This is a genomic window from Alkalinema pantanalense CENA528 (genome assembly GCF_050753345.1).
Taxonomy (GTDB): domain Bacteria; phylum Cyanobacteriota; class Cyanobacteriia; order Leptolyngbyales; family Leptolyngbyaceae; genus Alkalinema; species Alkalinema pantanalense.
Genome location: NZ_JBLZFX010000040.1, coordinates 1 through 51210, shown reverse-complemented (window position 1 = coordinate 51210; position 51210 = coordinate 1). Strand labels below are relative to the sequence as shown.

The window sequence follows — 51210 nt, the reverse complement described above, 5'->3', positions numbered from 1 at the left end:
AACGCAGCAGGCTTGTGGAACTTCTACTTAGATGCAGCATAAGTTAGATAACAGTCAGGGCAAACCCTGTCCCAGAGCTGGTTTTATTTCCCAACAACTCTAATATCCACATCTCTAGCGGTAACCGTGAGTGCGCCAAGCCCAACAGTCGGTTTATCGCAGGGAGTAACACGACCAACAATGACCCAGAGATCGGCTTTGCGTCGGATGCGGCACCAGATCCCCGCTGGAATCACGGCGATTAAATACCAACGATCGCCGAATTTGAAAGGTTTATACGTTCCTAGGAATAAACATAGGGGACGTTCAAGTTCAACACTGCCCTGTTCCAAGCTGGGAGCCGGAATCTGACGAATACAGGCAAAGAGGTCGATTAATTGCCCTTGATAGTTTGGATCGAAAAGGCAAAACGCCCCCCGATCGTCGGTGGTTGCCCGCAGGATATGGCTGGGGGCTGTTAGCTGTTGCAAGCTTGCTGTTTCGACCTCTTCCACTACTGATTTGAGGCTGCCTTGATTGGGTCGGGCAAAACTGTCAGTCGTGGCCTCTTGGCGCTCTGAGGTACGGGCATAAATTTCAGCCCCACCAATGGCATCCCAAACTAGAAAATTGGGACAAATTGCGCCGTAGAGATATCCGTAAATGCTACAGCGTTCGTTAATAATTTCACTCATTGTGTAAACCTTAGATTACAACTTGAATCATTCAGTCAATGCTGCCCCAACCTATTTCTGTAAAATGGATTGATTTGCTAGAACCGACGATTTTATGGATCACGGGTATTTCATTTGCTAAAGGATGTCCGCGATCGCTAGAATCCCTAGCGATCGCACTACGGATCTCTCAGTCATTCCTGTGCTGCTGTTTTCTCGGTCTGTGCGACAGTCTGACGATTGGTGACAAAAGCAGCAACTGAAAGTGCTACCAGTAAGATGCCAAATAACGGATTAAACCATCTGCCACACTGGGGACAGATCACGATCGGGATCCCATCAATGTCAACGATCGAAATTAAACCAATTAACCCTAAAGCGACCCATGCCAATTGTCCGATTCGATTACTGCCCATATTGCCTCCTATTTCAATGTATTTTGTAAAGAGGGTTTGGAAAGAACTAGCGTAAAGTGACTGAATTAGAACGGTAAGATGTGCTTGTTTTGCGATCGGTCAACACCACATAAACCTGCTGGGGTGGAGCTGTGCCGCGTTCTACGGCAAACCACAGGGAGTCTAGATCTTGGGGTGAAGAGAGGGCACAGAACCCGTAGATTCGTTGATTCGTTGCAGTGTTGAAGATATCAACCCAAGTTCTGGAGGCGTTGGTGTTGGAGCCACAAGGGGGTAAATCAGGAGCAGATGCGAAGAGTTCCGCTGGAAAGATTTCTTTGTTGGCGATCGCGAGCTTATATCTAATCCACTGCTTTCCATTGGCGGTATAGGCTTCTGTCCCCTTAAAAACTAGTCGGGGAGTGAGGGCAACTTGTCGGAAGCTTTCCTGGGTGAAGTAGTTTTGGCGATTGCTGTTATCAACGAATTGAGTAAAGTTTTGCAAGACAATTTGATTGTTTCCGGCTCCCCGCAAGTTGAGTGTTAGGATGTTTCTGGCAAAGGAAGGTGCATAGGTGGTAGTTGCCGCAGTGTGGTTAGGATCTTGGACGTTTCTACCATAGGTCACTAGCGGGGCTAAACCCCAGTCGCAGTCAGTTGGATGACACTTGCCAAACACTTGAATACGCAGGTCTTGACCTTGTTTTGTGATGACAAATCGTGTGATGCCGCTGGTGTTGGAGTTAACGTTGACCCAATTACCGACAAAGTCTTGAGGTGCAGCCTTTGCTGAACTAACTAGACTACCTGCTAGGGCAATACTTAAAGCTGCGATCGTGAATGTCTGTTTGAGCATAGTGTCCTCTCTTTAAAATCTGATTCAGGAATAGCATCTGAGAGAAGATTAGGGTTTCACTGAAGATGCTCCTTATGGTTAGCCCCTAGTTTGAGCGATCGCGCTTGCCTTTGTATCAAAAGAACAGCGATCGTAGTCCTGTTAAATTGATCGGTTCAATGGAAGTTCACCTCCTGTTTGATTTGGACGATCGCCTGCTTACCAGATCATCGATTACTGTGTAGGCGGGGTGATTGCTGATGTGTCTCCAAGACCTGTTCTTGGGAAGTTGTAAAAGGTGGCCTTCTGATCATCCCAAACGTTATCATGACTGCAATCACGTCAATTGCCAGCATGACAATTTCTAACCCTGAAAATTTGAGTCTGGGTAAGGCAATGATAATTGCAACCACTTGTGTGCCGATGAAGGTTCCGCGTGTAAACAACGTCGCTAAATTTCTCTGGAAAATGGGAGACATGCTTTTTCTGTAATTTTCCCAGCCGCCACCTGCCACTCGGCTCTCAATTCGATCGCGGATATACAAACCCAGTTGGCGGATGACGATCGCGTTTTGCTGCCAGCCGACCGCTAGAAACAGGGTAATGATCGGGTAGACCAGCAAAACCACGGGGGTGGTGTTGGTTTGTGAGCCTAACGATAGAAATGTCCCAGCAACAATCAGGGCAAGGGCAATAAATTGATACTGGATTTCCAGACGCTTTACAATTTCGTTATTGAGGGCGTTAAATTCGTTGAGCGCAAACGTGGCGCTGTCGATGTCATTGGAGGGTGAGTTGGTGTTGAGGTCAGACATGATTCCTCCCTTGAGCTTTGGAAAAACTGGATGGATGAGAGGGCGATCGCTGGATTCAATGCTTTTGACATACCCTTTTGTTTCCCTTGATTTATCCACAACAAGTAAATTTTTGATGTTACCGATCGCGCCCCGCCCTGTAGCACGGTCATGTTCCTTAACGCCATCAAGACCTCTTTTCTGCTGGCGGGGTACGAGATAATCTCACGTTTCTACCATACAAAACCTCCTACCATCTTTGAATTCAGTTACAGTATTCCTCCCCAATAATTTTTTTACTTTGCATGTCAAGTTGATCTCTCATTTCTCATTGCTTACCCCATTTTTTGGGGAAGTGGCTGATCATGAGGTATATTCTCCCAAGGTTCAGTTTCCTCAAAATAGTCAAGGTTCAATGCTCTTGCTTCTGCTTGACGAGAAAACATTACCTGCGAAAGTGTATTTAAGAGAGAATCAAGGTCTGTTTTCTGAGGTAAATCTTCTGCAATGCGATGTCCGAGTATTCCCATAATCCTAATCGTCACCGGAAGAACATGCTCTTTAGAGTTTTTCCAGCCTGTCATCAACGATGCGCCGTGTCTGTCTTCGTCCCAATGTGAGAGCCTTGTTCCCGATCCCCCATGGGTTTCAACACGCATATCACTTAAGTCAGGAAGCATATTGATTGCAGCATCAGTAAATACGCCAGTGGTTGAATTAAACAGTCCCATCCAGTCACTCCATCCCATCCCTAGAGTATGTCCAATCTCATGAGCAATCGTTCCCGAAATTTCGTTACGGGTGTAAGAAGAAAGGTATTTGGTATTGAATTCTACAACACCATAGAAAACACCGTCTTTCTCATATGGCGCATATGCTCTAGCAATCGTATCGCTATCTTCTGTAAAGATACCTAATCGCACCACAATGGAGTATTTTGGACTGATAAACTTGTTCCAGAAGTTACATGCGACCTTCGCAGATTTCTCGAGCTTACCATCGACATCCTTGACAATGTAGTAAGTGATTAAAGTAGGAGTGATGTTAGATTCAAGTATTTTCCTAAGTGAAATTGGAGGATTAAGTGCTAATGCTTTAGCAATCGATCTTACACTTGATTTGCCCAACATCCGAGCTACTTCTCGTAGAGTCTTCATAAAATCAATCTCCATTCGCACGAATATGCTTTCTAGTGAAAGCTTTGACTAAGGGTCGTTAGCTAGCTTCAGATGCCTACAACTAGGGGTGCCTGAGGCTATACCCTATCCCAAGGATTAATTGCTTGAAATTCAGGATATATAGTTTGGTCATCTGTGAAGTAACCTATCCGAGTTCAATGCATTTTTCACGAAAATGCATTGATAGAATTGCCTGACGCAAACTTTGATTGTAGGAAATAGGTGTATTTTGGGAAATCCCTATCTTGGCCAATCCTTCTCGGTAACTCAACATCGTTATCCCTCCTGTTACCAGGCTTTAATCACTGCTTAATGGTTTACTGCAACCCTTGATTAAGGCAGATTATCAAGGGTTGCCCACAGAATGCGTTACTGAAGAGCAATCAAAATTAGGATTAACCCCATGTGTACTTGTAGAGGACGCAGATTTTTGTCCCATTATTGTGGGTGCTCTAGCTTATCGATCCGGGTTGTCAAATGAGCCACCTCATCTAGGAGTCGCTTAATCGCTGCTACTAACTTCAGCTCGTCGTCTCCAGATTTTGCGTAGGTAATCTCGTCAGAGCTAATCGAAAGCGTCGATCTGAAAATACCAGATGAAATACTGACCTCCATCAAATCAGGTTGAATTTTCACGCTATTAAACTGTGTCAGATGAATTGGCCCTCCGCCTATCTGCGATGTGCCTTGAAGCTCAATTTTGTCCGTCTTTAAGTCCGAGATTAAAGCCTCATTTGTCTTCAAGTTGCCCGAAATCGCAGCATTACCTTTCAAATTCAGATTGCCGTCATCAATATAGACTTCTCCGCAGATTTTTACACCACCTGGATAATCCTTTCCCCAATTGAGTGTTAGTCCATCATTGAAGTCATGAACAAGAGCACGACGAAGAGGAGTTTGATTTTTACGTCGATCAGGGGCATCTAATTTGAGATCTGCGCCTTTCAAAGTCAGATTACCGCCATCAATATAGACTTCTCCGCAGATTTTTACACCACCTGGATAATCCTTTCCCCAATTGAGTGTTAGTCCATCATTGAAGTCATGAACAAGAGCACGACGAAAAGGAGTTTGATTCTTACGCCGATCGGGGGCATCTAATTTGAGATCCCAGGCTTGTACGGTTACAGTATTGTCATCGAGCATGATATCGCTGGACATATTCAAGCCTCCTTGCTAATAAGTAGTTTTGTTTCAGTAAATTTTCTCGTTCAGGACAGGTAGGTTATGGCAACCGTTCAGGGGGTCACGAGAGAATGAGGGTTCCAGCTCTTGAAATAGCCTGCTTGGACCTAGTTGAGCCTGATTTTTGCCGATCCGGATTCTCAGCAATGGCTGAAAGCCACTAAATCCGTACCCCCCCTGAACGGTTACAGGTTATGGGACGCTGATCGCATACCTCAACCCACCTACTTCATGTTGTACAGAATCACCCCATCCATGCTGTAAACCTCTACCGCCTAGGTACCACCCCTCGGCGTTGGCGGATGCGAGAGCTTCTGTCCCAGAAAAGCGATCAGATTGCCCGTTGCTAAGGCCGTCTCTAACAAGCTCTGCAACCTCGGCTCAGCAGTCAGCACCGCCACCGTCTTACCCGGTGTATCCCGCAGGGCTACCAAAGCATGACACCCGTTATAGGTGGGTAACGCATAACCCTCAACCAACACGACATGCCCAAACAGTTCAACGGTTTGAGCAACCGCCAATGCCGCAGCATCAATTTTTATGCCTCGTTCCAAAGGCTTTTCTATAGACGTTTTCATACTGTACTCTCCTTAAATTACTCAAACATTACAAACCCTGCGGCAGGAACGGTAATCAACACCGCTTTCCCATTCCGCGCTTCCACCGTTACTGATCGACCGATCTGCGCTACATCCGTTGAGTAAAGGCACTTCAACCCATCCCCTGTTTGATGCAGTTCATTGTCGATCGTCACCCAGGCAGTTTTAGGCTGGTCATAATCTGTGTTAATCGCCAACACCATCTCCTTACCGTTGAAAAGCCGTGACCAAGGCACGATCGAACGAATTTGATTACCGACCATTTGCGGAAAGCTAAAGCGCACCCCATCATTGGCATCCGAAATGGGTCGTAGGTATTGCCGACCGCGCCGCAGAACAATATTTTTCCGACGAATGTTGAGTACCTTAGCCAGTTCCTGGTAAACCGGTTTTTCTTCGTTAAAGAAATGGACTCCCCGGCTTCTAAATGCACCAAATTCACCGCCGAACATCGATTCCCGAATGTAGCGATCGCTGCCACCTTCCCCATCAAAGCACTGCTCGCTGCCGTAGTAGATGCAGGGAATCCCTAAGGTCATGGCATTTAAAGCCAGCACATTCAGCATGACTTTTTCCGCATTAGCATCAGCACAGAACCGCGCTTTATGACTGCCCTTGCGGACTTGATCGTGATCATCAAAGGAGGTCACAACTTTATTGCGGAACCAAATGTGGGAGCCTTTGTTAACCAGTTCTGAATTGCGGAACAGGTCAAAATACTCGCTGGGATTGCGATATCCTTTGACCAAGTATTCCAACTTATCGGGAATATCATCAATGCCAAGAGCCGCACTCAATCCCGTTAACTCCAAGGTTTCATAGGCTCGTTGCCGTCCACCGGTAATTTCGCCCAGTAAGAAGAAGTTTTCCTTGCCGATACTTTGGGCAAACTCGCGAATCACCGAGACAAAGTAACGGGTTGCGCCAATGTCCATATGCTTGACGGTATCGATGCGAAAGCCATCAATATCTGCATCTGCAATCCAATACTGATAAGCCTTACAGAGATTCTGCAATGCGTTGGAGACTTGGTAATCATCCGCAGAACCGTAGCCGTGGTGAACATCCTTCAGGTCACCAAAATCACCCTCGCGGAATTCGGGATCATAATCCCAATTTTTGATGTATCCCTTGCGGGTAAAGGCATCGGGATCTTGGAATTCGGCAGGCCATACGGCTCCATCAATGTCTGGTAGATGTTGGGGATCGGTCTTGGCAAAGGGCATCGTGGGATGGCCCTGTTTGTCGTTAAAGCCTTCAACTGGATAAGTGTTGCCTGTCCAGGGGCGATCGCGATCGCCTACGTAGGAAAACACATTGCCTGAGTGATTCAAAATAATATCTAAAATCACATAAATGCCGTGGGCATGGGCCAGTTGTACCACTTCTTGCAGATCTTCGCGACGGCCAAAGCGAGGTTCAATGGCTAAAAAGTTCTGAATTCCGTAGCCATGGTAGGTGTCTTGGAATCGGACTTGTTTGAAGATTGGACTAATCCACAGGGCTGTTACCCCTAACCGCTTGAGATAGCCAATTTTGCTAGCGAGTCCCTTGAGGGTGCCCCCAACATAGTGAGTTCCAGCTTCGCGCCATTGGCTAGCCTCTGCTTCTGTTTGAATGGCATGGTTGCGATCGGCAACTGTTCCTAAGGGAGTTGTGCCACTCTGTACGAGATTGCCAGCATTGTTTTTATATCCGTTTTCGTTGCCATCGGAGAAGCGATCGAGCATGAGAAAGTAGAAGACTTGATCTTCCCAAGCAATGGGTGACTGGAAGTATTGCTTGTCCGAAGTCATTAAATTTAATTTTATATTTGCTAATCTTTGTTCAGTCATTATTCTTCCTCTAGAAATGATTAATGGAGAACTTTAAATAGGTTGGTTCGATCGAACAGTGAGATGTTGATATATTCATAGTGGATATATCAAATGCAATCTTGAATTAAGATTGTTTACGGCGGAATGTTTTAGAATGTTTTTCTAGGCACTACTAAATACCTCCTCCGTTGGGAGTAGTTAAAAATTGAACGCTGAAATTCCTAGAGACTAAACTTAAAATCGCTCCAGTGTTATCGTATTTCTCTGTTAAGATTCAACAGTTAAGATTTAACCTTGTAATTCACCTCTGTGCGCTAATTAGCTTCTCCTAAATTTCTAAGCTTTTATCGTCAAAAGCCGATATGTAATCAATAATGCTTACCCTAACAAATCTTCTATGAAAGTTAATCAATCTTTCTAAAAAGGGTAGCTATTTTATCCCTTCCTTCTTACACCATAAATCCTATTTCTGTAATTCTGTCTCTTTTGTCAGATCTTTCTAAATAAAAAATATTTTTGCTTAGGATTGCGTGTGGAATTTGGGAGAAGTTTATGATACTTGCCCTGTGACTAGTCGATTAATCGGGAACTCTAATAAACTTCTTATTGGCTGGCAAGGTTAAAGAATTATTTCATGCTTTTAGAGAATGATTATTTCTTTTGGTTAGTGTCTAGCTTGGAATCGTCATTCTTCAAGTTTTGTCCTAGGCAGCGCTGACTTCACAAGTTTCTCAACTTTATGGTTTAGGGTGAAACCATAGAATTCGATCGCGCCGCAAGGAGTGTCCCGATGCCTGTCAATACTCAAGGCGATCGCCCGTCTAACCTGCCTAAGCCCAAACAAATTGGGGGAAGCCTTTTGTTGTGGCTGAGTTTACTGCTATTGATTAATTCGTTGCTATTTCGTCAGCCGCCCTATATCCGCAAGCCCTATAGTGAGTTTATTCAACAAGTGCAAGCAGGGCAAGTGAAAACGGCAGAGGTGGGTAGCGATCGCATCCTCTACACCCTGAAAGATGCTCAGGAGAATGCGCCTAAATGGATCACCACGCCAGTGGCGAATGATCTTGAGTTGCCTAAAATTCTGCGGGACAATAAAGTCGAGTTTTCTGCGCTATCTACCAGTGACATTAATTGGATTTTTACCTTGCTAGGCTGGATTTTGCCGCCTCTGCTATTCTTCAGTCTCTGGGGTTGGTTCATGGGTCGGGGAGAGCTGGGAGGAGGTGCGTTAACCGTAGGTAAAAGCAATGCTCGAATCTATGCTGAGGGTAATACAGGGGTGACCTTTGATGATGTCGCTGGCGTGGATGAAGCGAAGGTTGAATTACAAGAGATTGTCGATTTTTTGAAACATGCTGAAAAGTACGCTCGGTTGGGGGCTAAGATTCCTAAAGGTGTCCTATTAATTGGCCCACCGGGAACGGGAAAAACCTTGCTAGCCAAAGCGATCGCGGGTGAGGCAGGGGTTCCATTTTTCAGTATTTCGGGTTCCGAATTTATTGAACTGTTTGTGGGCGTGGGGGCTGCGCGGGTTCGTGATCTGTTTGACCAAGCGAAGAATCAAGCGCCCTGTATTGTGTTTATTGATGAATTGGATGCTTTGGGCAAATCTCGCGCCACCGGAGGCCCGATGCTAGGGGGGAATGATGAGCGGGAACAAACCCTTAACCAGTTGCTGTCGGAAATGGATGGGTTTGATCCAAATACGGGTGTGATTTTGCTGGCGGCGACAAATCGGCCCGAGGTGCTTGATCCGGCGCTGCGGCGTCCGGGTCGTTTCGATCGGCAAATTCTGGTCGATCGACCGGATAAATTGGGTCGGGAAGCGATTTTGTGTCTCCATGCCAAGAGTGTGAAGCTGTCGGAAGATGTGAATTTAAGCGTGATTGCAGCTCGGACTTCTGGCTTTGCAGGGGCAGATTTGGCGAATCTGGTCAATGAGGCAGCACTGTTGGCGGCACGGGTGGAGCGATCGGCGGTGACGATGGCGGATTTTAATGAGGCGATCGAACGGGTGGTGGCGGGTTTGCAGAAGCGATCGCGGGTATTGAATGAGATGGAAAAACGAACGGTGGCCTACCATGAGGTGGGGCATGCGTTGATGGGGGCAATCATTCCAGGCACGGGGAAGGTTGAGAAGATTTCTATCATTCCACGGGGGCTGGGAGCCTTAGGGTATACACTACAGATGCCGGAGGAAGATCGGTTTTTGATGACCGAGTCGGAAATTCGGGGTCAGTTAGCAATGCTATTGGCTGGACGAACGGCTGAGGAGTTGATTTTTGGAACGGTGTCCACGGGGGCCAGTGACGATATCCAAAAAGCCACAGATTTGGCGGAACGCTTTGTGACGCTGTATGGCATGAGTGCTAGTCTTGGGCCGATCGCCTTTGACCGGAGTCAACAGAGCTTTCTAGAGGGGTATTCTTCCCCGCGTCGGACGATTAGCGATCGGGTAGCCGAAGCGATCGATACGGAGGTGAAACAACTGATTGAAGGTGCCCATGGCGTGGCTAAAACGGTGTTGGCAACGAACCGAGGATTACTAGAGATGATGGCGGAGGATCTACTCAAGTCGGAGGTTCTGGAGGGAGAAGATCTGCAAGCTCGGCTAGAACAAGTGCAAATTTCGCCTCAAATGAAAACTTGGTTGGCAAATGGTACGGTGCCTAAGAGTCTGCCGGATTTAGTCAATATTGAGCAGCTTGGCTGCCAAGTCTAGGGGGCTAGTGGCGGGAAACGCATTAGGAGTTAGGGAAGGAGGTCTGTCAATATGCCGTTCTATCCCATCAGTGGTGTTCTCTATATCATTGTTCAAGTTTTACTCTTGACTGTTGTTGCTCTCGTTTGGTATTTCAATGGAGGTGGCGTGTAATGCAAAACCTATGGAAATCAGATAATCTCATCACCTATGTTCTGATTAAGCTGTTTGTGATTTTGCTACTGCTCTCGATTTTGTATCTTGTGAGTTCCGATGGTTCGTTTTTCCACCCTTTCTACTTTTCCCCGTTTTTTGCATATTAGTATATTATTCTTGTATTGGAAACGGTGAACTAGGCGTTGCTAAATCTGACTATGCAACAGTCTATCAAAAATGGTACTGACATAAGGTCATAATTGGCATAACCGACCACAAGTTTTTAATGGTTTCAGTTGCTGATTTATGTTTCCGTCAGTACCGTTCGTCTATAAAAGCCTTTTGGCTTCGTTTGTGCTAACAAAATTCAGTAATGCTCAGATGACTCTAAACTCTCAGAAGCACTGTTCCTAGCTGTGTTCTATATTAGATGAAATTAGCGGAACCATTCAGGGGTAAGAATGCTTGTTTGAGTTCTGTAATTTGTCCCCCACTGGAAACTACTACATCTAGAAATTTTCCACTGGTAGGTAAGCTTGGTAGAATTCCTATAATTTGCTTGTCTGTTACCTGTGTGATTTGAACAGACTGTCCACCTATTGTGACAGTTGTATTTTCTAGGTTCCCAAAATTTTGTCCCCCAATTACAAAGCGATTGCCACCGATAGAGGGTGCACGCCAAGGAAAGATATCGTAAGCTGTGACTGCTGTGCCGACTACATCATCTGGGGTTGCTACAGTCACTCGACTGTCTGTAAAGTCGATCCCTATTAGAGATCCTCCAGGCGCAGTTAAAATATCAAGCCCATCAGCAATACCTGTTAAGCTCTCATTCTTAATCACGTCTGTCCCATTAGCAGCTAGATTTATACTGAAAACAGAACCATCGTACTGCTGGGTAATCAAGTTTCCTTTGAGTTGACCGTCAAAAGTAGTAGCTCGGTACTCGTCGATACCATTAGTTGACGAAGGAAAAAGAGTTAATGGTGCAGTGTATTCATCTGAAGAGATGCCTTCCTCTCCGTGCCGATAACTATTTTGTCTCGGGTCCCTAAAGCCACGATTTCGATTTGCATGTCCATAATAGTGACCCTCTATCAAAAGATTGAGTTCATCTAATGCACCTACTGCAGGTTGTTGGGTTGTTGATCCAGTTGATTCATCTCCAAATCCGGGATTAGAGCCATTATCAGTAGCATATAACTTGCCTGTAGTAGTCCATACAAGATCGTAGGGATTCCGCAGCCCTGCAGCAAAAACTGATACATCGACTCCATCTTTTACCTTGGCAAGATCACCAAATACCTGACTTAATGCAGGATCAAAAGTAAGCCCATCTGGAGCTAAAAAGTCATCAGGAAGCTTATACTCAATCTTCCCATTAAAATCAGGTTTGCTAATTGTTGCTTTGAGTACAGATGCTGAGAGTGGTGATTCGGGTAAGCCTCCAATTGCATTATTTGTTATACCTGCATTGGTATTTCCGCCTACAGCAATGTATAAGTCCCCATTGTTATCAAACGTCATGCCATTAATGCCATGATCATGGTTAGAAACGGGTAACCCAGTTATTAAGGGCTTAAGAATAGAGAAATCGGCTCCCTCTAATAAGGATATCTGTCCACTGTAGGGGGATAAATCTGTGTTAGGAAATCCTTTGCCTCCATTTGCAAATAACTTGCTGTGGGCAATGTAGATAGTAGGTGAATCAGAAGTGTCGAAAGGATTAAAAGCAATTCCTAGAATATTGTTATTTGAAAGCTTAGTGAGAGTAGTAATGCTCTGAGTTTCAATAATGTTGTACTGAGTGTCAAACGTATAAACGATGATTTCGCCATCATAGGTACCTATATAGAGTTTTCCATCAGGCCCCCAAGCTGCTGTGGTTGGTTTGTCAATTGTTGTCATGGTTTTCTGAGTAAATTTAATAGGAGGAAGATCATTATCAATTACTTTGACTTTGAGAGGCTCAATAATTAAATTGTTATAGTTAAGATCATTACTGATGGTTGTGTGTGAGATAGTGAGATTTTGTGTACCTTCTTTGGTACTATCGTTAATAGCACCAATAGTAATCTTTTGAGGTAAATACCAATTATTAGGTGAGAAAGTTAAAGTGGATTGACTAAAAGTTAGTTGGTTATTAGTCTGTAAATTAATTGTGACATTATCGGTGGGCTTTGAATTCAAGACCACTTGATAGGTATCTTCTGTTCCGTCTTCGGTGACAATAGTTTGTCCATCCTTATCTTCTACAATTACCATCGGATTAAAAGTTGGGATGATTTCGATTGCTGAAATCTTGGCATTATTTAAACTAGCTGTCATATCTAGATTCAATACCCCATCGGTGATTCGCAGATATGGTGTCGAGATGATAAGGGCAGAGTTTTCGCCAGGGAAGAAGGCATTTTTTGATTTAGAAAAGATATCTAAGTCCTGTATAACTGATTGTCCTTCCAATGATATATCGAACTTGCGTTGATTGAAGTTTTTGAAGAAAATCTCAGCAAAGTGTAATTTAACCTGATAAGTTCCATATGCGACAGGAACCATATATTTTAACTGATTGGCCCAACGCTCAGTTTGATAAAGCTGATCATCTTCAGTTTTGAAAATTTCTACAGGTGAAAAGTATATATTACCTCCATCAAAAAATTGGTCAGCTTGCCAGAATTGTCCTAGTTCATCAATGTAGCTGTTACCACCTGCGTTAATTCGGATGGGTATGGGATGATCCGAGATTTCAATAATGCCACGATAGATTCCAAAGTAATTGTTGGGCAAGTCATTCCACTGTCCTTGCCAATTCATGACTGCAAAATCTTCTCCTTCAGTAAAGGAGCCTCCAAACTTATAGTCGTTTGGTTCTCCGGGAGCCCAGTTGCGATAGGTGGAAACCTCTCCGTTGATCCACTGAAAATTGTTTTCTTGTTTTTTATCGGTTAGTCCAATCCAGAATAGTTCATTGGCTCCAAAGGTTTGTTTAAGCCATGCTTCTTCTGTTGCATTATTGATAGTGACCAAATTGCCGCCAAAGTTTTGAGCTTCTGCTTGAGCTTCTTCCCAGCTTTTAGCACTGGATGTTAATCGATAGGTTTTACCTTGATACTTAAAAGCTGGGATTTCAATAATGCCACGATAGATTCCAAAGTAATTGTTGGGCAAGTCATTCCACTGTCCTTGCCAATTCATGACTGCAAAGTCTTCTCCTTCAGTAAAGGAGCCTCCAAACTTATAGTCGTTTGGTTCTCCGGGAGCCCAGTTGCGATAGGTGGAAACCTCTCCGTTGATCCACTGAAAATTGTTTTCTTGTTTTTTATCGGTTAGTCCAATCCAGAATAGTTCATTGGCTCCAAAGGTTTGTTTAAGCCATGCTTCTTCTGTTGCATCATTGATAGTGACCAAATTGCCGCCAAAGTTTTGAGCTTCTGCTTGAGCTTCTTCCCAGCTTTTAGCACTGGATGTTAGTCGGTATATTGTGCCATTATCAGCTTGATGAGAAGTGAAAGGGCTAGGAGGTACTACTGCTTGATTTGGAGAAAAGGTATTCATGATGTTTACCTGATGCAGAATTGGGTTTGAAGGTCTAAATCGATATACTTGTTAAGCAATGTTGGCTACTGGCAGTATCTTGATTGGTAACTACTCAGCCTACTATCAAAACTCCTCAAAAGCTTTTATGACAAGCTTTTGAGCCAATTTTCTCGAAAATCAGATTCTCATTAAGCCTCTGAAAAAATGATCTCATTGAAAATTAACTGATTTTTCAGTGATTGAAAGAATGTTGAGAACGCTATCCATAGTTGCTCAGGAATTTTAAATTCTAAATTTAGAGCCTGAGTAGTTAAGTTGCCTTGATTGTTCTGTAATTTTCTAATTGATTAGTTGGATAGATATAATTATTTAGTAAAAAATGTTTGGTGTCAATAGTTGGTAAATTTAATTTTATTGCAGACTTTTACCTTTTCTTAATGTGTTGATTTTGGCTAAGAGTTACGGTAATGTACTTGAGTTAAGTACAGTTACCTTATAATAGTGTCTTCAAAAACTAGACAGACTAGTTCAAAAAATAAGGCTACTGACGCCTCAGATACAACTGCTCAGGATAAGAAGCCTGTGTATGCTTCTGCGCTGGCAAAGCTCCGCAGTAAGCTAGACCAGCAGGGTATTGTTGTCACTCAGCGAGAATTGGCGGTTCAGCTAGGGGTTACGGAGACAACTATTCAGAACTGGGAGTATGGCAAAGTGGGCGCAATCCAGTTCCAACGGGTGATCCGCTTGTGTGAACTTTTGGAATGTGAGATTGAAGATTTGATTACTCCTCTACCGGGTGATGAGCCTCTCGACTATTTTGATATTTCCGATAAGCCCGACTGGAAAACGAATATCAAAGAATTGAGAGAACGTAAACGATTAACTCAGAGAGTATTGGCTTATAGGCTAGGAATTACAGATATGACCTTAAAATCGTGGGAAAATCATCATAAGTGTGCTGAGTTAATTGCAAGAATTATCAAACTTTGTAGAATTCTGAGGTGTCATGTGCAGGATTTAGTTGAGGTTAACCCCACTATGACTATAAAAAAATAGCGTTATTTCATAGAATACGGTTGAATTTTCTTGGAGGTGGTGATAGATTTCTTCAAACCGTAAGTCAGGGTCACGGTAAAGGAGCGTCTCGGGGAAATGGCACAGCAGAACTTATGCCTTGAGATGGTTTTATTAAGTATTCCAATTGTCTTAGCTAGCGAGCAAATTAGCGAAGAGTCTTTGAGCCACTTTTTTGAAACTATTAATCAATTATTGGAAGCTGGAACGAATATTTTTATTGGTGCTCACTGGATTGCTAAGCTGCAAGCATATGAGGGGTCTCAATATGACTTGATTAGGCAATTGCTAGATGTCTTGAAAGAACGAGTAGAAATCTTGCAAATCCCAGAAGAAGTTTCAAAGATTTTTGATTTCCTTCCTTCTGCTCCAGGGATAGATCTACGAATTGCCTCTGAAAATGGAATTGACTGGCATATCTCGTGGAATAACTCTGATCCTCAAGATCCCAATGCAATTACTTTATCTAATCGCTTAGAGTATGGAGATGAAGAGCTAGTTGTTTTACCTGCTAGCCAGTTTGTTCAGCAACACCTCAATTTTGATTATAGTCTGCTTTATACTAATCTTATTGATGAAATACAAGGAAACAAAAAACTAGAAACAGTATCTTCATCTTCTTGGTTAGTATTTAGTGGAACCGTGCTTGCTCAAAAAATATTTCCATCCGAACAAGATGATAGATCTAGCTCAGAATTTCAGACACAAAATCAAACACGTAATTTAGCTAAAATGTCCTCTTTTTCTAAGTTATTTGGAGGAAAACAGCTACTTTATACTCTAGCGATCGGTCGATTACCAATTCTAATTTTTGGTTTGCATTGGCTTGAGTCTGTAGCATCAGATCATTTGCCATTGTCGTCACATCTTCACGGTCAACCAGCTTCTATTCGCACAAAGAGTCAGCATTTATTACAAACAGTCCGTTCACTTGATGCTCAATCTCCAGTTTCTATCGAATTTCCCCCTCTTTTTTCTACTAATCTAGAAGTTAGTGAAGTGAATAATGAGTTAAGTCAATCTTCTATATCAAAAATCAATAGTTATCTGAAGTTTGTACAAAGTTCAGGGGGTTCTGTGTTGAAAAAAATAGTATCATCTGCTTTATCTAATTTAGTAAGTGAAGAGCTAGATTTATCTACTAGAAGTAGCATAGGGAAGCAAAGATATTGGGATGAATTTTCTCTTGATGGTATTTCTTGGAAAGCTAGAAATCCAACTGTAGCTGTACCACAAGCATCTCCTGGATTAGCTTATCCTGTCGCTCCACCTAGTCTCCCAATGCTATTCACTTATCAGAGTTACATTGAGTATCTTCGCAGATCTTATAAAGAGGAAATCAGAGGAAAATCTGGACTGCTTGACAAATATCGTGTAGATAAATATTTCAGCATGTATTTTTATAGTACAAAAATACTTTTTGATGGGTATATAGCTAGTTTATTACCTCAAAAATATGATTTACGATCAATAGTTGATTTTTTTCATAAGAATCAGTCATTTATTCAATTTTATGGTGAAACGCTAGATAATTTTGTTTTGGTCTATCGAGGTGAAAACTTAATTCAAACAAATGACCAAGATAGTTTAATTATTACTAGTGAAAGTAATAGTGTAATTATGCTTGGTCGAGGAGAGGATATTATTGCAGTAGATCATGGGGTAAATCTAATTTTTTCAGGTGCTGGAGAAGATTGGATTATGATCCGGGATGGAACCAGTTTGATTTATGGTGGGCTGGGAAATGATACTATTGTGATCGAAAATGGTCAAAACTGGATTCAATCAGATTCTGGTAATGATTTAATTGCTCTGCGGTCTGGATATAACTTTGTGAATGCAGGTGATGGATACAATCACATTACTCTATGGGATGGGTTCAACTTAGTTGATACTACAGTAGGTAGTAATGTTATTTGGAATGAAGGTGGAGAAAATATTTTCTTTCTGGGCCTTGGTACTGGGAAGAACAAAATTTATGGTTTCCAATCTAACTCTCGCTTTGGTCTCATAGGTGGCATTAGCTATGAGGATTTAGTCTTTAAACCGTCTGTTGATAGGAAATATATCGAAATTAGCATCAAGTCAAGTAACAAGGTACTGGCTACAGTTTTTACTTGGGATAGTTCCCTAGATTTAACGCAGCGTCAATTCTTCGAATCTGCTGAAGTAATTGCTTCTAATTTCGTGCAACCGTTAAATGTGGCGTTTTCAGATCTAGATCAACAATTGGATAGCTATGGTTATACTCAATTGGCTCAAACATTGTTCAGTAATCCGTTCTCAACATCAGTGAACGATACAAAATTGAGTCTATTGAGCATCGCTAAACCACCGTTTTCTACCTAAACGCATCTTCCTAGTAAAAAAATATCCTCTACAAGCTTGTTAAATTCTCAAACTAGCTGCATTGCCCACAGAATTTATTCTTTGTATGCTGTATGCAGTGTAGAGAATGATTCCCTAAAACCACTGTGACTCAACTCCCCTCTTTATCGATCGATTCCCTGACCATCAATGCCGATCGCTTAATACAGCGCTTAAATGAACTAGCGACGATCGGTCAATTGGATACGGGCGGTGTTTGCCGTCTTGCCTTTAGTGAAGCAGATATTCAAGCACGGCTATGGATTCAGCAGCGCATGGTGGATGGTGGGATGACTGTGCGGGTGGATGCGGCGGGTAACCTCATTGGTCGCTATGCAGGAACCCAGGATGATTTACCAGCCCTCGCAACGGGTTCCCACATTGATACGGTACCTGTGGCGGGCAAGTTTGATGGCTGTCTGGGGGTGCTGGCGGGCATTGAAGGGGTGCAAACGTTATCGGAAAACCACCTGCGGCTGCGCCACCCGATCGAGGTAATTGTCTTTACCGATGAAGAGCGATCGGTGATTGGCTCGAAGGCGATGGCTGGGGAATTGTTGGATGATCCAGCGCTCTATGCGAGGTTGGATGGAACGTCGATCGAAACCTGTCTAAAAAACGTGGGGGGGAACTGGACGGAAATCTCGACGGCCAAGCGGTTTCAACTGACGGAGACTGGGGAAAAATGCTCTGACTTGGCGGCCTTTGTGGAATTGCATGTGGAACAAGGTGGTGTTCTAGAAGCGGCTGGGGCAGAAATTGGTGTCGTCACGGGTGTGGTGGGGCAGTATCGCTTTGCGGTCACGATCGTGGGGCAGGCCAACCATGCAGGAACGACGTCGATGAATGCCCGCCAAGATGCGCTGCTGGCGGCGGCCCAGTTGGTGGTGGCTGTGAATCAGATTGCGACGGCCAGCCCAGGAGATCAGGTGGCGACGGTGGGGTATCTCATGGTTTCGCCCAATGCGACGAATACGATCGCAGGGCAAGTGGATCTGCGCATTGATCTACGGGATTTGTTCCAGGCTCATTTAGAAGGATTGGTCGCGCAAATTCGATCGGCTTGTGAGAAAATCGCCCAGTCTACGGGAACGGAAATTACGCTCCAACCAACGCTCCATATTCAGCCCACATTAGCGGCACCGCAAATTATGGCGGTGATTGAAAACGTGGCTAATCAATTACAACTCCCAACGCTTGAGTTGCCGAGTCGTGCTGGACATGATGCGCAGGAAATTGGTCGAATAACAGATATGGGAATGATTTTTGTGCCTAGTCGATCGGGGATTAGTCACTCGGTGGATGAATACACTTCCAACCAGCAATGTGTACAAGGTGCAATGGTACTGCTTAAGACGCTGATTCAGTTAGATAATTGCTATGATTAAATTTCTAGCAATACTGCTAAGGGATTTGCAAAGAAATAATATCCCCTCTTCATTCCCTTACCCTCCTGCCCTTTTACTCTCCTACCCCTACCCAATTGGGATTTTATTTATGCGCTGTTCCCTAATCTAGGGTTGTTAATCTTGCCCGAAATGGGAGAGATAGTTAGAGAGATGCTGAAAAAAGGGTTTGATCTTGTTGTAATCGTTGGGATCTAAGTAGGGTTGGGACGCTTCTGCGAGGGCATCAATCCCAGCCGTCATTGCATCTAAAGGAACGGCTAGTTCCAAATACAACGCTTCCATAAAATGCAGTCCCTGCTGACTGAGATAGTCGGGAATGTTGCCAGCGATCGCGTAGGAAATGGAGCGCAGAAAATGCTGAAAGTCTCGCCAGCAAGCTTCTGCCCGCATTTCTGGGTATAACCCTCCCCCGGGTTCCGTAATCCCTGGAAACTTTTGCAGAATAGAGGCTCTCGCTTGGTCAACAATGTCTGCTGCGTTGTCTCGTAACTGTTTGGCTGCGGGAATGTATTGTGCTTTCTTCGGAGCGGCGGTAGCAATGGCCTCAAGTTCTTCGTCTGAGAGCCAGTGATGGTTGTCATCCGCTGCCTGGAACAAAGCAATGGAATCTGCTGGATGGGCTGGGAACCAAGCCTGAAAGTTCATAATTTTGGCTTTCAGGATCAGTTCTTGGACGATCGGGCTTAGGGGTTCAGCCATATTCACCATTCCCATTAATCTCAAAGTTTAGGTCGGTTGCTAAAACGAAAATCGATCGAAGTCTTCTACGGTGGTGGAGCTGAGAGCGATTGAATGGCCCACTGTGCTCTCGCTCTGACGGCCAAGGTGGGGTCGTTGTGGGTGAGGCTGTGGAGATGCTCGAAAATCTGAGATGTGGGTTGCAGCGTGGCAAGGTGGTGGAGGGCTGTGGTGGCTGCGAAACGGACGACCCATTCTGGATCTTGGGTAACTTGTAAAAGGACGTCGATCGTTTTCTGAATCTCATCCTGTGCAGAGGCCAGACTGGGCCAATGGATAAACCCCAGGCCCCGAGCCGCCGCCCGACGAACACTCAGCGCAAAATCAGTTAGGGCAGCTTCCTGCAAGACAGTCAGTGCACGCGGATCACCGATCAGAGAAAGGGTTCGAATCGCCCAAGCCCGCGCACCGTAATTGTAATCATCCAACAAATTCAACAAGGGCTCCACGGCAGGTGAGCCAATTTTGACCAGACCCTCAATGGCGGCAAGGGCTGCTCCCGGATTATTGTAACCAAGGGCTTTAATCAAGTGGGGTACTGTTTCTGGGATGGCAGCATCCGCCAACTGTTGAACCGCATCCGCTAACTTGGATGCAGAATCGGCCTGTTCAATGTTGTGGAGTAACGTTAAAGCAAATGCAGAAGACATGCTACCCAATTCCAACTACAGCAAAGAATCCATCAACTCCAACACTTCTCCTACCTGGGGAGAAAGATCACCCAGATGCCCAGGGACAATCTGAGCTTCCAGGATGCCCTTGAGTGCAACTAACTTGAGACTATTTTCCGCTAAAGTTTGAGCAATGGGTTGGGCGGCTGGAAGAAATCCGATCGCACCAAGGTCAGACAGGACAGTCCGTCGGAGTTGCAAGTTATCACCCTTGAGGGCCTCAACTAAGAGAAAACCAAACCTCTCTTCCCCTGTCAACAGATAGAGTGCACGGGCTGCCGCATACTGTACTCGTTCCAGTGGATGGTCTAAAAACGGCAGAATATACGGTACTGTCTGGGTTTCCTGGAGTGCACCAAGGGCTTCAATTAACGCATCAAAGGGTTGTGAATTGGCCGTGGATGGATTCACTTGTCCATCTGCAAGCCCAGACTGTACTAATTTCAGCAGGGGGGGAATGGCCGTCTGATCTCGTAATAACTCTAACGAATTGGCCGCTGCCTCTCGGACATAAAAATCAGAACAATCTAACGCCTGAATCAAAGGTGCAACTGCCCGCTGATCTCCGAGTTTACCTAGGGCGCGTGCTGCATTGCGTCGCAGGGGAAACCCGCCTTCCGGTGTCTGGTCGTCCATATCTTCCAAGGCGAGAATGAGGAGGTCGATCGCCTCAGGATGGTTAACCTGAAACTTGCCAAACCACCAAGCGGCATAGAATCGGAGGCCCAAGTCATCGCCTTTGAGATTGGCCAACGCCTGTTCTAGTGTGAGGGGTTCAGCAAATTGGAAGTTGGAATCATGGAGCATAGGTATTTTAACGAGTACAGCAAAAACCCGAAGGCGTTGCCTCCGGGTAAGATGAATCAAGGGTTCAGGGTAAATTAGCTGAGAGCATTGATGGCGTAATCGATGTAGGAATTCGCTTCAACAGCGGCATCGCCAGAGAGACCATGGTTAGCCTTGATGTACTTGAGAGCTTCGACATACCAGCTAGGAGCGAGGTCAAAGGTCTTGTTAATTTCAGCGATACCCGCGACGAGGTAATCATCCATAGGACCTGTACCACCGACGACCAAGCAATAGGTGACCATACGGAGGTAGTAACCGATATCCCGGACACACTTCGCTTTACCAGTAGCGGTAGAAGCGAAATTATTACCAGACATGGTAGTGGTGTAAGGGAACTTCTGGTAGACAGCATTCGCAGCGCCTTCAGCGAGGGAGGCAGCCTTTTCGCTCAGCGCCTTAGCAGCAGCGAGACCAGAAGCCGCTTGGCGGTAGCGACCGAAAGCAACTTGCAGTTCAGTACTGCTGAGGAAACGACCTTGAGAATCAGCAGCTGCAACTGCTTCAGTGATAGGGGTCTTCATTAGTATCTCCCAGTGTTTACAAAAAGCCTTGAGTTGAAATTTTTTAGCGACAATCGAGGGTGAGATCAAGAGAACAGAAGCGCGTTCCCAAGGAAACCCTAGATGGTCAAGAACTAAGCAACAGCAGCAGCAGCCTTATCGAAGTAAGCAGCAACTTCAGCCATCAAAGCAGAGCAATCGCCTTGGGTAATACCATTGCGGTCGCCAGCGATCGCCAGAGCCGCATCCTTCATTTTACCGATACCGACAGCAACGGAAGCACCGGGAGTTCCGAGAGCGAGGTAAGTTTCGCGCAGACCATTGAGGCAACGGTCATCGAGAACAGAAGCATCACCCGCGAAGATCGCGTAGGTGACATAGCGCAGAACGATTTCCATATCGCGCAAGCAAGCAGCCATGCGACGGCTGGTGTAAGCATTCCCCCCCGGTGCGATTAATTGAGGCTGTTCAGCGAACAAAGAGCGAGCAGCATCCGCAACGATCGTCGAAGCATTACCCGTGATGCGGTTTACAACATCCATCCGCTTGCTGCCATCAGCAACCATAGCGCTCAGAGCATCCAGCTGAGCAGCGCTCAGGTACTCGCCCCGCGCATCGGCTTGGGAAACAACCTTTGCAAATGCGTCTAGCATTTTTGAAATCTCCTAAATTTACTTGGATGAGTAAATGTTTATTTTGCTTCAGAATGAGCTTTCGCTCAGTAAATGTCAGCCTGCTCGAGCAGCCTGGAAGGAATCAAGCCTGCGCGAATGAGTACACCATTTGGTCTCAACCCAGCGCCATCAGCGATATTGAAAGGAGCGATTTTCTCAGGGTCTCCGCAAACTCGGACAATTCTCAATCATGAGAAAGCCTTTGCCTTGGATGAGAACGTTCCGTTCAAGGTCAGAGCTTGAATCAGCTAGTCAACAATTGCTTGTTTCTGACCCCCTTCAGGATCTCTTTATACAACGCCATTGGAGCCACATTTGTTACAAGTTCTCAGAACTTGGCATTTCTTAACAGAAGTTCATTTTAGAGCATTAAAAAAACGGTGTCTTGAGCGACTAACGCCAGCGTGATTGTAGAACTTGTAGAGCCAACCAGTCAGTTCAAAGCATTAAATTCTCTTCAGTTCAAAGCATTAAATTCTCTGAAGGATAAAGTAAGAGCTGGATAAACGCCGCAGCGATCGCCCCAAAGCTAATCAATCGTCCCAAAACGAATTGTCTCAAAACTCATCGGCCTAATAGCCCCAATCCTACATTATTTCGCTTCCCCCTCCCCCCGGATCGAGATTGCCCTCCGCGCGATCGACCTTGGCGTGATCGCCCCCATAGAGGTTATCGGAGCGCTAAAAAGCGCCCTTCCCCCCAAGAGCGCAAGGAAGTGTTGTTAAGAAGCTCAGATTAGCAAAAAGACTCCGTAGAAGTTCTAGCGGAGTCTCAAAGCGCTTTCCAATTTTTTTTCAATAACGCCACAAAGGTGGGATAGCCCTCAGAGAAATTGGGAGAATCGGGCTGAGCGAATTCCGGACAATCTTTGTAATGTCGCCAAGGTTCAGAGGGATGGGTTCGCAGATGGAGTGCAATTTCGTCAGACCCCGGCAATCTCCAAATCATTTCCCCTGGTGGGTGTTGGTTTTCCATAGATGACCTTCAAGAAAGAATCAAACAGTGGCCTTAGCAGAGATCTAACTCCCTAGACCGCCAAGCAACGATTTCCATCTCCTAAGCATCCTCTAGCCAAGTGGTGGATGAAATTGTGTCCTATAGTAACCAATTTTTGTTAAAAACGACATTTGGTCACCCATTTATGGTAGAGCGAATTCAAAATAATCTAATTTCTAGACAAAAAACTTGAGGTCAAAAAAACGGCTGGCCATGGATAGCCAACCGTTTTCTCAAAACTATTGATGTCAGAGAGATATCAGATCATCTCAGAAAGACTAACCACCCCCATGCAGGGGTAGAGGATCTGAAGATCGAAATGAGTGCTTAGCTTATCGCCGAGGCACCCCATTAATAAAATCAACATTCAACGCTGAAACCACAGGTTGCCCAACAGGAGGCATCGAGAGGCTACGAGCCATATCCAAGAAGCCAGCAGGGTTTCCAGACTGGGACTTTTGGTCTTGGGGCGTAAAGCGCTTGACAGTAGACTGCCAAATAATTTGAGGGAAGCCGAGTTTCGCGCGATAGTACTCGTTGTAGCGAGGATTTTGAATATTGAAAGGCACCTCCGTCGCGCCAGAGGGCAAGGTACGCCGCCGCTGATAGGGGACGGTATTGTCACCAAAACTGGTCAGGTATTCTTCACTATCGAGTAACTCATTAATGAAGCCCGCCCGTCCTTTGGTAGCGACCACGATCGACCAGGCAATCTTTTCCTGTTCGTTGTAGGGAGCACGACCCAGGACTCGGTTGATGCAATGTTCAACGAAGCGATAATTGCTGTTGAGGTTGTAGAAGCTTTTCGTGAACGTATTCGACAAACACAGACCGCGAACGAACTCCCGGACAGTGATTTGGCCATTGCGCAGTTGGGACTCTAGGAAACGCTCCCGATCGACGGCAAAGGCGTGGAAGAAAATTTGACGGTAAGCTGCTTCAATGAGCGTATCCATATCGCTCGAAGACAGCAAATTATCGGTAGAAAACAGTCTGGGTTGGTCACTACTCCCAACCTCATAGCCAGCAACCCGCTGGTTTTGAGTCGTAGGAGCGTAGGACAGCAGGGGAAGAGCCACGCTAGAGCCTCCGTGATCTTAATCAAAGTTCATCAAGCTTTAAGGTACATCTTACGGGAACAGGGAAACGGAAATCTCAGATTCCTTGAGACAATTCATGAAACTTAACGACTTAACTCATCTGAGGATAGGATCTTTCTGTCACCGACCAGAACTGCACTTTCGGGTTTCTTGTGAAATCAGTGTGTTTTGATCAACGTCTTGATTTAGTCAACAATCGATAGTTGACCGTCTCGATCTCGTCTTCCTTTTGCAATCGCTTAAAAATCCAGCTAATCTAGCTAATCCAGTTAATCCAGCTAATCCAGTTAATTGCTGATGGCCAAGGTGGATTGGGAATAGCCCGGAGAGCCTCTCCAAAAGGCGATCGCATCGATCACTGCAGCCCCGCCGGGATAGTGCTTGAGTTGTGCTTCTGTTGTGCCAGGACAGGGCAATCCTAAGCCGAGGCACAGGTGATTTAAGACTTCAGCGAAGGCGCGATCGTGCCCAGGTAGACCGACTTTAGCATGGGCATATTCATGGGCCACCAATCCTAGCCAAAGGTGTGGCTCCACCCGTCCGACATCGATCAAAATCGTCATGGGTTGAGAGGAGAAATTGCAAAACGCATCCACGCCAAAGTAGGGACTGAGGGGAACCCCAAAAATTTGTAAGGCAGGCTGTTCATCTGGATTAAAGCAAGCGTGGCAGGCATAGAGATACTGTTGCAACTGGTGATTAACTTGTTGGATGTTAGCCTGGATCCAATCAAAAATGATTAATCGGTCAGGGTTTAATTCAAAGAAATTAACCATGCCGGGTACCAAAGCATACCCCTGCATTTCTTGAAGGTAGGGAAGCGTCAGCATGCGCTCAGACATCGATCGTAGGTCACCAAAGGACTGCTTGTAGGGATGCTAATTGTTGGAGTATGCATCCCTCAGGGATAGGGTTTTCTGTGGGATTGAGCGCCCTGTTCCTCCAGGATTTACCAGCCAAAGCAGGAGGGAATTACTTCTGGCTTCACTGCATCAGGGTTTGGATCAGGATCCCCCTCATTGATGCGAGTTTCAGTGCAAAACGTCGCCGTACTAAAGCCCCCAAAGCGCTTAACCGTGCTAGTGCGGACGCGGGTATTGTCATCTGCGAACCAGAACCGCTCGGAGGAACTCATCGTTTCATACTCAGTTAAAAGGGTCAACCCATTTTCCGCATCCATTTCATAATGTCCAACCACCGGCACAATTTCAGCATAGCCGCGTTCCCGGAGGAGTCGGCCTTGGCGTCCTGTGTCATCGTCTGGCACGAGTGCAAACACCGTTTCCCCTTCGTGTTGTTCGCCATCTTCGCGGTCCCATTGCATAGTGCCCTGCCAATTGACATAGGCTCCCCCGATCGCCAAATCAGGGTCAATGTCATGCATTTTACAAACATCAATAATACGGGGATGGTTGTGATCTAAGGCTTCCACCCGGATTTGGGAGCCTCCCCGCTCCGCGCGTTTAAAGGCAAGATGATGTGTTGTGCGCTGTGATCGCCATAGCCCAGCACTTTTCTGAAAAAACTCTAGTGCGTTCATCGCAGCCCTCAAAAAAATCTAAAAAAAATCAGCAGCTCAAAATACAGCTCAAACAGGATTGACCCCTGCGTCCATCATAGGATGAATTGCTTCTTAATAAATTACTGGATCCAAAGAACAGTAAGAATGGAGCATCAACTTTGTACAAATTTCAACAGATGTTGCAGTGACTATGTTGCAGCGACCATGTTGCAGTGACTATGTTGCAGTGACTATTCAAATTGGGTTTTCTGGTGTATAGGCCAGTGCCCTTCAAAGAAGCCGAGACAATCAGCAGTCATCACGGTTTGTCCAACACAAGCGGCTCAGTTCTGAGGTTGACAAGGCTTGCCCTGGGATTTGGTAACCAATGCTACGGAAGTGGATATAGTGGACATTTTGTCAATCACGTGTTACCATAATTTACAAATCACCAATTCATCGATTAAAACTGAATTAATGCAGTTCATTAGACCGACTAGTCAGTGCACCTGATTAAATTCTTCGGATTTCAACAGTGTTCTTGTCTAGGGTCTTCCCGGTCTCCAAACGGTTTGGTTTCTAGATATCAAAGTCTGTATTAGCCCAGCCAACCTTTGTGTGTGAGGAGTAAAGCTATGGATCTCCCTCTCGATCTCAGTCTCGAACAACAATTCAACCTGACGGTGTATCAAGATCAGGTAAAAGCACTTTCCCAAGAGCAAGCCCAGGAAGTGTTGTTAGAAGTGATGCGTCAACTGATGATTAAGGACAATGTCATCCGTCACTTGATCAAGCAAACAATCTAAGTTTCTGGTTCGCGCTCTATCTTTTTCTTCATAGACATTTTGATCGCTGTCCCAGGGCATGCCACAAAAGGCTCCCCTGCGACAGCGATTGTTATTTGAATCCAAACGGCACATCTCAAGACTGCTCAAATTGCGGTCACAAAATCAATAAGCAACTTTTCGACCGTTGGCACGCATGCCCGAATGGCGGCTGCTCTCTAGACCATGGCCAGAATGCAGCAATTAACATCACACACAGAGCGGTAGGTCATTCCGTTCTTAACGCTCAGGGAACATCCGAAGCAATAGCTGGAGTTATTGAGAAGCCCGCGCTCTATGCGTCAGCATGAGTGTCGGGAGTAGGTCACTGGAGTTTCATAGCGATATGTTTCTTTCTGTATTGGTTGTAACGGTTTGTTACTTTGTCTCTCATCCTGGGGACTAGCCTCGACCTTGCCGTCTATGGTTTTAATGGCTCCTCAAGGCTTGGGGAATCCATCCAAAAAGTGATGTTCTAGGAACGATTAGCAGATCAGCGTGTAACATCCTCTGCTGCAGGTCTTGTCATTGATATGGCCATACCTAGAACATTCCTAAAAACAATGATCTGAACGTCTCTATAAAAATCTAAGGAGAGCTCAATGCTTGACGCATTTTCCAGAGCCGTTATTACGGCTGATGCCAGCACTTCTTGTGTTTCTGACCTGTCTAGCCTGAAGTCTTATATTGCTTCTGGTAACCGTCGGTTGGATGCAGTGAATGCGATCGCATCGAATGCAAGCTGCATGGTGTCTGATGCGGTTGCTGGGATGATCTGCGAAAACCAAGGTCTGATCCAAGCTGGTGGAAACTGCTACCCTAACCGTCGCATGGCTGCTTGCTTGCGTGATGCTGAAATCATTCTGCGCTACGTCACCTATGCATTACTGGCTGGAGATGCCTCTGTATTGGATGATCGTTGCTTGAATGGTTTGAAGGAAACCTACGCTGCGTTGGGTGTCCCTACGACTTCGACGGTGCGTGCTGTGCAAATCATGAAGGCTCAAGCGGCTGCTCACATTGCTGATAACCCCAGCGAAGCTCGTGCTGGTGCTAGGTTGCGTAAGATGGGAACTCCCGTGGTTGAAGATCGTTGCGCTAGCTTGGTGGCTGAAGCCAGCAGCTACTTTGATCGCGTGATGGCTGCTCTCAGCTAGTTCCTGAAGGATTAGCAATCTCTTCGATTTTTCCCAGAAAGAGGGATTCTCGATCGCGTTTAATTGCAATGCACCAATGGTGGTTTCCAGGTCTTGTGATTTGACTGTCGCCAGTTTGGTGTTGCGATCGAATTGTTGTGACATTGCATTTTATTGCAATTGCGGAATTACCTCGTTCGTTGAAATCTACATCTAATCAAGTTAAGTCTGGAGATAATTAAGACATGAAATCAGTTGTGACAACGGTGATTGCATCGGCTGATGCAGCGGGTCGTTTTCCTAGCACTTCTGACCTGGAGTCTGTACAAGGTTCTATCCAGCGGGCTGCTGCCCGGTTGGAAGCGGCTGAGAAGCTAGCTAGCAACATTGATGCAGTGGCGAAGGAAGCCTATGAGGCTTGCATCAAGAAGTATCCTTACTTGAATAATGCTGGAGAAGCAAACTCCACCGATACATTCAAGGCTAAGTGCCACCGCGACATCAAGCACTACATGCGCCTGATCCAATACTGCCTAGTTGTGGGGGGTACGGGTCCTCTGGATGAGTGGGGGATTGCAGGTGGTCGTGAAGTGTATCGTGCACTGAATCTGCCGACGGCTCCCTACGTTGAAGCGCTGAGCTTTGCTCGGAACCGGGGTTGTGCCCCTCGCGATATGTCGCCTCAAGCGCTGACTGAGTACAATGCATTGCTAGATTACGTCATCAATTCTCTGTCCTAATTGGGGCAGTGTTGCAGTTGATTAGAATTTGCGGAAACTTGTGATTCAGCTCTAATTTATTGTTCGAATCTAATTTATTGTTCGAAGTCTTTGTAAGGCTCTTAGTGATTTCTGGGGATAGGGAGATCGATTGATTTTCCGGTTCTTTTAGAAGTCACTAAGATTTTTGTATTTTGTCCTGTGAGATCAGTCTGAGATCAATCTGAGATTGGATGAATGCGCTAGTGGTTGTATTAATCTAGATTAAGGTTGGGTTGCTCTCGTCCGATCGTTTGCTGGCGTTCCGGTTTCTGCCTGCTATGGATAAGCGTTTTTTAAATTTATTTAATCTGTCTGAAGAGGCTGCGATCGCGTTATTAGATACGCCGCCGGATCAGGTGAGTGAAGAGGATTCTCGCTATATTGCGGCGTCCCATTTGGTGAATTTTCCCAGTGATCGATCGATTGCGGCACTGATGCGTGCGATTCAGAATAGGGACGATCGGTTAGAGAATCGTATTGTCCGTCGCAAGTCGGTCGAGACTCTGGGAAAACTAAAAGCAAAACAAGCGTTGCCGATCATTCGTCAATGTCTAGATGCTGCTGATTGTTACACGGTTGAAAATGCAGTTTGGTCGATCGGTGAAATCGGGACGGATGACTGCGAGATTTTGGAAGCGATGGCGCAGTTGTTGGCTAAGCCGAATCAACTCTACCGGGTGATTATTCATACGTTGGCGAAGTTGAACTATGTTCCGGCACTGGATCGGATTCGTCCCTTTATGACGGCGGCGGATGAAACGGTGGCCAGTGCTGCGATCTCGGCGGTCTGCCGCTTTACGGGGGACTATGGGCCGATGGCTGCGGTGGTTGCGTTTCTGCAAAGTGGCAATGTCTATACGCGGCGGTTGGCGATTCAGGATTTAATTGATGCACGACACTATGGAGCGATTCCGGCGATCGCGCGCTGTCCGGTGTCGTTGGTGTTTCGGTTGCGTGGGATTCGGCTGCTGGCGGAGGCGGGGTGTCAGGATCTGGGCGATCGGCCTGCGGCGAGTCAACCGCTAAGTTTTGCGGAGATTCAACCCTATTTAGATCAAGTGCTGCGGGATCATCCCCAGGATTTGGAACTTGTCCATGCCTACGATCGCTTACCGACGTTGGAATTTGCGATTCGGGAGTTGTATGAAACGGATTTTGGGCGGTGTTATTTAGCGACGCAGACGCTGTTGGAGCATTATGCAGCGGAAGCGCCTGCGGCTTTGCAGAAAACCTATGCAGCGGAAGCGTATACGGACTATGGTGCCCACTACCATGTGGTGAAGCTGTGGGGCTGGCTGCGGGATGCTTCGGTTTATGACCTCTTAATTCAGGCTTTACATAACCGTGAACCGCAGTTCCAAAAGTCTCGGGCGGCGGCGGCGCTGGCATTGGCGGAACTGGGGGATGCCCGTGCGATTCCTGAGTTGAAGTTGTGTTTAGAAACGCCGATTTGGGATTTGAAATATGCAGCGTTGATGGCGCTGGAACAATTGGGCGATCGCGGTGCCCATGATCGGGCTGCCCATGATGCGGACTGGCTGGTGCGTGCGCGTGCGACCTGTGTGCCGTCATTGGTGGCGCGGGTGTAATGACAGTATTTTGTAACCTAATTTTTTAACCTGACAATCTTCGAGAAAAATGATGACGGCTAATCCTTTATTTGAACAACTGAAGCATCCGAATCCCCATTTGCGGAACCGGGCGATGGTAGAAATTGCGGAAACACGCAATGAAACGACGATCGCGGAGTTGATGGCGGTTTTGGATGAGGAGGATGTGGTCTATCGTCGGGCGGCGGTGAAGACGCTGGGGGTGATTGGGGCGGATGCGGTGCCCTGGCTGGTGGATGGGTTGCTGAATAGTCCGAATGTGACGGTGCGGGGCAGTTGTGCGAAGGCGTTGGCCCAGGTCGCAGTAAATTATCCGGATGAACCGTTCCCTGAACGGGGTTTGCAGGGCCTCAAAATCGCGATCGGGGATGCGAATCCGGTGGTGCACATTGCTTCGGTGATGGCGTTGGGTGAAATTGGGGTGCCAGCGTTTGATATTTTGGTGCATGCCCTGAAAACGACGGACAATATTGCGGTGCAGGTGGCGATCGTCAATGCGCTGGCGTCGATCGATGATGGGCGGGGGGTGGATATTCTGACGCAGTTTGCCCAGGATGAAGCGGTGGATACCTATGTGCGGGAGTCGGCGACGAGTTCTCTGGCGCGATTGGATTTAGTGCGCAAATACAAGCGATCGGATGCTTAATACCCAATTAACTGGTGATTGCAACCCATAGCGATCCCCCTAAATCCCCCTTATTAAGGGGGACTTTGAAAAAATTTGGCTGAATTTACCCTTTTTTAAGGCGGGGGTAGAAGAATCAGGTCTGTAGCATTGACACAGCAATTTCTCCAAAATGCCCAGTTTCAATCCCAATCGTCTTCTGGCTGTTGCATTCGGTTGGTAATTTGGGAAATGGCAAGTTTCAGAACAGTTTGCACCGCTGCTTCGGTTTCCTGTGGAAGGGCGGCTTCTAGGGGCTCTAGGGCTTGGTGGCGATCGGCGGCGGTATGAACCCCCATGCCAATTTTCATAAGGGCCAGAGCGGCGGATTTGCGGCTTTCCCAGGATTCGTGGTGCAGTAGGGTGACTAGGGGGGGAATGGCGGGCTGGTAGCTGAGGTTGCCGAGGGCGGAGGCGGCTTCGAAACGCACAATTTCTGACTCGTCATCCAAAGCGGCCAGCAAGACCTGAAAGGCTTTGTCTTCCTGGGGCTGCTCCTGGGCAACTTTGGCGATCGCGCCGACAATGGCATAGCGAATATCAATGGAATCGGAATCAATGTGGCGGTAAAGCAAATCTTTGGCCTCTGCGCCGATAAAGGCTAAGGCCCAAGCGGCATGACCTTTGGTGCTTTCTGGCAGATCGGGGGAGGCCAGAATATCGAGCAAGACGGGGACGGCGGCTTCTCCCATGCGGGCTAGGGCTCCGACGGATGATCCTTTGACGACGGTATCGTCATCGTGGAGCAAAGCATGGACTAAGGGGGGAATGGAGGTGGGATCGGCAATAATCGTCAAGGTTTTGGCGGCGGCACGGCGCACGACGACATTGCTGTGCTGGGCCAGGGCTTCGATCAAAAAGGGTGTGGCGGGTTCACCAATTTCGCCTAAACTTTCTGCAAACCCGAGCCGCACAACGCCCCTAGTGTCTCCGAGGCATTCCACCATGCGTTTTAACAGGTCGCGATCGGTGGTATCGAAGGTGTCGAGGGTGATTTGTTGCCGAACGACGTGCAGCAGTGCATCGCTTTCTGCTGGATCGATGACGGGAATGGTCTGGGTCATGGCTGAGATAGGGCGATAGGTTGGGTCTAGGCTGGCTCGGTGTACCCTAGGCGGTGAGGTTGGCTTGCTGTTGTCGGAGTTGGGCCAGGGTGGCGTCGATCTGGGCCAATTCCGGTTCTAGCTGGGCCATGACGGCAGCTTTCATCAATTTGGCTCGTTTGGCGGTTTCGATCGTGTCGTTTAATAACCGTTCCCGATATTGTTCTAATTCGGTAATGACTTCGGAAAGTTCTTCTGCGGTGGCTTGCAGGGTGGTGGTTTCTGATGCTTGAGTCATTGTGAAAAATTTCCGTGAATGTTTTCTAAAACTTGTCAAAGATGATGGTTCTCGATCGCAGCTACCAAGATTCTTTTGTTCAAGATTCTTCTTTTGCGGATGGGTGATTCACCGTAGCTGGCGGAAATTGCCTGTTTGGATCTTCTCAGATTTTAGTATCCCTTGGCTAGTCTGCTGCGATTGAAGAAGCGCAATCTTTTACGAGGAGGGGGCTGCTAATTCATGGGCAAAGCATTGTTGTTTTTCAAAGCGTAGTGGCCCGGATTCTGATCCCCACACCTGTTGATGGGTGTTGACATCTAAACCCCGATCGAGGCTGACCCAAGTGGTGGCGGTGACTTCGACTTCGCTAACCAGATAGGTTTGACAGCCGGTGCGTTCAATTAAACAGCGATTGCCGGGTTCGACTTGTCCCAGAAACCGATCGCCGTCACGCCGAAAGACCATGGAACAGTGATAGCGCCGCTCTAGGCAATCGGGGGTGATGGTATGCAGGATAGATAATTCGCGGGCGGCTCCGGCATAGCGAATGGAATCCTTGAGGCCGTAATTTTCAATGTAAATCTGATCGCCTTGGGGGATGACTCGATGGACGCCTTGGCGATAGGGGGTCCAGAGGTCGTGGTCGTAAACTTGTTCGGAATAAAATCCAATGCCTGAAAAAAAGTCGAAGGGGAGGGGCCGAAAGAAGATATGAATGTGGGCAAATTGCACTGGATTTTCTGCGGCCTGTTTTTGGTTGCTGAAATCTCCTGCCATCCACTGGGATAGGGTGATTAAATCCTGCATAGACTAAGGGGCTGATAGGTCTCGAATTTCGGAGGAAAAGGAGGCGGTGACAATGCCGGAGCCATCACTGGTTTTAATAAAGGAGACGCGACAACGGACGTTAGGATTGGCAAACCAAATTTTTTCTTCGGCGGCGGCGCGATCGTATTCGGTAAGTAATACAAAAGTGCCGTCTTCGGTCAGGTGATAGTGCCCGACGGCGGGAATGGTTTCTGCGTAGCCCTGCTCCCGCAATAGTTTGCCATGGTTGGCACGATCGGGGTCGGGTACGGGGATGAGAACGGTGCTGCCTTCTAGGGGATCTCCATCGTCATCCCAATCGGATTCGCCCTGCCAACTCATGCGAAAGGGTTGGGCGATCTGTGCTGGGTTAACGCTGTAGGCTTTACAGAGGTCAATGACGACTGGATCATCATTGGCTAATTTTTCAATCGAAATTTCCGATCGCACTGCCTCAAAATGAGCAAAAATCAAATGATGAGCGCTCCGTTGGGATTTCCAACGACCAATGGATTGCTCGACAAACTGGGTAATGTCCATTTAAATCGTTTCTTGCAAAGAATGTTTAGAAATTCTGTGGGTGTGAGGCAATGTAGCTGGAATTAAGATACCAAACGATCGGCCCCCAAATTGCGAGCTGTGGAGACGCGATTTACAAAACGACATCTTATACCAAATTGATTCATTAAATGCTACAGATCCGATCCCCCCTAGCCCCCTTAAAAAAGGGGGAATTTAGGCAAATCCTTTCAAATTCCCCCTTTTTAAGGGGGATTTAGGGGGATCGTTATGTGTTGCAATTACTAGTTGATTTGGTATTAGAACTGAATTTTACTGAATTTTAAGGTTTAAAGTTTTTGAGTTTTTCTATGAACATTGATGAAATTCAAACGGCTTTGCAACAAGAAGATTTTCAATATCGCCTCAAGGCAATTTCTGCCCTGAAAACCTATGACTCTGAGGTGGCAGTGCCGATTCTAGTGCGATCGGTGGAGGATCGAGAATTTCTGGTGCGCACGTTTGTGGCGATGGGTCTGGGCCAAAAAAATACGGCGGAATCGTTTGCGGCGCTGTTGAAAATGATGAAGGTGGATGATACACCAAGTGTGCGGGCGGAGGCGGCGAATTCTCTATCTTTATTTGGTCGGGTGGCGGTGTCTCACTTGGTACAGGCATTTGTCCAGGATGATCACTGGTTGGTGCGTCGCAGTATTTTGGGGGCGATCGCGGAGTTGGATTGTCCGGAGGATTTCTATGAGGTCTGTCTGCAAGGCTTGGCGGGGGAGGATGCGACGGTTTATGAATCGTCGATCGATGGTCTGGGCCTCTTAGCCCATACCCCCAAGCAAGCTGAAGCGCTGGATCAATTGCTAACGCTCGGGCGATCGGAGGATGTTCGCACAAGGCAACGGGTGGCCTATGCGTTGAAGCGCTTTGATGATTCCCAGGCGAAAAGGGCTCTCATCGAGTTACGCCAAGATCCCGATTATCGGGTGGTGGCGGCGGCTCTTGAGGAGTTGCTAGAGGTTTCTATGCCGGAGTCGCATTAAATCGATTTAAGGTGATGATTGCGATGGCAAGTGCAAACTATTGCGGGTGGTGGTTCGGGTGTAAGCGTTCCAGACGTCTAATTCGCGACTCGATCGGCTGAGCAATTGCGATCGGGCTTGCTCCGATAGGTTTTGCACTTGGGAAAAGTCTGCTCCGGCGATGCTTTGCAGGTTTTCGAGTTCGACTTCGCCGAGGTCGGCCCCTCGACAGTCACAGTCTTGGAGGTCGGCTCCATTGAGTCGTGCGCCGCGCAGGTAAGCTCCGGTCAAAAAGGCGCGGCGCAGGTCGGCTCCACTGAGGCGGGCGTTGTGTAAGTTGGCTCCGGTGAAGTCGGTGCCGCTGAGATAGGCACCGAGGAAATTGGCTCCGCTTAGATCGAGTCCTCGCAGGTTGGCGGTGTTGAGAAAGGCTCCGTTCAGTTGGGCGTGGGGGCCGATCGCGCCGCTGGTTTTGTAGGCAAAGCCTTCGGGCCACTGGGTGTGGGCACTGTAGCGGGCTCCTTTTAAGTTGGCTCCGGCTAAATTGGCTTCGCGTAGGTCGGTATCCCGGAGATCAGCTCGGCTGAGGCAAGCGTTCTGGAGATTGGCGCTTTGTAAGTTGGCGGCTGAAAAGTTGCTGCCGCGCAGGTCGGCTCCTTGAAGATTAACGGCTTGTAAATGGGTGTGACCTAGGTTGCTACCTAGCATGCGGATGCCGCTCCAGTTCTGGTTGGCAAAGTCTTTTTCCGCTAGGTTCAGGTATGAAAAGTCTTGACGATCGAAGGATTCCCCCGATCGGAGTTGTTTCCAAATGTCTGAAGAGGGTGTTAATAAAACCATGGTGCTGATCGTGGGGATGCTGTTGGGATGATTGTTGGGATGATTGTGTTGATGGAGGAATTCTTTTTTGTTATTTTACGGTGCGATTGGGTTTTGAATAAGCTGGATGAGAAAATCTAAATACGTGAAATTTGACAGGGATGTTTAATCGATGAGTTTTATACCTCCGATGACGTTGATGGCGTTTTTTCGAAAGAGTGAAGGGATGTGGTTTACGAATCGTGCGGTGCATCATTTCGATCGTGGGGCGGATGAATCGGGGGAATCGAATTTGCATATTCAGGTGCTGGATGCGAGTGATGCTCGGGTTCAAAAAATTTGTTTAGCCCAGGGGATTGATCCGAGTTGTGCGATGGGGGGGGCGAGTTTTGCATGGCAGCAAAATCTGGATGATGAGGCTCCGAATCCCAACTATGCTGCGATTTTGGTGGATGTTCCTGATGATGCGACGGGCAGATCGGGGCGCATTTTACGCAATGAAGGATATGTGGAAAAAATCCCGGTAATTAGCCGCTATTGGTTTGGGCAGGATGGGCTGTTGACGATCGAAACTGAGTACGAAAATAATCAGGGCCAAGAGCGGTGCTGGTTTATTACGGATGATTTTCGGGTACGGGTCAGCACGGTGCGGATGATGGGTGGGATTAACCTGATAGCCTATTGCTCAGAACGGCGATGTGTGGCTCCTAGCCAGTTGCAGGAACTCATTGCGCAGCATCCCCAGAGCACGTCCCCTCAGTGATGGTAGAGTCATGGCAGAGTCATGGCAGAGTCATGGCTGTCCTCTAACAATACTGTCAGCGATAGCATCATCGCCTATAGCATAGATAGTGTTGATTAAAGTAATCGTTACAGATTATTGCTTTGTTGTGCATATTGAGGATTTTGCGAGAGGGACTCCTCTATTCTCAGGGGAGTTTACGAGATGCTAGGTTCTATGTACAAGCCGTTTGTCGAGCATTTAGAACAGGAGCTATTTCAACGATTTGATCTTAAGCAGCGCCCCATTCCTTCTGGTTTAGAGTACAACGTGAGTCAACGTGGCAAAAATCCAGCGACGATTCAAAGCTGGTGCTATGAGTGCTCGGAGTTGCGGAAGATTCGCTATACCTATATTGATGCTGGGGTCAGTGCGCAGATTTTTAATTGTGTAATCTATCCTAGCCATCATTACGATTTGCCGCTTCTTGGGGTAGATTTTCTCTCTTTTGGGCAGGTGAAGAATTTGATTGTGATGGATTTTCAACCGTTATTTCAGGATGAAGATTATCTCGATCGCTATATTCGTCCTTTACAACTTTTGCACGATCGCTATCCGGATCTGGAACAGGATTTGGAAATGAAGTTCTACGATGCAAATCAGTACTTCTCTAAGTATCTGCTGTTTGCTAAGACGAATCCAGAAACTGTTGCAACGCGAGTGTTTGAGGCATTTAAGGATTATTTAAGCCTCTACTGGAAGCTGTTGGATCAGGTGGTTCCATCGGTGTATTTTGAATCGGTGCAACGGGTGGTGAAGGCGCAAAAGGACTATGATCAGTACAGCGCCGATCGCGATCCGGCGTCTGGATTATTTAGTAGCTATTTTGGCCATGAGTGGTCTGAGCGCTTTTTGTACGAATTTTTGTTTGAAGATGCTGTTCCGTTGGCTGTAGCTGCATGACTCTTTACGAACCGTTTCTTGATTATGCGATCGATCGTCTAAGGTCTCGTTGGGATTTGCAAGATTATCCCATTCCGGCTGGATTTGAGTCGAAGCAGGCGATCGTCGGTAAGGGCAAACACGAAGAAACGGTGCTGACGACGAGTTATGGGTTTCAAACTACCAAGCTGCGGCAAATTCGAGCGGCTCATGTGCAGGGTGGACAGTCTCTACAGGTTTTGAATTTTGTGATTTTCCCGCAATTAAATTACGATCTGCCGTTTTTTGGGGCGGATTTGGTGACGCTGCCGGGTGGCCATTTAATTGCGTTGGATATGCAACCTTTGTTCCATGATGACGCCTATCGATCGCGCTATAGTGATCCAATTTTGCCGATTTTCCGCCAACACCAGCAGCAGCTGCCTTGGGGGGGCGATTTTCCCGACGAAGCGAAGCCGTTTTTCTCCCCGGTTTTTCTGTGGACGCGCCCCCAATTTACTGAAGTTGTGGAAACTCAGGTGTTTCAAGCCTTTCAAGATTATCTCAATGCCTATCTGGATTTTGTAGATCGGGCGGAACCCGTGACTGATCCGCAGGCATTGCAGGCGATCGAACAATCTCAATTGCGTTACTTGCGTTATCGGGCTGAAAAAGACCCGGCGCGGGGAATGTTCCGGCGCTTTTATGGAGAAGCTTGGACAGAAGAATATATCCATGGCTTTTTGTTTGATCTGGAACGCAAGTTAGCGATCGCTGAATGAGTTTTGCCGAACGGTTTTGCTTCGTGGTCTAGGATCTCTCGTACATTGCTTTTGAAACCTCTCCCAAACGCCCCATGGAAATGAGGCGTTTTTTATGATGGTTTTTTTGTTGTTCTCTGAGTGTTTTGCAGACTTTAAATTTGGAGTTCAAATCGAGTTCGGAAGCTGCCGTACTTAATCCAGTACTGTTTTAAGCTGTGGCAGGGGGTGTGCAAACTGGCTTTAGCTTGATATAAAACGACTTGACGGTGATCGCCCATCCAAATTTTGTCGATCGGGTCTACGGAAATAATGGTGCCGCCTAGGATGGTGACACAGGTGGAGAAGCGATCGAGGGCGGCATAATCAACGGTTTGAAAAATAAAAAAGTTGCCTGAGCAAATTAAGTGACGGCTCCGAATCCAACATTTCAGCTTTTTTTCGGCTTCTGGCGGCAGCATTGTTACAGCCAGCTCTTTTTCAAGACAGTCGCGTAATCCCTTCATTACGATCGCAATACAAATAAATGGTCAAAGTCCCAAAAGTAAGGGATGGGAAACTGTAGGTAGGAAACTGTGGATGCGATAACAGTCAGTCGCAAGCAATCTCACAATTAATCAATCTCGCAGAGATGAAAACGTTCAACCAAAACGTTCAACCAAAACGTTTAACTGATAACCAGAACAAGGCAAAAAAGGCCGCACAACTCTAGCGAAGCAGGAGGAAAGGGTTCCTCCGATGCTTCGGGTTGCTACTTAGAACGGGAATGATGCAATTGGCTGAATCGTTGCGCTGAATCATTGCAATGATCAATGGCAGAACCATTGCAATGATTCGATCGCAACTATGCGATTTCAGTAATGCTGACGATCTTGCCGCCGGAACGATGAATCCGCTGAATCTGCGGGGTCATCTTGCTGGCGGAAACAATGTATTCGCTGGTGCTGACTCGGCGAGGGCTATCGAATTTTGCACCTTGCACCACAATTTTGAAGCGGCGCTCAGTCCCTGATCCGATCACAGTTGCTTTAGCCGGTTTGATGGCATTAGCGGCATTGGCAGCCACGGCATACACCAATTGCGGTGCTTTAACTGCACTGCTGACTTGGGCAGGCCCGCGATCGATCGCAAACAAACGGTTATAGCTGACCTGTTTCAGCCCCGCTTCGCTGCTCCGACGATAGGTGGGCACATTGTGCTCCCCAAAGGCGCTTTGATATTCTTCACTATCAATGTAGGAGTCAATCTCAGCGGCATAACCTTCGGTGACGCAACGTACGACATGCGCTGACAATTCTTCCTGGGATTGGGGAGCCCGCCCCAGGAAATGCATGAAATTGAGTTCTACAAACCGATAGGGGGAGCAGGTTTCAAAATAACGTGAGCGGTAAAAATCTGATTGGCCAACTGCGCGCACGAATTCCCGTATGGTGATGCTGCCTTCGGCTAACTTGGATTCGGCGGTCACCAGTCGCTCGCTGTCCATGACGTGGGGATTGCCCAGGACATGTTTGTAAACTGCGCGAATGGCTTCTTGTACTTCTTCGGACGATCGAACCGATCGCAATTCAAGGGTTTCCATAATTTATTGATGTCACTTGAGAATTACAAAAGCTTGAGTTGGATCTTAGACAGGGGTGATGCTGGCAATGACGCCACCCTGCCGATGAATCCGTTGGTAGGCTGAAGATAACTGCTCAAACGGAACAAAGAGAACTTGGTTACTGCGACGGTAAGGGGAAACGGATTTAACGGTTTTAGCGCGATATCCGGTGACTTCGATCCGATAAACTTTGCCAGAATCTGCCCCGTTGAACCGTTGGCAAGTGCGGGCTGTGTTGGCCGGAGCCCGGAAGGTGGCCCCAGCGCTGCCTGGAGAAACCACCGCTGTGGGGGTAGATTGAATCACTAAGGAATTTAAGCGAGGGCTCTTGCCAGCTAGGTTGCCTTTCAGGCTGCTGCTGGATGCACCGCGCACCATTTCAAACAGGTGGGTGAATTGCACCATGTTTTGGGTGGCGTCTGTTTTGTAACCCCGAATGTAAGGAACGATGTTTTCGCCAAACGTCGTTTGATATTCGTCGCTGTCTAGGTAGGAATCGATCTCCGCTTCAAAGCCTGCGGTATCGAGAATGGTGCTGTGGGTGCGCATTTCTTCTAGATCTGCAGGGGTACGGCCTAAGAGATGGCGGAAGTTAAGTTCGATTGCTCGATAACGGGGCACATTGCTAAAGAACCGGGTGCGATAAAGATCGGACTTAGCAACTTGGCGAATGAATTCACGCACACTGAGTTCGCCGCGCTTAAATTGCGATTCGGGGACGGTGAGGCGTTCGCTCTCCATGACGTAGGCATTTCCCAGAATCTGCCGATAAATGACGCGAATGGTGGTTTCTTTATCTTCGTTAGAGCTGCCCGGTGCGGACTCGATCGGCGGGGTACTGTCAAATAGGGCAACGCCTAAACGGGAAGCGGGTCCAAATACCATGAACAAAGTTCTCCTATTACAACCAACAGAAGTCCGAGATTGCCATGAACAAATCAGCCAATCAAAAACTAATCGATCAAACACTGACCGATCAAAATACAACATGAACTAAATCACTGAATCAGAATGAACTGATGGGCTGGCGTTGGGCGTGCAACTCAAGACTTCGAAATTCCCCAAGAAATTGGGGTAGACAAGTCATTTGTTGCAGTTGATGCTCTAACTTAGGACGAAGTCGTAAACAGAGATACTTTAGGAAAGACTTTTAAAGAAAATTTGAAGATGGTTCAAAAAGTAAATTGATTTGATCTGGACGATAAATCACTCGATCGCTTCTAGGTTCCAACCCAATGTCTCGGCTACTTGCTCTGCTAAGGTCATGGGGTCAAAGGGTTTGGCAATGACGCCAACGATGCCGAGTTCTGCAAATCGGGCTTGATCGGCGGGTTGGATTTTGGCGGTTAATAAGATGACGGGAATTGTGCAAGTAGTCGCGTTGTCCATTAAATGGTGAAAGGTTTCCACCCCATCCATATCTGGCATGGACACATCGAGTAGGATTACGTCGGGGTGTTCGGTGGCTGCGCTCTGCAATCCCTCTCGTCCTGAACTGGCTAGGAGAGTTTCCCAGCCTGCTACATCTTCTAGGCAGCCTTGAATAACTTCTTGAACGACTTCTTCGTCGTCAATGACTAATACTCGTTTGCTAGACATTGCCGGATCCTAAAGTTTTTTAAAGGCGATCGCTGGCTTGCAGCGATCGAACAATCTTGAGATCTGTCCCTTAGGGCAAGGGTGGTAAAAGGAGGGTGAAATAAAATGTGCTCCCTTCGCCTAAAACACTATCAGCCCAAATGCGGCCTCCGTGTTGTTGAATAATACTGCGACAAATCGCGAGTCCTAATCCGGTGCCGCCTTTCTTGCGGGAATCGGATGCATCAACTTGCTGGAACTGTCCAAAGATACTTTCTAGCTTATCAGCCGGAATTCCCCGTCCTTGGTCTTTGACTTGAAATAGGATGTAGGGGGGCTGGAGTTGGGGGGGGAAGGCTGCATTCCCGCTGTGAGAGGCTGATTCTGAGGATTTCAGGGGCTGGCTGCTGGTTGGGCTGGTTGGGGGCTTCTGGGTGGTTCGATGGGAGGGGACTGGGATTTCCCGTTGTCGATTGGTATTTTTATCTTCAATTAATTCTGCGGTGATCCAAACGGTGCTGTTGGGTTTGGAGAATTTGATGGCATTGCTAATTAGGTTAGTTAAGGTCTGAATAATGGAGTCTGGGTCAGCCCATACGTCCAGGTTGAGGGGAATAAATGAGAGTGTAATGCCATTTTGTTCTGCTTCTACGCGCATAGCGTCTACAGATTGCAGCATGAGGGTTAAGACAGAGCAGGGCTGCTTGGCTAGGGTAACGCGCCCAGATTCTAAGCGGCCTAGGTCCAAAATGTCATTGACTAAGCGTACAAGGCGATCGGTTTGGGTGGAGGCAATTTGCAGCATGCGTTTGCCCCGTTGGGGTTTTTGGTCGTAGACGCCATTGGCTAATAATCCAAGGGAACCCCGAATTGCGGTGAGGGGGGTTCGTAGTTCGTGACTGACGATTGAGATAAATTCGTTTTTCATCTGGGCGATTGCGCGGCTTTCTGTGATGTCTTCTACAGTGCCTACGTGTCCAGTGAGTTCTTCTTGAGCAGAAAAGACGGGTGCTGTTTGAATGCGGCAGAAGCGGATAATGCCATCGCGCCGGACAAATCTGACCTCTGCTGAGAATTCTTGGTTATGGGCTGCAGCTAATTGCCATTGCTGCCAAAATTCGTCGCGATCGTCGGTGTGAATAAAGCGTTTCCAACCGTCTTGCAAGGCTGCTTCAAAGCTGAAGTCTCCGATGGTCTGACAGCGTGGATTGGTGTAAATCCATTGTCCTGTGGCATCCATCCGAAAGATGCCAATGGGTGAAGATTCACTGAGCGATCGAAATAGGGCTTCGCTTTGGCGTAGGGCTTTTTCGATGCGTTTGCGTTCGCTGAGTTCTTCTTGCAGTTGTTGGTATAGTTCCGATTGCTGAATGGCGATCGCCATTTGGGTGGCGATTTGTTGCAGTAAGGTGATCTCCCACTCTTGCCACTGGCGCGACTGGCTGCACTGGTGGGCGATTAATAGTCCCCAGAGTCTATCTTGCTGAAGGATGGGGATGACTAGTTTGGCTCGGACTTGGATTTGAATTAAAAATTCTGCCAGACAGGGAATGACTGCTTCGCGATCGCGATCGGTGAGGGTATAAATTCGGCCTTGCAGGTAGTTCAGTCGGGCTTCTTCGGGAAAGACTTCTTCGGGAAAGAGGAAGTCTAGGACTTTGATCCAGCCGGGGGCGGTGGCTTCAGCGATCGCGCTGCCTGTGCCGTTGTCCCACACTCGATACACTAATACCCGATCAGCTTGAAGTAGCGCTTGTACTTCGGTGACTGCGGCTGCCAAAATGGTTTGCAAGTCCAAGGATTCGCGAATATTTTGGGCGATCGCGGCTAAGATTCGTTCCCGTTCTACTTGTTGGCGTAGTCCGCTGTCGGTTTGAAGCATTGGGCTTAATTCTAAAATCCAGGACTTTCCGAGGTGGTGTAACCGTCCTTGGAGGAGCCGTGGTGGAGCGGTTTTCCCGCTGCGCCATTGTAGTTGTAGGATTGGCTGGCTTAGGTTGGATGCTTGTAAGGTTTGGCGCAAGCGCTTGATTTGAGAGGAGGGTAAAAACTCTGCTAATGGCTGTTTTCGCAGGGATTTGATGGATTGCCCTAGTAGTTCGATGGCAGTGCCACTTGCTTGCTGAATGATTAAATCTGCTTGCTTGAGTCGCAGTAGCACGGTGGTTCCTGCGGTGCTGGTTTTGGAGATTGAATTGGAGATGGAAGATGAGATAGAAGTGGAAGATACCTGGAATTGATTGGGAGACGAGGCCATGGGTGCTTACGGGCAGTGACTAGAAAACGCGATTGGGAAAAGCAATGATGAATACGATCAGTAATACGATAAGTAAATCAATCTAAGGGCGTGTGGTCCGCATTCCCCCTAGTCGGCTGACAATGCGGGTCACGAGATCGGCTTCAACCATGGGTTTAGGGATAAAGTCATTGGCTCCTGCTGCGAACACTTGCTGGATGGAATCGCGATCGGTTTGTTCGGTGACAACTAAGATGGGTAATGTTTGCCACTGTGGATCGTGGCGGACTACCTGACAGAGTTCGACTCCGCTGAAGGTGGGTAGATCCCAGTCTAAGACCAGTAGATCGGGGCTTGTCGTGGTCAAGATGTCCCAAAATTGTTGGGGTTGTTCGAGGGGCGTGACTTCTACGTTCCACGATCGTAGCCATTGGGTCAAGTGGGTTAAGCTCTGGAGATCGTGGTTTACGGCCATTACGCGATTGGGCTTTAATCGATGGCTTTGGTTCAACACATCGACGATCGTTTGCAGAATTTTCGGAATGGTGATGGGTTTATGCAAAAAAGCGCAGGCTCCTAGACGTACCACTTCTACTCGATCGGGTAGGCTTTCACGGGCGGTAAACACGAGGACAGGAATCTGAGGCCGATCGAGGGTTAACTCCCGTAGTAACGCTAATCCATCTTCCTGGGATGCTGGAAAGTTGAGATCTAGGACGATTGCATCGGGTGGCTGTTTACAGATCATTGCACGGGCTACGGTTAAGTCGGTTGCTACTTCTACGCGCCATCCCAAAATAATCGCCTCTATACGAATTTGCTCTGCTAACAGCAAATCATCATCAACAATTAAAATCAGTGGAGTTCTTTGGAGGAAGTGGGGCAACAGGGCGATGGTCTGCGACCGACTGGAGGTCATTGGGGCGGGACTAGTGAACGGCTGACGATCTAGCTGATGGTGGGGGAACTGCTCCAAGCTTTGGATCTGGTTCATTTGCTGTTGAATCTGCTGCACCTGCTGGATAGCCCATTCCAGTGGCTGCGCCCTTGGGGGGTGATCCGACTGTAACTGTGTTTCAATCTGGCGCAAAAGAGTGGTTGCGGCCTGCCACCCAAATACCCCCAAGGATCCCACCAGTTGGTGGGCTAGTTGTGCAGCGGTTTGCTGGGTTCCTGAAGATTCGGGGTTGGCTAATTCGGCTAATAATGCTTGCAACTGGTTTTCCAGTTCAGTCATTTGTCTAGCCAGTTTGGGTCTAAACTTCTTCCAGCTGCGGTTGAGCCGTTCTTTGGTGTGGTGGTGTTGGCGTAATTGTGGGCCTGAAGGGGCGGGTTCGACCTGTGCGGCGGGTCTGGCTTCCTGGCGGGTGGGACTGGGTTCCGAGATCAATGCCCGTAGCCGATAGCCCAGTCCGTGGACAGTTTCAATGGGGTCGATCGACCCGGCGGCTTTTAACTTTTGTCGCAGACTGTAGATATGACTGCTGACGGTTTCTTCTCCGGGAGAGTCAGCAAAGTCCCACAGGCGATCGAGGATGGCACTACGGCTGAAAATCCGTTTAGGATTACAGAGAAATAGTTCCAAAACACAAAATTCTTTTGGAGTTAAATGGAGTGTTTTGCTGTTGTAAGTGACTTCGCCATTGCTAGAGTCAAATCGCAGATTTTCCCAAGTAATCACCGATGTGGTTGATTCTTGACTGCGTCTTAACAAGGCTCTGATGCGTGCTAGCAGTTCTGGAAGGTCAAAGGGCTTAACCACGTAGTCATCGGCTCCTGCATCCAACCCCAGCACACGATCGTGGGTTCCATCTTTGGCTGTCAGCAGCAAAATTGATCGGTTATACCCTTGCTTGCGCAACTGCTGACAAATGGTAAGGCCATCTAATTTTGGCAGCATGACATCGAGTAAAATTAAGTTATAGTCTGATGTCTGTGCGAAGGTTAATCCTGTTTCCCCATCCCTGGCTAAGTCTACGATATATTGGTGAGCACTCAGGGTTTCGACTAGAGATAAGCCAGTAATTTCGTCATCTTCAACTAATAAAATTTTCATAAAATCTCCGGGAAACTGTATTTTTGTATCCCACTTTAGATATCTGGCTATCCCAAATACTCTAGACATTTTCTCTAGAGGAAAATGGAATAAAATTGATAAAAAGCGATTCATCGAATAAGGTGCCAATATTAACTCAAGCACCGGATGAATCGCTTTATGCATATTGTACACATACACTTACGAGGATTGATATTGCTTAACCGAAGAAGCGATCGTAAATTTTCCCCATAGAGATCTCACCTCCAACCATGCTGCCGTAGGTAATTGCGTTAGCCCGATTTACATCTGTACGTATACCAGCCGCCCAACTATCACAAGCCTATCGTAAGACAATCAATCAGCGGGTCACAATTTTTTTAAATCGTAATGACATCAGAAATTTTCTGTTTCCCACGATGTTTAAGATTATGTTTAGTAGGGTCGATTAGATGATTCTGATGATGGACTTGAATATCCTGTCTTTCGCGCAGGGTTTTTTCGACTCTAGGTTGAGAGCAACCGACCCCTTTGAGCAGTGAGATTGTGATAGCCCATTTATCATCATGGCGACGATCGGGTGTGTCATTGTAAGCCATAATAGCCGCAATCCAAGCATCAATGAGTTGTTGGCTATTTTGAACAGAAGCCTTAATGCGCTTCGGTTGATGGGTGAAGTGACCCCTTCCTTTCGGACACGAAAACATAAGATCTAAGGATCTTCTCTCCTTTTTTCCACATTTCTATTTCTGTTATCGATTCCATTTCTTTTCATATTCCTCCAGTGTTAGATAACCCAATGACGAATGAATCCTCTTCCTCATGTAAACATCCTCCAGAAAATGTTCTATCTGTTCATAAGCTTCCGTAAAGTTGCGATATTCCGATAAATCCACTTCCTCCTCTTTGATCGTCCTCATCAGCCGCTCTGCATATCCGTTCTGCCAAGCTTGACCCACTTCCGCCCTGCTGATCTCACCTCGGTGTTTTTTCAGCAGGGCAACATACTCGTTTGCGGCGTATTGTACACCTTGATCCGAATGGTGGATTTCGGGTCGTCCTCTCTCTAATCCTTTGCCCAACGCAGTCAGGGTCAAACTCTGATCTATACTCCTAGACAGGTGCCAGCCTCGTATGCTGCGAGTGAATACGTCCATCACCACCGCTAGATAAACGAACTCCTGATTTAGCTTGATGTAGGTGATATCGGCCACCCAGACTTGATCTGGGCGCTCGATCACCAAGTTCATCACCCGATATTGACACTGTTGAAATTGTTTGATCGATAACTCCCGATGCTTGATAGATCGCCCCTACCCTTGATTATCCAGCCAGTTGTTCAGATCCTCGATCGTGTCAAACTGGAGGAGGGCGATCTCCAAGGCTTACAACTGCTCTGGAGACAAAGCATTAACGAGTCGTGCCTAATTTTGTTCTGTCTGAGCTTGAAGTTGTTGAACTTGTTCGATCGTGAGTCCGGTAGCTTGAGAGATTGCTTCGATCGACAACATCCCTTGTTTCAGAAGATTTTGGGCAATCTCAATTTCTCTAGCCTGACGCACTTTACTTTCAGTCTCTTGCTCCCAAACCTCAAACGCTTTCGTAATAGCCATAATGTCCTCCCGTTGCACAAAACCCTCTAACTCACCCAAGTCTATTCTAATCTTCCAACTCGCCACCAGCCGCAAAATTCGCCATCGTTGCGGCGAATCATTGGGCAACGCAATCACCTCCTCGATTGCCACCTTCTGTGTATTGTCTCGCCCCAACACCCGCAGCAATAACGTTTCTGGAATTACAGGAAGCTGATCGATAGCGACGATCGCCGTCTTCAGCAGATCGCCCATAAAATACACCCCCGATGGCCAGCTTGGCTGAGTTATCACATTTGCCGCTTTCAGCAATGGTCGTGAAGTTGTCGCTGCTAGGATCCACAGGATTGGCAAATCATCTTCAGTCAACTCATCCTTCTGAGACGGATGCCTTGGGCCACGTCACGACCTACGAATACGACGACTTGGGTCGCATGGTGAAAACGATCTTCGTTCTATGACTACGACTACGATGAGCGCGACCGAGTGACATACTCCCGACTCTGATGCTTACGCATACAGAGCGGGCTTCTCAGTGACTCCAGCTATTGCTTCGGACGTTACCTGAGCTTTATCGACGGAATGCCCTACCGCCGAATACTTGATATTGATAGCCGCGTTGTGGTCACGGTCAATCGTCAACCCACACTCAGGACAGGCGTGAAGTCTGTCCTTTAGCTTTTTGGGAACCTTTGTACCGCATCCAGAGCAGTTTTGAGATGTGCCGTTTGGATTCACCGCAATTCCCAGCAATCCGGCTCTTTCAGCCTTGATTGAGAGAATTTGCAGGAATTGTCCCCATCCAGCATCATGCGTTGATTTTGCAAGCCTCGTTCTTGCAATCCCTTTGATATTCAGCTTTTCATGAGCAACGTGCTTCCCTTGAGATAAAAGCTTTTTGGCTGTTTTGTAATGAAAGTCTTTACGCTGATTGGCGACTTTCAGATGTGCTTTAGCGATTCGCTTAATTGCTTTCTTTCGACGATTTGAACCTTATCGAGCGTCGATGAATCAGAGGCAGTGGTTAAGTTGAGCATCATTGAGATTCCAGAGATAACACTGGCATACTCTACACCTGTGCTCTCGGGGTTGTTCAGGAGTGCAATGGAAGTTCATCGATCGTGCTAATTGTTAGAAATCACTGGGAGTTAATGTCTTTTTGTTTTGCGATAGTGAAGTGCCTTTGCTTGAAATGTTGCGTTTTTTCAGAAAATCTAGTGTTGAATTGCTTCTCTGTTCAGTGTTGTCATGATTACAACATCATCGATTTTGGTTTTCCCCCGATGCACATAGTTATGTTTATCGGGGTCGAGTTGATGCTTCTGATGGTGCTGCTGAATCTCTTGTTGTCTCGTGCCCACGATCAGTTCACCTTTACGATTTTTACCCCCGATCGCGGCGACGATCGCTTCCTGACTTTTGACAAACGCCTTTAACGTATTGATACCAATTGCCCATTTTTCTTGATGTTTGCGACCTGGCTGATTGTTGTACTCGATAATGGCATCAATTGCCTGATTCAGTAGACCGCTCGTTTCCGCTGCGCCTGACCGTTGTCTAGGTAGTTTCTCTGTTTGCGTTGGTTGCTCCTGGTCAGCTTTTGGAGCCACACTAGTTTTCGTCGCTCTAGTCGCTTTGATTAATGGAGTGGATTGAGCCTGAGCCAACGTCGGAATCAGTGCTTTCTGCACCTCGACCAATTGGGAGATCGCATCGAGCAACTGCTCAAACTTTGAGTCTTGTGGAGTAGCAATTGCAGTCTTATCCAATTCGGATTTATCCAATTCAGGCTGAGTTTCTACAACTTGAGTTTGCATCGGGACATCCTCTACTTCTGTTTCAGTCGATTCTGGTTGAGATCGATTGAGTTGATTCTGCTGTGTTTCCAACTGATCGAGGAACGCATGAAAGCGCTCATATTGCGTCCCCTCAAATCGTTCTAGAAGCTGTTGTAGGCGCTGTTTATCCTCCTTCCACATCCGATACGATGTCCCTTCTCTGCGCGGTTTTTGGGGCTTTGGTTCCATTGCTTGTTGGAACTGCTCAATGGGTTCAATCCCACTCACTCCTAACTTGATCCCCTTGCGCTTGCCGTTGTAATGAGCAATCTCCTGATCGGAAATCTCATAATCGGAATAATGCCGAGAAGCTGCGAGAGAACGCTTCAACTGATCATCCTTAGCCTCACGAATGGCATAGTGCCCTTGAATCGCCGCCTTGAACTCGGTTTCATTCACCGAAGGGGGACAATACCAAAATGTGGCGATCGTGGCGTAGACGGCGCGAAAGAGGTGGGTGTAGAGATTGTCTTCACCCTCTCTGGTTGGGACTAACTTCGCGAAGGTGCGATCGCAAATTGCCGCCACCGCAGATTCATACTTTTTGTTAATCTCACGGGGTTTCATGTGAATCGCTTCGGGTAATTCGGCTCGGAGGCGATTCAGCGCCGTGATCACGCGATCGGCGTGGGCAAGTGTGGGAATTTCAAATGCTAGTTCCACAGGTTCACCCCTGCGCTTCAACGCCCCTGTAAATATGACGCTCCACTGTGATTTCTTCTCGAATTTGGCAGTACTTAAAATCTCTGCTACCCGTCGTCCTGTAACCACAGCTAATCCGGCTGCAATGTTTTCCCAGTTGGGTAATTCCATGAGCCGAACTGCCTCAGCGACGATCGCTTCTGGATGATCAATTTGTTGAGTTGCCTCGTTGCGATCGCTGACGCGCTTTTGCTTGAGGGTATTAATTTCAGTGTGTTCCTCGGTGGTGAACTTGATATGGTTGAGAATCCAATGATCCTCCCCCAATTCATTCTTCAGAATTCTACGAGTGTCATCCATCAAGCCCTGTTGTTGAAGCAAAGTTTTAGAGCCGCGATCACGCCACTGTTGGCGGATCTGTTGATTGAGTGCATCCGCCTGTTGTTGTCCCTTGGGAGTATGTTTAAGTGCTTTAATCGCAGGCAGGTAGTCGGATTCAACTGCTCGTTGTAGCCATTTTCGGGTCATAACGGGTCTCCTAGAGAGTCAAATGAACAAAGCCCTAGACTGAGCAAGCAGAGGCAAAGTTAGTCAGGTCAGACGTGATCAAGAACGCTATCCGATTCAGCGGTTGAACTGCATGATCGTATTAAACCAGATGTCTTTGATATCCATATCATACTGCAATCAATATCTATATGCAAGTGATTCTATGTGAATTAGTAGGGCTATACATATTTGCTGAATGCTATAGCTAAAGCCAGCGCCGTTAGGACATAGACTAGAAAGGACGTGAGTGATTTCCCCTGCTTGACCATGGCACGACCCTACAGTGAAGATTTTCGACGCAAAGTCATCGAAGCGATCGAATTGGACGGACTGAAAAAACAAGAAGTCAGTGAATTGTTTCACATTAGTCGCAATACGATTGACCTGTGGCTCAAACGCAAAGCCGAAACTGGGGATATTCAGCCCAAGCACCGCACCGCGCCGCCGCACAATTGCAAAATCACCGACTGGGAGAAGTTTCAAGCCTTCGTAGACGAGCATCCCGATCAAACCCAGGCGGAGCTAGCCCAGTTGTGGGAAGACGACATTAGTCAACGCACCATCTGTCGAGCGTTACAGAAAATAGGCTATAGCCGTAAAAAAAAACTACGGTTATCGAGAACGCGATGAAGCGAAACGGCAAGCGTTTGTTGAGGAGATAGGAGACCTCAAGGCTCCTCATCTGGTCTATGTTGATGAGTCCGGGATGGATGAACGAGATGACTATGGTTATGGCTATGGGCCGATAGGGCAACGGGTTGAGGGACTCAAATCAGGGCGGCGTCAGGGACGGGTTAACATGATTGCGGGCTATCGGGATGGGCAATTGATTGCCCCCTTTACGGTGGAAGGCTCTTGTAATCGCACAGTCTTTGAGACTTGGTTAGAGCAGTGCTTAATTCCCCAGTTGCGTCCAGGGGAGTGGGTGATTGTGGACAATGCCACCTTTCATCATGGGGGCCGCATTGCCCAATTAATTGAGGCAGCAGGGGCACGGGTGGTCTATTTGCCGCCCTATTCGCCCGACCTGAATCGCATTGAAAAGTGTTGGGCTTGGTTAAAAAGTCGGATTCGTCGCCAGTTAGATCAGTACCCAACTTTGCGCGAGGCTATGGAAGCTGTGCTCAATCAGGCCGCGTCCTAATAAAGTTGGCTACAGCTATAGATAGAGCAGGAGCGTTAGATAACGCACTCATGCCTATGAGCAAAAACAAGGATTGATACAGATTCCTTATCATCCAATCTTTTTGATTAGCTATCTATAAGTAAGACTCACTAAAAGCAAGCGTATCTGTATCAATATTATATAAAACAGGTCATAAATGATATGGATATCAAATGGCGTATGAAAGTACGATCGCTAGAGTGAATATATAGTAAGCGCTAAAACTATTGCTATATATGGCTCGCAGCGCTCGTTCTATTTATATGAATATGCGGTTGCTATCCATAAGTGATTTGTATAGGTTTGGAATGATATGAATCGCTTATGGATATGGATAGGATGTACGTACGGATACAGATAAGTT

The 51210-nt window shown here is 47.1% G+C and carries 47 protein-coding genes and 2 pseudogenes; 15 read left to right on the top strand and 34 right to left on the bottom strand.

What is annotated here, in order from left to right:
• Positions 1–83: 83 nt before the first annotated feature.
• From ACN4EG_RS14590 to ACN4EG_RS14555, 8 genes are all read right to left on the bottom strand, one after another.
• Positions 84–674, bottom strand: coding sequence for a hypothetical protein (locus tag ACN4EG_RS14590; RefSeq protein WP_431630471.1), 591 nt, complete (start codon positions 672–674; stop codon positions 84–86).
• Between the two features lie 173 nt (positions 675–847).
• Entirely contained in the window at positions 848–1069 is a 222-nt protein-coding gene (locus ACN4EG_RS14585; protein ID WP_431630470.1) for a hypothetical protein, read from the bottom strand.
• 46 nt (positions 1070–1115) lie between these two features.
• Positions 1116–1904: a hypothetical protein gene (locus tag ACN4EG_RS14580; RefSeq protein ID WP_431630468.1), complete on the bottom strand. Its 789-nt coding sequence runs from the start codon at positions 1902–1904 to the stop codon at positions 1116–1118.
• Positions 1905–2110: 206 nt separating this feature from the next.
• Entirely contained in the window at positions 2111–2698 is a 588-nt protein-coding gene (locus ACN4EG_RS14575; protein WP_431630466.1) for a hypothetical protein, read from the bottom strand.
• Between the two features lie 314 nt (positions 2699–3012).
• Entirely contained in the window at positions 3013–3834 is an 822-nt protein-coding gene (locus ACN4EG_RS14570; RefSeq protein WP_431630464.1) for a M57 family metalloprotease, read from the bottom strand.
• A 459-nt stretch (positions 3835–4293) separates the two neighbouring features.
• Complete coding sequence (locus ACN4EG_RS14565) at positions 4294–5016, bottom strand: hypothetical protein (protein WP_431630463.1); 723 nt, start codon at positions 5014–5016, stop codon at positions 4294–4296.
• A gap of 299 nt (positions 5017–5315) precedes the next feature.
• A complete protein-coding gene (locus ACN4EG_RS14560) occupies positions 5316–5618 on the bottom strand; it encodes a hypothetical protein (RefSeq protein WP_431630462.1) in 303 nt (100 codons plus the stop codon).
• Positions 5619–5635: 17 nt separating this feature from the next.
• Positions 5636–7474: an alpha-amylase family glycosyl hydrolase gene (locus tag ACN4EG_RS14555; protein ID WP_431630461.1), complete on the bottom strand. Its 1839-nt coding sequence runs from the start codon at positions 7472–7474 to the stop codon at positions 5636–5638.
• A gap of 772 nt (positions 7475–8246) precedes the next feature.
• On the opposite strand from ACN4EG_RS14555, the gene ftsH reads away from it, so the two are divergent.
• Positions 8247–10181 (top strand): ATP-dependent zinc metalloprotease FtsH, encoded by a 1935-nt coding sequence (ftsH, locus tag ACN4EG_RS14550; protein WP_431630460.1) that lies wholly within the window; start codon positions 8247–8249, stop codon positions 10179–10181.
• 561 nt (positions 10182–10742) lie between these two features.
• On the opposite strand, the gene ACN4EG_RS14545 is transcribed toward ftsH, so the two are convergent.
• Entirely contained in the window at positions 10743–13871 is a 3129-nt protein-coding gene (locus ACN4EG_RS14545) for a malectin domain-containing carbohydrate-binding protein (protein WP_431630458.1), read from the bottom strand.
• Between the two features lie 564 nt (positions 13872–14435).
• Here ACN4EG_RS14545 and ACN4EG_RS14540 point away from each other — a divergent pair.
• The 3 genes from ACN4EG_RS14540 (at position 14436) to ACN4EG_RS14530 (ending at position 18682) form a co-directional block, all read left to right on the top strand.
• Positions 14436–14909, top strand: a complete 474-nt coding sequence (locus tag ACN4EG_RS14540; protein WP_431630457.1) for a helix-turn-helix domain-containing protein — start codon at positions 14436–14438, stop codon at positions 14907–14909.
• Positions 14910–15005: 96 nt separating this feature from the next.
• On the top strand, positions 15006–17276 hold the full coding sequence (locus tag ACN4EG_RS14535) for a calcium-binding protein (protein ID WP_431630456.1): 2271 nt from the start codon (positions 15006–15008) through the stop codon (positions 17274–17276).
• Positions 17277–17401: 125 nt separating this feature from the next.
• Complete coding sequence (locus tag ACN4EG_RS14530) at positions 17402–18682, top strand: Zn-dependent hydrolase (RefSeq protein ID WP_431630454.1); 1281 nt, start codon at positions 17402–17404, stop codon at positions 18680–18682.
• A gap of 135 nt (positions 18683–18817) precedes the next feature.
• Here ACN4EG_RS14530 and ACN4EG_RS14525 read toward each other — a convergent pair whose 3' ends face one another.
• The 9 genes from ACN4EG_RS14525 to ACN4EG_RS14485 all read right to left on the bottom strand — a co-directional run bounded on the left by ACN4EG_RS14525 (position 18818) and on the right by ACN4EG_RS14485 (position 25771).
• Positions 18818–19402: a globin family protein gene (locus ACN4EG_RS14525; protein WP_431630452.1), complete on the bottom strand. Its 585-nt coding sequence runs from the start codon at positions 19400–19402 to the stop codon at positions 18818–18820.
• A gap of 65 nt (positions 19403–19467) precedes the next feature.
• Positions 19468–20091, bottom strand: coding sequence for a HEAT repeat domain-containing protein (locus ACN4EG_RS14520; protein WP_431630449.1), 624 nt, complete (start codon positions 20089–20091; stop codon positions 19468–19470).
• A gap of 15 nt (positions 20092–20106) precedes the next feature.
• Complete coding sequence (locus ACN4EG_RS14515; protein ID WP_431630447.1) at positions 20107–20919, bottom strand: HEAT repeat domain-containing protein; 813 nt, start codon at positions 20917–20919, stop codon at positions 20107–20109.
• A gap of 74 nt (positions 20920–20993) precedes the next feature.
• Positions 20994–21482 (bottom strand): phycocyanin subunit alpha, encoded by a 489-nt coding sequence (cpcA, locus tag ACN4EG_RS14510; protein ID WP_431630444.1) that lies wholly within the window; start codon positions 21480–21482, stop codon positions 20994–20996.
• A gap of 113 nt (positions 21483–21595) precedes the next feature.
• The gene (locus ACN4EG_RS14505; RefSeq protein WP_431630441.1) at positions 21596–22114 is read right to left on the bottom strand and encodes a phycocyanin subunit beta; all 519 of its coding nucleotides are present in this window, start codon (positions 22112–22114) and stop codon (positions 21596–21598) included.
• A gap of 792 nt (positions 22115–22906) precedes the next feature.
• Positions 22907–23110, bottom strand: a complete 204-nt coding sequence (locus tag ACN4EG_RS14500; protein WP_431630440.1) for a hypothetical protein — start codon at positions 23108–23110, stop codon at positions 22907–22909.
• A 353-nt stretch (positions 23111–23463) separates the two neighbouring features.
• Entirely contained in the window at positions 23464–24210 is a 747-nt protein-coding gene (locus ACN4EG_RS14495) for a phycobilisome rod-core linker polypeptide (RefSeq protein WP_431630438.1), read from the bottom strand.
• A gap of 308 nt (positions 24211–24518) precedes the next feature.
• Positions 24519–25073 (bottom strand): hypothetical protein, encoded by a 555-nt coding sequence (locus tag ACN4EG_RS14490; RefSeq protein ID WP_431630436.1) that lies wholly within the window; start codon positions 25071–25073, stop codon positions 24519–24521.
• A gap of 107 nt (positions 25074–25180) precedes the next feature.
• A complete protein-coding gene (locus ACN4EG_RS14485; protein ID WP_431630435.1) occupies positions 25181–25771 on the bottom strand; it encodes a phycobiliprotein lyase in 591 nt (196 codons plus the stop codon).
• A gap of 596 nt (positions 25772–26367) precedes the next feature.
• On the opposite strand from ACN4EG_RS14485, the gene ACN4EG_RS14480 reads away from it, so the two are divergent.
• From ACN4EG_RS14480 to ACN4EG_RS14455, 6 genes are all read left to right on the top strand, one after another.
• Entirely contained in the window at positions 26368–26538 is a 171-nt protein-coding gene (locus tag ACN4EG_RS14480) for an NblA/ycf18 family protein (protein ID WP_190573936.1), read from the top strand.
• A gap of 95 nt (positions 26539–26633) precedes the next feature.
• A complete protein-coding gene (locus ACN4EG_RS14475; protein WP_431630434.1) occupies positions 26634–26867 on the top strand; it encodes a zinc ribbon domain-containing protein in 234 nt (77 codons plus the stop codon).
• A 291-nt stretch (positions 26868–27158) separates the two neighbouring features.
• Positions 27159–27713, top strand: coding sequence for a C-phycoerythrin subunit beta (cpeB, locus tag ACN4EG_RS14470; protein ID WP_431630432.1), 555 nt, complete (start codon positions 27159–27161; stop codon positions 27711–27713).
• Positions 27714–27937: 224 nt separating this feature from the next.
• Positions 27938–28432 (top strand): globin family protein, encoded by a 495-nt coding sequence (locus ACN4EG_RS14465; RefSeq protein ID WP_431630431.1) that lies wholly within the window; start codon positions 27938–27940, stop codon positions 28430–28432.
• A gap of 299 nt (positions 28433–28731) precedes the next feature.
• On the top strand, positions 28732–30042 hold the full coding sequence (locus ACN4EG_RS14460) for a HEAT repeat domain-containing protein (protein ID WP_431630429.1): 1311 nt from the start codon (positions 28732–28734) through the stop codon (positions 30040–30042).
• A 52-nt stretch (positions 30043–30094) separates the two neighbouring features.
• Positions 30095–30709 carry a HEAT repeat domain-containing protein gene (locus ACN4EG_RS14455; protein ID WP_431630427.1) on the top strand — a complete coding sequence of 205 codons (615 nt, stop codon included), beginning with the start codon at positions 30095–30097 and terminating at the stop codon, positions 30707–30709.
• A gap of 161 nt (positions 30710–30870) precedes the next feature.
• On the opposite strand, the gene ACN4EG_RS14450 is transcribed toward ACN4EG_RS14455, so the two are convergent.
• The 4 genes from ACN4EG_RS14450 to ACN4EG_RS14435 form a co-directional block, all read right to left on the bottom strand.
• Entirely contained in the window at positions 30871–31791 is a 921-nt protein-coding gene (locus ACN4EG_RS14450) for a HEAT repeat domain-containing protein (RefSeq protein WP_431630425.1), read from the bottom strand.
• Between the two features lie 46 nt (positions 31792–31837).
• Positions 31838–32068: a hypothetical protein gene (locus ACN4EG_RS14445; protein WP_431630423.1), complete on the bottom strand. Its 231-nt coding sequence runs from the start codon at positions 32066–32068 to the stop codon at positions 31838–31840.
• Between the two features lie 198 nt (positions 32069–32266).
• On the bottom strand, positions 32267–32857 hold the full coding sequence (locus tag ACN4EG_RS14440; RefSeq protein ID WP_431630421.1) for a chromophore lyase CpcT/CpeT: 591 nt from the start codon (positions 32855–32857) through the stop codon (positions 32267–32269).
• Between the two features lie 3 nt (positions 32858–32860).
• Entirely contained in the window at positions 32861–33397 is a 537-nt protein-coding gene (locus ACN4EG_RS14435) for a phycobiliprotein lyase (protein WP_431630419.1), read from the bottom strand.
• Between the two features lie 329 nt (positions 33398–33726).
• On the opposite strand from ACN4EG_RS14435, the gene ACN4EG_RS14430 reads away from it, so the two are divergent.
• The gene (locus ACN4EG_RS14430; protein WP_431630417.1) at positions 33727–34407 is read left to right on the top strand and encodes a HEAT repeat domain-containing protein; all 681 of its coding nucleotides are present in this window, start codon (positions 33727–33729) and stop codon (positions 34405–34407) included.
• Between the two features lie 6 nt (positions 34408–34413).
• On the opposite strand, the gene ACN4EG_RS14425 is transcribed toward ACN4EG_RS14430, so the two are convergent.
• Positions 34414–35226, bottom strand: a complete 813-nt coding sequence (locus ACN4EG_RS14425) for a pentapeptide repeat-containing protein (RefSeq protein WP_431630415.1) — start codon at positions 35224–35226, stop codon at positions 34414–34416.
• 151 nt (positions 35227–35377) lie between these two features.
• Between ACN4EG_RS14425 and ACN4EG_RS14420 the strand changes: the two genes are divergently transcribed.
• From ACN4EG_RS14420 to ACN4EG_RS14410, 3 genes are all read left to right on the top strand, one after another.
• Entirely contained in the window at positions 35378–35968 is a 591-nt protein-coding gene (locus ACN4EG_RS14420) for a phycobiliprotein lyase (protein ID WP_431630413.1), read from the top strand.
• 183 nt (positions 35969–36151) lie between these two features.
• The gene (locus tag ACN4EG_RS14415; RefSeq protein WP_431630411.1) at positions 36152–36889 is read left to right on the top strand and encodes a 15,16-dihydrobiliverdin:ferredoxin oxidoreductase; all 738 of its coding nucleotides are present in this window, start codon (positions 36152–36154) and stop codon (positions 36887–36889) included.
• Positions 36886–37629, top strand: a complete 744-nt coding sequence (locus ACN4EG_RS14410; protein WP_431630409.1) for a phycoerythrobilin:ferredoxin oxidoreductase — start codon at positions 36886–36888, stop codon at positions 37627–37629. Before ACN4EG_RS14415 ends, ACN4EG_RS14410 begins: the two co-directional genes overlap by 4 nt.
• Positions 37630–37763: 134 nt before the next feature.
• Here ACN4EG_RS14410 and ACN4EG_RS14405 read toward each other — a convergent pair whose 3' ends face one another.
• The 11 genes and pseudogenes from ACN4EG_RS14405 to ACN4EG_RS14355 all read right to left on the bottom strand — a co-directional run bounded on the left by ACN4EG_RS14405 (position 37764) and on the right by ACN4EG_RS14355 (position 49660).
• Positions 37764–38114, bottom strand: a complete 351-nt coding sequence (locus ACN4EG_RS14405; protein ID WP_431630408.1) for a CpeR family transcriptional regulator — start codon at positions 38112–38114, stop codon at positions 37764–37766.
• A 338-nt stretch (positions 38115–38452) separates the two neighbouring features.
• Positions 38453–39190, bottom strand: coding sequence for a phycobilisome rod-core linker polypeptide (locus ACN4EG_RS14400; RefSeq protein ID WP_431630406.1), 738 nt, complete (start codon positions 39188–39190; stop codon positions 38453–38455).
• Between the two features lie 45 nt (positions 39191–39235).
• On the bottom strand, positions 39236–40096 hold the full coding sequence (locus tag ACN4EG_RS14395) for a phycobilisome rod-core linker polypeptide (RefSeq protein WP_431630404.1): 861 nt from the start codon (positions 40094–40096) through the stop codon (positions 39236–39238).
• A gap of 321 nt (positions 40097–40417) precedes the next feature.
• Complete coding sequence (locus tag ACN4EG_RS14390) at positions 40418–40810, bottom strand: response regulator (RefSeq protein WP_431630402.1); 393 nt, start codon at positions 40808–40810, stop codon at positions 40418–40420.
• Between the two features lie 70 nt (positions 40811–40880).
• On the bottom strand, positions 40881–43046 hold the full coding sequence (locus tag ACN4EG_RS14385) for an ATP-binding protein (protein ID WP_431630400.1): 2166 nt from the start codon (positions 43044–43046) through the stop codon (positions 40881–40883).
• Between the two features lie 82 nt (positions 43047–43128).
• A complete protein-coding gene (locus ACN4EG_RS14380) occupies positions 43129–45081 on the bottom strand; it encodes a response regulator (protein WP_431630399.1) in 1953 nt (650 codons plus the stop codon).
• 359 nt (positions 45082–45440) lie between these two features.
• On the bottom strand, positions 45441–45767 hold the full coding sequence (locus ACN4EG_RS14375) for a hypothetical protein (RefSeq protein WP_431630397.1): 327 nt from the start codon (positions 45765–45767) through the stop codon (positions 45441–45443).
• A gap of 45 nt (positions 45768–45812) precedes the next feature.
• Positions 45813–46316: pseudogene (locus tag ACN4EG_RS14370) on the bottom strand (IS3 family transposase); the annotation flags it as partial.
• A gap of 168 nt (positions 46317–46484) precedes the next feature.
• Positions 46485–47021, bottom strand: a complete 537-nt coding sequence (locus ACN4EG_RS14365; RefSeq protein WP_431630395.1) for an RpnC/YadD family protein — start codon at positions 47019–47021, stop codon at positions 46485–46487.
• Positions 47022–47162: 141 nt separating this feature from the next.
• Positions 47163–47633: pseudogene (locus ACN4EG_RS14360) on the bottom strand (RNA-guided endonuclease InsQ/TnpB family protein); the annotation flags it as partial.
• Positions 47634–47866: 233 nt separating this feature from the next.
• On the bottom strand, positions 47867–49660 hold the full coding sequence (locus ACN4EG_RS14355) for a protelomerase family protein (RefSeq protein WP_431630392.1): 1794 nt from the start codon (positions 49658–49660) through the stop codon (positions 47867–47869).
• 288 nt (positions 49661–49948) lie between these two features.
• On the opposite strand from ACN4EG_RS14355, the gene ACN4EG_RS14350 reads away from it, so the two are divergent.
• Positions 49949–50825 (top strand): IS630 family transposase gene (locus ACN4EG_RS14350; protein WP_431630391.1). Its coding sequence is split into 2 segments (ribosomal slippage): positions 49949–50278 and positions 50280–50825, totalling 876 coding nucleotides; the frame shifts between segments, so codons are not numbered across the junction.
• Positions 50826–51210 lie beyond the last annotated feature (385 nt).

Bases quoted from the DNA above. Each gene is read 5' to 3' on its own strand.
- ACN4EG_RS14395 (WP_431630404.1), bottom strand. From the start codon at position 40,096: ATGGTATTTGGACCCGCTTCCCGTTTAGGCGTTGCCCTATTTGACAGT.
- ACN4EG_RS14445 (WP_431630423.1), bottom strand. From the start codon at position 32,068: ATGACTCAAGCATCAGAAACCACCACCCTGCAAGCCACCGCAGAAGAA.
- ACN4EG_RS14560 (WP_431630462.1), bottom strand. From the start codon at position 5,618: ATGAAAACGTCTATAGAAAAGCCTTTGGAACGAGGCATAAAAATTGAT.
- ACN4EG_RS14535 (WP_431630456.1), top strand. From the start codon at position 15,006: ATGGCACAGCAGAACTTATGCCTTGAGATGGTTTTATTAAGTATTCCA.
- ACN4EG_RS14485 (WP_431630435.1), bottom strand. From the start codon at position 25,771: ATGAACGCACTAGAGTTTTTTCAGAAAAGTGCTGGGCTATGGCGATCA.
- ACN4EG_RS14410 (WP_431630409.1), top strand. From the start codon at position 36,886: ATGACTCTTTACGAACCGTTTCTTGATTATGCGATCGATCGTCTAAGG.
- ftsH (WP_431630460.1), top strand. From the start codon at position 8,247: ATGCCTGTCAATACTCAAGGCGATCGCCCGTCTAACCTGCCTAAGCCC.
- ACN4EG_RS14435 (WP_431630419.1), bottom strand. From the start codon at position 33,397: ATGGACATTACCCAGTTTGTCGAGCAATCCATTGGTCGTTGGAAATCC.
- ACN4EG_RS14505 (WP_431630441.1), bottom strand. From the start codon at position 22,114: ATGCTAGACGCATTTGCAAAGGTTGTTTCCCAAGCCGATGCGCGGGGC.
- ACN4EG_RS14455 (WP_431630427.1), top strand. From the start codon at position 30,095: ATGACGGCTAATCCTTTATTTGAACAACTGAAGCATCCGAATCCCCAT.
- ACN4EG_RS14460 (WP_431630429.1), top strand. From the start codon at position 28,732: ATGGATAAGCGTTTTTTAAATTTATTTAATCTGTCTGAAGAGGCTGCG.
- ACN4EG_RS14355 (WP_431630392.1), bottom strand. From the start codon at position 49,660: ATGACCCGAAAATGGCTACAACGAGCAGTTGAATCCGACTACCTGCCT.
- ACN4EG_RS14565 (WP_431630463.1), bottom strand. From the start codon at position 5,016: ATGTCCAGCGATATCATGCTCGATGACAATACTGTAACCGTACAAGCC.
- ACN4EG_RS14585 (WP_431630470.1), bottom strand. From the start codon at position 1,069: ATGGGCAGTAATCGAATCGGACAATTGGCATGGGTCGCTTTAGGGTTA.
- ACN4EG_RS14420 (WP_431630413.1), top strand. From the start codon at position 35,378: ATGAGTTTTATACCTCCGATGACGTTGATGGCGTTTTTTCGAAAGAGT.
- cpcA (WP_431630444.1), bottom strand. From the start codon at position 21,482: ATGAAGACCCCTATCACTGAAGCAGTTGCAGCTGCTGATTCTCAAGGT.
- ACN4EG_RS14570 (WP_431630464.1), bottom strand. From the start codon at position 3,834: ATGAAGACTCTACGAGAAGTAGCTCGGATGTTGGGCAAATCAAGTGTA.
- ACN4EG_RS14430 (WP_431630417.1), top strand. From the start codon at position 33,727: ATGAACATTGATGAAATTCAAACGGCTTTGCAACAAGAAGATTTTCAA.
- ACN4EG_RS14405 (WP_431630408.1), bottom strand. From the start codon at position 38,114: ATGAAGGGATTACGCGACTGTCTTGAAAAAGAGCTGGCTGTAACAATG.
- ACN4EG_RS14450 (WP_431630425.1), bottom strand. From the start codon at position 31,791: ATGACCCAGACCATTCCCGTCATCGATCCAGCAGAAAGCGATGCACTG.
- ACN4EG_RS14590 (WP_431630471.1), bottom strand. From the start codon at position 674: ATGAGTGAAATTATTAACGAACGCTGTAGCATTTACGGATATCTCTAC.
- ACN4EG_RS14400 (WP_431630406.1), bottom strand. From the start codon at position 39,190: ATGGAAACCCTTGAATTGCGATCGGTTCGATCGTCCGAAGAAGTACAA.
- ACN4EG_RS14440 (WP_431630421.1), bottom strand. From the start codon at position 32,857: ATGCAGGATTTAATCACCCTATCCCAGTGGATGGCAGGAGATTTCAGC.
- ACN4EG_RS14480 (WP_190573936.1), top strand. From the start codon at position 26,368: ATGGATCTCCCTCTCGATCTCAGTCTCGAACAACAATTCAACCTGACG.
- ACN4EG_RS14390 (WP_431630402.1), bottom strand. From the start codon at position 40,810: ATGTCTAGCAAACGAGTATTAGTCATTGACGACGAAGAAGTCGTTCAA.
- ACN4EG_RS14575 (WP_431630466.1), bottom strand. From the start codon at position 2,698: ATGTCTGACCTCAACACCAACTCACCCTCCAATGACATCGACAGCGCC.
- ACN4EG_RS14500 (WP_431630440.1), bottom strand. From the start codon at position 23,110: ATGGAAAACCAACACCCACCAGGGGAAATGATTTGGAGATTGCCGGGG.
- ACN4EG_RS14525 (WP_431630452.1), bottom strand. From the start codon at position 19,402: ATGGCTGAACCCCTAAGCCCGATCGTCCAAGAACTGATCCTGAAAGCC.
- ACN4EG_RS14520 (WP_431630449.1), bottom strand. From the start codon at position 20,091: ATGTCTTCTGCATTTGCTTTAACGTTACTCCACAACATTGAACAGGCC.
- ACN4EG_RS14415 (WP_431630411.1), top strand. From the start codon at position 36,152: ATGCTAGGTTCTATGTACAAGCCGTTTGTCGAGCATTTAGAACAGGAG.
- ACN4EG_RS14545 (WP_431630458.1), bottom strand. From the start codon at position 13,871: ATGAATACCTTTTCTCCAAATCAAGCAGTAGTACCTCCTAGCCCTTTC.
- cpeB (WP_431630432.1), top strand. From the start codon at position 27,159: ATGCTTGACGCATTTTCCAGAGCCGTTATTACGGCTGATGCCAGCACT.
- ACN4EG_RS14515 (WP_431630447.1), bottom strand. From the start codon at position 20,919: ATGCTCCATGATTCCAACTTCCAATTTGCTGAACCCCTCACACTAGAA.
- ACN4EG_RS14375 (WP_431630397.1), bottom strand. From the start codon at position 45,767: ATGTTTTCGTGTCCGAAAGGAAGGGGTCACTTCACCCATCAACCGAAG.
- ACN4EG_RS14385 (WP_431630400.1), bottom strand. From the start codon at position 43,046: ATGGCCTCGTCTCCCAATCAATTCCAGGTATCTTCCACTTCTATCTCA.
- ACN4EG_RS14555 (WP_431630461.1), bottom strand. From the start codon at position 7,474: ATGACTGAACAAAGATTAGCAAATATAAAATTAAATTTAATGACTTCG.
- ACN4EG_RS14580 (WP_431630468.1), bottom strand. From the start codon at position 1,904: ATGCTCAAACAGACATTCACGATCGCAGCTTTAAGTATTGCCCTAGCA.
- ACN4EG_RS14425 (WP_431630415.1), bottom strand. From the start codon at position 35,226: ATGGTTTTATTAACACCCTCTTCAGACATTTGGAAACAACTCCGATCG.
- ACN4EG_RS14380 (WP_431630399.1), bottom strand. From the start codon at position 45,081: ATGAAAATTTTATTAGTTGAAGATGACGAAATTACTGGCTTATCTCTA.
- ACN4EG_RS14465 (WP_431630431.1), top strand. From the start codon at position 27,938: ATGAAATCAGTTGTGACAACGGTGATTGCATCGGCTGATGCAGCGGGT.
- ACN4EG_RS14490 (WP_431630436.1), bottom strand. From the start codon at position 25,073: ATGTCTGAGCGCATGCTGACGCTTCCCTACCTTCAAGAAATGCAGGGG.